Annotated in this window: 47 protein-coding genes (2 of these 47 only partly in view); 15 read left to right on the top strand and 32 right to left on the bottom strand. The window is 35.4% G+C overall.

Annotated features, from left to right (window positions below; genetic code table 11):
* On the top strand, positions 1-2,686 hold the 3' portion of the coding sequence (locus PBT91_RS16615; RefSeq protein WP_270059578.1) for a DUF3427 domain-containing protein. Its footprint begins 452 nt before the window's first position; only the last 2,686 of its 3,138 coding nucleotides appear in the window; its start codon lies beyond the left edge, outside the window; it ends in the stop codon at positions 2,684-2,686.
* On the opposite strand, the gene PBT91_RS16610 is transcribed toward PBT91_RS16615, so the two are convergent.
* Positions 2,667-3,305: an Eco47II family restriction endonuclease gene (locus tag PBT91_RS16610; protein WP_270059577.1), complete on the bottom strand. Its 639-nt coding sequence runs from the start codon at positions 3,303-3,305 to the stop codon at positions 2,667-2,669. The genes PBT91_RS16615 and PBT91_RS16610 overlap by 20 nt on opposite strands.
* Positions 3,306-3,466: 161 nt before the next feature.
* Here PBT91_RS16610 and pdeM point away from each other — a divergent pair, with 161 nt between their 5' ends.
* The 3 genes from pdeM to PBT91_RS16595 all read left to right on the top strand — a co-directional run bounded on the left by pdeM (position 3,467) and on the right by PBT91_RS16595 (position 7,423).
* Positions 3,467-4,096: a ligase-associated DNA damage response endonuclease PdeM gene (gene pdeM / locus PBT91_RS16605; RefSeq protein ID WP_270059576.1), complete on the top strand. Its 630-nt coding sequence runs from the start codon at positions 3,467-3,469 to the stop codon at positions 4,094-4,096.
* Positions 4,097-4,307: 211 nt separating this feature from the next.
* Positions 4,308-5,096 (top strand): tryptophan-rich sensory protein, encoded by a 789-nt coding sequence (locus tag PBT91_RS16600; protein WP_270059575.1) that lies wholly within the window; start codon positions 4,308-4,310, stop codon positions 5,094-5,096.
* A gap of 536 nt (positions 5,097-5,632) precedes the next feature.
* Positions 5,633-7,423 (top strand): hypothetical protein, encoded by a 1,791-nt coding sequence (locus PBT91_RS16595; protein WP_270059574.1) that lies wholly within the window; start codon positions 5,633-5,635, stop codon positions 7,421-7,423.
* A 311-nt stretch (positions 7,424-7,734) separates the two neighbouring features.
* Here the strand turns inward: PBT91_RS16595 and PBT91_RS16590 are convergent, their stop codons facing one another.
* From PBT91_RS16590 to PBT91_RS16580, 3 genes are all read right to left on the bottom strand, one after another.
* Positions 7,735-9,093 carry a dihydrolipoyl dehydrogenase family protein gene (locus PBT91_RS16590; protein WP_270059573.1) on the bottom strand — a complete coding sequence of 453 codons (1,359 nt, stop codon included), beginning with the start codon at positions 9,091-9,093 and terminating at the stop codon, positions 7,735-7,737.
* Between the two features lie 214 nt (positions 9,094-9,307).
* Positions 9,308-10,084: an SDR family NAD(P)-dependent oxidoreductase gene (locus tag PBT91_RS16585; RefSeq protein WP_270059572.1), complete on the bottom strand. Its 777-nt coding sequence runs from the start codon at positions 10,082-10,084 to the stop codon at positions 9,308-9,310.
* A 100-nt stretch (positions 10,085-10,184) separates the two neighbouring features.
* Positions 10,185-10,583 (bottom strand): DoxX family protein, encoded by a 399-nt coding sequence (locus PBT91_RS16580; protein ID WP_270059571.1) that lies wholly within the window; start codon positions 10,581-10,583, stop codon positions 10,185-10,187.
* Between the two features lie 232 nt (positions 10,584-10,815).
* On the opposite strand from PBT91_RS16580, the gene mfd reads away from it, so the two are divergent.
* From mfd to PBT91_RS16565, 3 genes are all read left to right on the top strand, one after another.
* Positions 10,816-14,193, top strand: coding sequence for a transcription-repair coupling factor (gene mfd, locus PBT91_RS16575; RefSeq protein WP_270059570.1), 3,378 nt, complete (start codon positions 10,816-10,818; stop codon positions 14,191-14,193).
* Positions 14,194-14,575: 382 nt separating this feature from the next.
* The gene (locus PBT91_RS16570) at positions 14,576-15,139 is read left to right on the top strand and encodes a Crp/Fnr family transcriptional regulator (protein WP_270059569.1); all 564 of its coding nucleotides are present in this window, start codon (positions 14,576-14,578) and stop codon (positions 15,137-15,139) included.
* Between the two features lie 115 nt (positions 15,140-15,254).
* Positions 15,255-15,644: a RidA family protein gene (locus PBT91_RS16565; RefSeq protein WP_270059568.1), complete on the top strand. Its 390-nt coding sequence runs from the start codon at positions 15,255-15,257 to the stop codon at positions 15,642-15,644.
* A 72-nt stretch (positions 15,645-15,716) separates the two neighbouring features.
* Here the strand turns inward: PBT91_RS16565 and PBT91_RS16560 are convergent, their stop codons facing one another.
* Both PBT91_RS16560 and PBT91_RS16555 read right to left on the bottom strand, forming a co-directional pair.
* Positions 15,717-16,517, bottom strand: a complete 801-nt coding sequence (locus tag PBT91_RS16560) for an NAD(P)H-binding protein (RefSeq protein WP_270059567.1) — start codon at positions 16,515-16,517, stop codon at positions 15,717-15,719.
* Between the two features lie 151 nt (positions 16,518-16,668).
* A complete protein-coding gene (locus tag PBT91_RS16555) occupies positions 16,669-18,981 on the bottom strand; it encodes a M20/M25/M40 family metallo-hydrolase (RefSeq protein ID WP_270059566.1) in 2,313 nt (770 codons plus the stop codon).
* Positions 18,982-19,111: 130 nt separating this feature from the next.
* Between PBT91_RS16555 and PBT91_RS16550 the strand changes: the two genes are divergently transcribed.
* Positions 19,112-19,579, top strand: a complete 468-nt coding sequence (locus PBT91_RS16550) for a CBS domain-containing protein (protein ID WP_270059565.1) — start codon at positions 19,112-19,114, stop codon at positions 19,577-19,579.
* Here PBT91_RS16550 and PBT91_RS16545 read toward each other — a convergent pair.
* On the bottom strand, positions 19,576-19,926 hold the full coding sequence (locus PBT91_RS16545) for a DUF2116 family Zn-ribbon domain-containing protein (protein ID WP_270059564.1): 351 nt from the start codon (positions 19,924-19,926) through the stop codon (positions 19,576-19,578). The genes PBT91_RS16550 and PBT91_RS16545 overlap by 4 nt on opposite strands.
* A gap of 331 nt (positions 19,927-20,257) precedes the next feature.
* Complete coding sequence (locus PBT91_RS16540) at positions 20,258-20,677, bottom strand: DUF4174 domain-containing protein (protein WP_270059563.1); 420 nt, start codon at positions 20,675-20,677, stop codon at positions 20,258-20,260.
* A 197-nt stretch (positions 20,678-20,874) separates the two neighbouring features.
* On the opposite strand from PBT91_RS16540, the gene PBT91_RS16535 reads away from it, so the two are divergent.
* Entirely contained in the window at positions 20,875-21,819 is a 945-nt protein-coding gene (locus tag PBT91_RS16535; RefSeq protein WP_270059562.1) for a C1 family peptidase, read from the top strand.
* A 34-nt stretch (positions 21,820-21,853) separates the two neighbouring features.
* Here the strand turns inward: PBT91_RS16535 and PBT91_RS16530 are convergent, their stop codons facing one another.
* The 6 genes from PBT91_RS16530 to PBT91_RS16505 form a co-directional block, all read right to left on the bottom strand.
* Positions 21,854-22,339, bottom strand: a complete 486-nt coding sequence (locus PBT91_RS16530; protein WP_270059561.1) for a GyrI-like domain-containing protein — start codon at positions 22,337-22,339, stop codon at positions 21,854-21,856.
* A 160-nt stretch (positions 22,340-22,499) separates the two neighbouring features.
* Positions 22,500-22,964, bottom strand: coding sequence for an OsmC family protein (locus PBT91_RS16525; protein ID WP_270059560.1), 465 nt, complete (start codon positions 22,962-22,964; stop codon positions 22,500-22,502).
* A 338-nt stretch (positions 22,965-23,302) separates the two neighbouring features.
* The gene (locus PBT91_RS16520) at positions 23,303-25,471 is read right to left on the bottom strand and encodes a S9 family peptidase (protein ID WP_270059559.1); all 2,169 of its coding nucleotides are present in this window, start codon (positions 25,469-25,471) and stop codon (positions 23,303-23,305) included.
* 216 nt (positions 25,472-25,687) lie between these two features.
* Positions 25,688-27,331: a MutS-related protein gene (locus tag PBT91_RS16515; RefSeq protein WP_270059558.1), complete on the bottom strand. Its 1,644-nt coding sequence runs from the start codon at positions 27,329-27,331 to the stop codon at positions 25,688-25,690.
* A complete protein-coding gene (locus tag PBT91_RS16510; protein WP_270059557.1) occupies positions 27,331-27,597 on the bottom strand; it encodes a hypothetical protein in 267 nt (88 codons plus the stop codon). Before PBT91_RS16510 ends, PBT91_RS16515 begins: the two co-directional genes overlap by 1 nt.
* Positions 27,598-27,609: 12 nt before the next feature.
* The gene (locus tag PBT91_RS16505; protein WP_270059556.1) at positions 27,610-29,202 is read right to left on the bottom strand and encodes a TlpA family protein disulfide reductase; all 1,593 of its coding nucleotides are present in this window, start codon (positions 29,200-29,202) and stop codon (positions 27,610-27,612) included.
* Between the two features lie 557 nt (positions 29,203-29,759).
* Between PBT91_RS16505 and PBT91_RS16500 the strand changes: the two genes are divergently transcribed.
* Positions 29,760-30,092, top strand: a complete 333-nt coding sequence (locus tag PBT91_RS16500) for a single-stranded DNA-binding protein (protein ID WP_270059555.1) — start codon at positions 29,760-29,762, stop codon at positions 30,090-30,092.
* A 118-nt stretch (positions 30,093-30,210) separates the two neighbouring features.
* On the opposite strand, the gene PBT91_RS16495 is transcribed toward PBT91_RS16500, so the two are convergent.
* Complete coding sequence (locus PBT91_RS16495; RefSeq protein WP_270059554.1) at positions 30,211-31,983, bottom strand: sodium:solute symporter family protein; 1,773 nt, start codon at positions 31,981-31,983, stop codon at positions 30,211-30,213.
* 47 nt (positions 31,984-32,030) lie between these two features.
* Complete coding sequence (locus tag PBT91_RS16490) at positions 32,031-32,285, bottom strand: DUF4212 domain-containing protein (RefSeq protein ID WP_270061484.1); 255 nt, start codon at positions 32,283-32,285, stop codon at positions 32,031-32,033.
* Positions 32,286-32,453: 168 nt separating this feature from the next.
* Here PBT91_RS16490 and PBT91_RS16485 point away from each other — a divergent pair, with 168 nt between their 5' ends.
* Complete coding sequence (locus PBT91_RS16485) at positions 32,454-32,744, top strand: DUF3861 domain-containing protein (RefSeq protein ID WP_270059553.1); 291 nt, start codon at positions 32,454-32,456, stop codon at positions 32,742-32,744.
* Here PBT91_RS16485 and PBT91_RS16480 read toward each other — a convergent pair.
* Together PBT91_RS16480 and metG are read right to left on the bottom strand one after the other, a co-directional pair.
* Complete coding sequence (locus PBT91_RS16480) at positions 32,741-33,643, bottom strand: histone deacetylase family protein (RefSeq protein ID WP_270059552.1); 903 nt, start codon at positions 33,641-33,643, stop codon at positions 32,741-32,743. The two genes, PBT91_RS16485 and PBT91_RS16480, sit on opposite strands and share 4 nt — an antisense overlap.
* Before the next feature lie 45 nt (positions 33,644-33,688).
* Positions 33,689-35,776 carry a methionine--tRNA ligase gene (gene metG, locus PBT91_RS16475; RefSeq protein ID WP_270059551.1) on the bottom strand — a complete coding sequence of 696 codons (2,088 nt, stop codon included), beginning with the start codon at positions 35,774-35,776 and terminating at the stop codon, positions 33,689-33,691.
* A 401-nt stretch (positions 35,777-36,177) separates the two neighbouring features.
* Here metG and PBT91_RS16470 point away from each other — a divergent pair, with 401 nt between their 5' ends.
* Both PBT91_RS16470 and PBT91_RS16465 read left to right on the top strand, forming a co-directional pair.
* On the top strand, positions 36,178-36,744 hold the full coding sequence (locus PBT91_RS16470) for a hypothetical protein (RefSeq protein WP_270059550.1): 567 nt from the start codon (positions 36,178-36,180) through the stop codon (positions 36,742-36,744).
* A gap of 113 nt (positions 36,745-36,857) precedes the next feature.
* Positions 36,858-37,217, top strand: a complete 360-nt coding sequence (locus PBT91_RS16465; protein WP_270059549.1) for a YraN family protein — start codon at positions 36,858-36,860, stop codon at positions 37,215-37,217.
* 85 nt (positions 37,218-37,302) lie between these two features.
* Here the strand turns inward: PBT91_RS16465 and PBT91_RS16460 are convergent, their stop codons facing one another.
* The 4 genes from PBT91_RS16460 to PBT91_RS16445 form a co-directional block, all read right to left on the bottom strand.
* Positions 37,303-37,743 carry a DUF6265 family protein gene (locus tag PBT91_RS16460; RefSeq protein WP_270059548.1) on the bottom strand — a complete coding sequence of 147 codons (441 nt, stop codon included), beginning with the start codon at positions 37,741-37,743 and terminating at the stop codon, positions 37,303-37,305.
* An 86-nt stretch (positions 37,744-37,829) separates the two neighbouring features.
* Positions 37,830-39,896, bottom strand: coding sequence for a M13 family metallopeptidase (locus tag PBT91_RS16455; protein WP_270059547.1), 2,067 nt, complete (start codon positions 39,894-39,896; stop codon positions 37,830-37,832).
* A gap of 138 nt (positions 39,897-40,034) precedes the next feature.
* On the bottom strand, positions 40,035-40,559 hold the full coding sequence (locus PBT91_RS16450; RefSeq protein WP_270059546.1) for a nuclear transport factor 2 family protein: 525 nt from the start codon (positions 40,557-40,559) through the stop codon (positions 40,035-40,037).
* A gap of 39 nt (positions 40,560-40,598) precedes the next feature.
* Positions 40,599-41,174 (bottom strand): hypothetical protein, encoded by a 576-nt coding sequence (locus tag PBT91_RS16445; protein WP_270059545.1) that lies wholly within the window; start codon positions 41,172-41,174, stop codon positions 40,599-40,601.
* Between the two features lie 155 nt (positions 41,175-41,329).
* Here PBT91_RS16445 and PBT91_RS16440 point away from each other — a divergent pair, with 155 nt between their 5' ends.
* Positions 41,330-42,286 carry an NAD-dependent epimerase/dehydratase family protein gene (locus PBT91_RS16440; RefSeq protein WP_270059544.1) on the top strand — a complete coding sequence of 319 codons (957 nt, stop codon included), beginning with the start codon at positions 41,330-41,332 and terminating at the stop codon, positions 42,284-42,286.
* 70 nt (positions 42,287-42,356) lie between these two features.
* On the opposite strand, the gene PBT91_RS16435 is transcribed toward PBT91_RS16440, so the two are convergent.
* The 6 genes from PBT91_RS16435 to aspS form a co-directional block, all read right to left on the bottom strand.
* Positions 42,357-43,721: a hypothetical protein gene (locus PBT91_RS16435; RefSeq protein ID WP_270059543.1), complete on the bottom strand. Its 1,365-nt coding sequence runs from the start codon at positions 43,719-43,721 to the stop codon at positions 42,357-42,359.
* A 20-nt stretch (positions 43,722-43,741) separates the two neighbouring features.
* Positions 43,742-46,144, bottom strand: coding sequence for a TonB-dependent receptor (locus tag PBT91_RS16430; protein WP_270059542.1), 2,403 nt, complete (start codon positions 46,142-46,144; stop codon positions 43,742-43,744).
* Positions 46,145-46,418: 274 nt separating this feature from the next.
* Positions 46,419-46,613 (bottom strand): cold-shock protein, encoded by a 195-nt coding sequence (locus tag PBT91_RS16425; protein WP_270059541.1) that lies wholly within the window; start codon positions 46,611-46,613, stop codon positions 46,419-46,421.
* Between the two features lie 103 nt (positions 46,614-46,716).
* Positions 46,717-46,959 carry a hypothetical protein gene (locus tag PBT91_RS16420; RefSeq protein WP_270059540.1) on the bottom strand — a complete coding sequence of 81 codons (243 nt, stop codon included), beginning with the start codon at positions 46,957-46,959 and terminating at the stop codon, positions 46,717-46,719.
* A gap of 17 nt (positions 46,960-46,976) precedes the next feature.
* Positions 46,977-48,767: a chloride channel protein gene (locus tag PBT91_RS16415; protein ID WP_270059539.1), complete on the bottom strand. Its 1,791-nt coding sequence runs from the start codon at positions 48,765-48,767 to the stop codon at positions 46,977-46,979.
* A gap of 59 nt (positions 48,768-48,826) precedes the next feature.
* A complete protein-coding gene (aspS, locus tag PBT91_RS16410) occupies positions 48,827-50,578 on the bottom strand; it encodes an aspartate--tRNA ligase (RefSeq protein ID WP_270061483.1) in 1,752 nt (583 codons plus the stop codon).
* A 229-nt stretch (positions 50,579-50,807) separates the two neighbouring features.
* On the opposite strand from aspS, the gene PBT91_RS16405 reads away from it, so the two are divergent.
* The gene (locus PBT91_RS16405) at positions 50,808-51,176 is read left to right on the top strand and encodes a toxin-antitoxin system YwqK family antitoxin (protein WP_270059538.1); all 369 of its coding nucleotides are present in this window, start codon (positions 50,808-50,810) and stop codon (positions 51,174-51,176) included.
* Between the two features lie 51 nt (positions 51,177-51,227).
* Here PBT91_RS16405 and PBT91_RS16400 read toward each other — a convergent pair whose 3' ends face one another.
* The 4 genes in view from PBT91_RS16400 to PBT91_RS16385 are tightly spaced (at most 13 nt apart) and all read right to left on the bottom strand, a layout consistent with a single transcriptional unit that may run on beyond the window.
* Positions 51,228-54,698, bottom strand: coding sequence for an efflux RND transporter permease subunit (locus PBT91_RS16400; RefSeq protein WP_270059537.1), 3,471 nt, complete (start codon positions 54,696-54,698; stop codon positions 51,228-51,230).
* 3 nt (positions 54,699-54,701) lie between these two features.
* Complete coding sequence (locus PBT91_RS16395; protein ID WP_270059536.1) at positions 54,702-55,868, bottom strand: efflux RND transporter periplasmic adaptor subunit; 1,167 nt, start codon at positions 55,866-55,868, stop codon at positions 54,702-54,704.
* Positions 55,869-55,881: 13 nt separating this feature from the next.
* Positions 55,882-57,258: a TolC family protein gene (locus PBT91_RS16390; protein ID WP_270059535.1), complete on the bottom strand. Its 1,377-nt coding sequence runs from the start codon at positions 57,256-57,258 to the stop codon at positions 55,882-55,884.
* Positions 57,239-57,671 carry the 3' portion of a TetR/AcrR family transcriptional regulator gene (locus PBT91_RS16385; protein WP_270059534.1) on the bottom strand. Its footprint extends 182 nt past the window's final position, so 433 of the gene's 615 nt are visible here — the last part of the coding sequence; its start codon lies off the right edge, out of view; it ends in the stop codon at positions 57,239-57,241. Before PBT91_RS16385 ends, PBT91_RS16390 begins: the two co-directional genes overlap by 20 nt.

Genomic DNA, 57,671 nt, shown 5'->3' with positions numbered 1-57,671 from the left:
AGATAAAATAAATTTTCTAGTTTCTTTTATAAAATGGACTGGTATTAGAATATTTGAAAATGAACTTATAGAATTTACACAACGTGGAGGGAAATTACAAATTATCACTACAACTTACATGGGAGCTACAGATTCAAAAGCAATTGAATTTTTAGCATCACTTAAAAACACAGAAATAAAAGTTTCATATAATACCAATAATGAAAGATTGCACGCAAAGGCATACCTTTTTTATAGAAATTCAGGTTTTCATACCGGTTATATCGGCTCATCTAATTTATCCAGATCTGCTCTTACAAATGGATTAGAATGGAATCTAAAGATTACTACACAAGAAATACCACATATTATTGATAAGTTTCAAAAGACATTTGACACTTATTGGCAAGATAAAGAGTTCGAATTTTTTGATAAGAAAAGAGATGTCGTTAGAATAAAAAAAGCTCTAAAGCAGGAAAAGAAAAATGACAATTTAAATGTCGCTATGTATTTTGACATCAAACCTTTCCCTTACCAAGAGCAAATACTTGAAAAACTAACTACTGAGCGAAACATTCATAATCGCTTTAAAAACTTATTAGTAGCCGCAACCGGAACTGGAAAAACTATTATTTCTGCATTTGATTTTAAGCGCTTTAAAGATGGAGATTTAAAATGTAAATTATTATTTATAGCTCATAGAAAAGAAATACTTCAGCAAGCCCAAGCAACATTTCAAGGTGTTTTAAAAGATAATAATTTTGGTGAATTATGGGTTGACGGGATAGAGCCTGAGAGATTTGAAAATGTGTTTGTTTCTATACAAACTTTAAACAACCGTATTGAAGAATTGGATTTATCTCCGGAATATTATGATTTCATAATTATAGATGAAGTACATCACATATCGGCATCGAGTTACCGTGCAGTACTTAATTATTTTAATCCCAAAATTTTACTTGGATTAACTGCTACGCCAGAAAGAATGGACGGAGAAGATATTTTGAAAGATTTCAACAATAATATTGCAGCAGAAATACGTTTGCCCGAAGCACTTAACCGAAAGCTTTTATGCCCTTTTCAGTATTTTGGAGTTACAGATAATATAGATTTATCGAATGCAACTTGGCGAAACGGGAAGTATTTACCCAGCGAATTATCCCAGCTTTATACGCAAAACGACATACGTGTAAATCATATATTAAAAAATCTAGAAAAGTATTTGAATGATATCCAGGATGTAAGAGCTTTATGCTTTTGCATAACTCGGGAACACGCCGAATATATGGCAGAAAAATTCTCTCTTGCAGGATTAAAAGCCGATTATTTAGTTAGTAACCGTAACAAAGACCGAAATAAACTTATAAAAAAATTCAAACTAAAAGAAATTAATTATCTTTTTGTGGTTGATATATTTAATGAAGGAATTGATATCCCTGAAATAGATACAATTTTGTTTTTAAGGCCTACAGAAAGTTTAACAGTATTTCTACAACAGCTAGGCAGAGGTTTAAGGTTAGCAGAAAAAAAGGAATGTTTAACTGTATTAGATTTTGTTGGGAATTCTCGTCCAGAATATGATTATGAAAGTAAATTTAGGGCATTAATTGGCAAAACAAATACTTCTGTTCTTAAAGAAACTGAAGACGATTTTCCACATTTACCGTTGGGATGTTCTATTGTTTTAGAGAAGAAAGCAAAGAATTTTATATTAGAGAATATACGTCGAGCAACATTAATAAATAAGAATCAAATTATAAGAAAGATACAAAACTATAAGCATCAAACAACCTTACCCTTCACACTTAAAAATTTTACAAACTTCTATCATATACCACTTCAATTAATCTACAAAAAAGCAACTTGGAAACGTCTTTGTGAATTGGCAGGAAGAGGGGATTCTATCGAAAATATTAATGAAAAGGAAATTCAAAGAGCTATAAATAAAAAATGGCTTTCTTGCAATTCATATAGCTACTTTAATTTTATTAAAAAATTAGCATCAAAAAATTTTAAAATTAATTTTAGTACAACTTCACTTAATGAAAAACAAATGTGTTTAATGCTGCATTATGATGTTTGGCAAGATGCGGGAGGCTTCAAATCATTAGAAGAAAGTATTCATGCTATTGGAAGAAATAAAGCTTTAAATCAAGAAATAGTAGATTTAATGCAAATATTGATTGATAGGATTGACTATATAGAAACTCCAATAAAACTTCCGTACGAACAACCATTAAAGATTCATAGTAGATATACAAGAGAACAAATTTTAGCTGCCTTTGGGTTTAGCACTTTCAAGATAAAAAGTAGTATTCGTGAAGGAGTCGCTGTTTCAAAAGATAAAAGCACAGAACTATTGTTTATCACGCTAAACAAATCAGAAAAGGATTTTTCACCAACAACATTATATGAAGATTTTGCAATCAGCGAAAAACTATTTCATTGGCAAAGCCAAAATAATGTAAAACCAGAAAGCAAGAAAGGACAATCATATATTAATCACAAAGAGAAAAAAAAGAAAATTCTTCTTTTCGTAAGAGAGAAAGGTGTTGATGAATATGGAAACACAATGGGTTCTATATTTTTAGGAGAAGCTAGAATAAAAGATTATTACGGAAGTAAACCTATGAATATTAAATGGGAACTTCAAGAACCAATGCCACCTTACTTATGGAAAGATTCAGCTAAGATGGCTGTAGGCTAGAAATATAATCATTAACAATAACAGGTATTACAGTCTGCAATTTTGATAAGGAATCTTTCCGCTGCGTGATCAAACTATAGAATTGTTTTAAGGAGATTCGAAAAACTCGTTTTTGACTTACACTATACTCTTCGTGACCTATAATCCATTTTTCATTAGTATCAGATAAATCATCTAACAATACGTAATAGAATTTTGCTTTTGAAAACACCCTAGCTGCATTAGCTAATTTTTCAAAAATAGCATCTGAAATGTTATGAGAAATATCTGTATTTCCAAAAATAACAAACAAACTATTATCTTTCGCTTTGATATCAAATCCAGATAAATTACCAAGCTCATATCCCTCAATTCCTCCTAAAACTTGTTCATGAAATGATCCAATAGCGTTATTTACAGATTTATCTATTTGTCTTTTAACTTCGGCTTTAATAAGATCTTCCTCAGATAGCTCATTAAATTTTGCATCAAAGGTTAATTTAAAAGTATCTACTTTATTACTATAAAATTTTGCTTTAGTGAATTTAGCTTTTGCTCTGGCATAAGCATTGTATATATTTTCTACACAACTAAGCAAATGCTCATCTGAAACAAAATCAACATATTTATTTGAAGCCATTTAAAATATATTTCTTGCATTAAAATACTACGAAGATAAAAAATAAAAGTTTCCCAATTTAATGAAGAGACCGGGTATAATTGTATTAGATTCACTAAACCATTTACAAAAATATCAATCCAAATTGGCTAATTTCGCCTCTCTTTTTTTGAGTTATAGAAATGAAAATTATTATCCAAAATAACCATTTTCAGTTGGCGTGTAGCGGCGTTTCCTATTGGGAAGAGCAAAAGGCTTTATTGGTGGCCGATGTGCATTTGGGAAAGATTTCTCATTTTAGAAAACACGGTAGTGCCGTGCCACAATCGGCGATTCAAACCAATTTTGATCGGTTAGATGAAGCGGTAACCGAGTTTCAACCTGAAAAAATCATCTTTTTGGGCGACCTTTTTCACAGCGCGTTGAATGCCGAATGGAATTTATTTGAAAACTGGCTTCAAAATCAACAGGCTGAAATCATTCTAATCGCTGGAAATCACGATATTATTTCTCCAATTCACTATGAGGAACTCGGCGTGAAAATTCATCAGGAATTACAGATCGAGAACTTCCGTTTAACCCATCATCCGGAAAAAAAGGAAAGTGATTTTAATATCTGTGGTCACATACATCCCGGGTATCGGTTGGTCGGTTTAGCAAAACAACATTTAAAACTAAAATGTTTCTTCCGAAGTAAAAATCAACTCATTTTACCGGCTTTTGGTGAATTTACCGGTGCTTTTTTGATGAAACCCGAAGAAGAAGATCAGGTTTTTGTGTGTGCACAATCTGAAGTAATTCGAGTGAATTGAATTTCTAAATTTTATACCTATAAGGTTTAAAAACCTTGCAGGAAGCGTAACTTTAACCTAACACTAACGCTGCTTTATTCAAGCGTTTGGTAATTTCAATTAAACTTTACGTCACCCTGAACTTGTTTTTAGGGTCTCATCCAGTTGAGGTAAAATTGAAGATGAGATTCCAGATAAAGTACGGAAAGACAAAAAAATATCAATACAACCTATGAAACCAAAATTACTTTCAGTGCTCAATTTTATTTCCGTAGTGATCACACTTTTTGTGAGTTATTATACGCAAGCCGTAAAACTCAACGGAAATACGATGGGAAGTCTAAGTCACGAATATTTCAATTTATTCACTCCAGCAGATTATGCTTTTGCGATCTGGGGAATTATTTATTTAGGATTGTTGGCTTTTTCAGGCTATCAAATTTTTCAGGCTTTTGGCCCAAAATCTGACTTAGAATTTCTTCAGCAGACAAAATTTTGGTTCCTGTTAGCGAATCTCGCCAATGCCGCCTGGGTGGTGGTTTGGTTATACGAATCCACGGGCTTATCGATCTTTTTAATGTTACTGATTCTCTTTTCACTTATCAAAATTATTCTCAATACCAATATGGAACGTTGGGACGCGCCCTTAAAAATTATTGCTTTTAGTTGGTGGCCCATTTGCCTGTATTCGGGTTGGATCGCAGTAGCTACCATTGCGAATATTGCAGCTTATCTAGCCAAGATTGGATGGAATGGAGGCATTTTTTCTGAAATACAATGGACGATTATTATGATCGTAATCGCTACAATTTTAAATGTTGTAATGATTTATACTCGAAATATGCGCGAGTTTGCAGCGGTGGGCATTTGGGCGTTATTCGCAATCTATATGCGACATTCTGAAGATCAAACTTTAATCGCCTACGTTGCTCTGGGTGGCGCCATTTTAATAGGAATTAATTGTGCTTATCACGGTTTTATTAATCGAAAGCAAAACCCAATGTATCGAATGATGAAATAGAAGTTAGATTTTAGATCGGCTTCGCCTGTTAGATATTAGAATTTAGATCGCTTCGATTTTAGAATATAGAATCAAGAAAAAAGAGACAGGAATCAAGAGTAAAAAATGTCGAATTTTTTAGCTGTAAACTGTAGACCGTATACTGTAAAATTTTCTGAAAATAGATCGCTTCGTTGTTAGAAAATAGAAAGTGGAACCAAGAAACAAGAGCCAGGAATCAAGAGTGAAAATTTTGAATTTTTAGCTGTAAACTGTAGATCGTATATTGTAAATTTTTCTTAAAAAAACGATTTTCTGTCTGAGAATACCTGATAGACTTTTATTATTTCGTCATCCCGGACTTGATCCGGGATCTCATCACTCTTATGAGATTCTGAAAAAAGTTCAACATAACGATGATAATGATTGAAAATCTGCCAGTCTATTCTCTCAAATCTCAAATATCATATCTCAATTCTAACTACTAAAAAAACCTGATAAATATCATATTTTAAACGGGAGCTGCTTCTCATCTTTGGGGATTAAACTTAAGACGAATGAAAAACGCTATATCCCCACATCAATTTCATATTCCGGTGATGGGCATTGCTTACACCATCGATACGCCGGTAAAAGTGGCGCATTTTGGGATAAATTCTTCCATTTCGATTATCGAAGATCACCTCATCGAAAAAATGCGCGAGTATTATTATAAACTCAACAACGAGACTTTTCAGCCCATAACCAAAAAAGAATCAAATTTTAGAGCTAAGCGAATCACAGATTATCTGAATTTGATTAGCGCGGAAGTAAAAAAGAAAGTAGAAGAGGTGAAAACTGCTGCTTTTTCTGGCACTTCAGAGATTACCAAGTATTTTGAAATGCTTCCTGAAGTTTCAGAACTAAAACAGAAATACCTCAAATTTCTTCAGCTAACCGATCCTTCAGAAAAAGAAAACCTGGAAACCGAGTTGAGAAAAGAAGTAAAACCCGGTGCGATTGAAGTCAATATTATGACGAAAATCGATAGCGACCAAATTGACGAAAATAAAGAAGTTATCGAAAACGGATCGGATGCTTTGCAGGCTTTAAAAGGTTATGCCGAAAGCAATTTGGAAAATTCAACGCTAGTTTTTTCGGCCGGGATGAACCCCAGATTGTTTAATTATTTATCTTCTTTTAAAACCTTCAGTCCAGATAAAAACGGAAATTTCCAGAAAGCCATCGCTATAAAAGTCAGCGATTACCGTTCCGCTTTAATTCAGGGAAAATACCTCGCCAAACGTGGAATCTGGGTTAGTGAATTCAGGATTGAATCGGGCTTAAACTGTGGCGGACACGCTTTCGCGACCGATGGTTTTTTGATGGGGCCGATAATGGAAGAATTTAAACAGAAAAAAGACGAATTACAGTCAGAACTATCCGCACTTTACCGAAGTGCTGTTGCTGAAGAAGCTGAAATTTCAGCATTGCCCGAAATAAAAATCACCGTTCAGGGCGGGATTGGTACGTTTGAAGAAGACACCTTATTAAAAGATTATTTTCAGGCCGATGCGACCGGATGGGGATCGCCATTTTTACTGTGTCCGGAAGCGACGAATGTAGATGAAGAAACCCTCGAAAAACTTCAAAAATCGAAAGAAAAAGACATTGTTTTAAGCCATAGTTCGCCGTTGGGCGTTCGGTTTAATTATCTGAAGGGAGCCAGCGGAGAGGATTTCCGAAGAAAAAATCTTTTGCGTAATAAACCCGGTAGTTCTTGTCCCGAGAAATTATTAGAATCGAATACCGAATTTACCGAAAAACCTATTTGTACCGCTTCTCATAAATATCAAAAGCTGAAAATGAAACAAATTCAGCATTCCGATTTGTCTAATGAAGAAAAGGCGAAGGAAGCCGATAAGTTGTTTCAAAAAGAATGTTTGTGTACCGGTTTATGTAATAGTGTAGCGAAGAATTACGATTTTCAGTTTGTAAAGAAAATGGATTTTGTGACCGTTTGTCCCGGGCCAAATTTGGCATATTTCAATGGTGAATATTCACTTCAGGAACTAACAGATCATATTTATGGGCGTAAAAATGTACTCAGCGGTTATCGCCCGCATATGTTTATGAAGGAGTTAAAGTTGTACATTGATTATCTAGCCGAATTAAAAGAGAACACCGATTTTTCAAATAAAAGAGAGGCTAAAAAATTTGATAAATTTGGCCAGAACCTGAACGAAGGAATTCAATATTATAAGAATTTATATGGTGAAAAAGTGATAAAAGAAGACGAGTTTTTAAATGATCTCTTAGTTTGCGAAAGTCAGATTTTAGAAATAACGCATCAATCGGAAGTGGCTTAACTAGATAGATCACTAGGCTGTTAGACGTGAGATTTTAGATCGGCTTTGCCTTTTAGAACACAGAAAACAGAATCAAGACACAAGAGCCAAGACTCAGGATCGAAATGTTGAATTTTAAATGCTGAAAGCTGACTTTTTTTGAAAATAGGTTGGCTATCGCTTTTATAAAGTATAATAGACGTCATTCTGAACTTGATTCAGAATCTCATTGTAGTGATGAGATCCCGGATCAAGTCTGGGATGACGAATTTAAAAAAAATCTAAAAGCGCAGTGGTCTAAATTCTAATAGCGAAGTGCTCTAACATCTTTATTAAGTCATTCCCTTAATATCATTGCTCCAGGTTGGGTAGGCAAAGATCATTGCTTTTAGATCTTTACAAGAAAGACCGCCACACATTGCCATCACAAACATATTAATCATTTCCCCGGCATCGGGACCCACCAGATGAGCACCAAGAACCTGTTCGGTTTTTTTGTCTTTGATCACTTTAAAAGCGTAATGCTGGTTTGCAATTCGTTTAGAATTGAACCAACTGGGAACCGATTTATGCTTAATGACAAAATCATAACCCTGATCTTTCACCTGTTGTTCTGAAAGTCCTACGGAAGCCACATTAGGCAAGGTGAAGACCACAGAAGGTTGTGGTGGATAATGCGCTTCGGTTTTGTTATATTTTCCTAATAGATTTGCTGAAACCACGCGCGATTCCTGAGAAGAGAGCGGAGTAAGTGGTAATCCTTCGCTATCAGAAACATCTCCACAGGCATACACATCTTTATTTGAAGTGTTCTGTAAATGTTCATTGACAGAAATTCCTTTATTGGTGAAAGCGACATTTCCTTTTTCTAAATCTAATTCATCTATGGATGGAACTCGCCCGGCGGTATTAAAAACAACTTCTGCCTTTGCTGTAATTTCTTCTCCATCTTTAGTTTCTGCAGTTACGCGAAGATATTTTCGCAGCTTTTCAACCTTTGAGGCTTTCGCATTGAAGATGAATTTAATTCCGATTTTCTCGGAAGCTTCAGTAAGATAAGCCACCATATCTTCATCAAAATTAGAAAGCGGTCTTGATTCTGTATCGATCATTGTAACTTCAACGCCAAGGCGTGCGGCGATATGCGCAAATTCCATCCCGATGTAACCGGCACCGATAAAAATCATTGATTCTGGCAGTTTTTCTAACTCTAGAAAGTCTTCACTGTGCAATAATAGTTCTTGCCCCGGAATAGGTAAAGGCATTGGTTTATTACCTGTAGCAATAACGATTTTTTTCGCTTTTACCGTTTTCCCTTCTACTGAAAGTGTATTTTCATCTAAAAATTTTGGCGACTGATGATACATTTTAATATCAAGTTCAGCTAAATCTTTTTCGGTTGCTGCGGGAATCGCTTCGGTAAATTTAAGCTTGAATTTTTGGAGATCCTGCCAGTTCACTTCCGGCATTTTTGAAATTCCAAGACCCATCATATTTTGAGAACGCTCGATAATTTCAGTAATACCAACCAAAACTTTTTTAGGATCGCAACCGCGATTGGGACAGGTGCCACCATATTCCCGATTATCGGCAATGGCGACTTTCCATCCCGCTTCAGCGCAATCTTTAGCCACGCCTTTTCCTGCCGTACCGGTTCCGATGACAAAAACATCAAATTCTTCTATTCCCATATTTTATTTTTTAGATATTAGATCGCTTCGCTATTAGAATTTAGACAATTTGATAATGTGTTAATGTGCTAATTTGAAAATGAACTAAATATTTAATTCTATTTTCAAATTTAGAAACAGTCAAATGCCGTTTTAAAAATTGTCTTAGTTCCTGATTCAATTATTCTCTCGTCTATTTTCTAGATTCTAATCTTTCAATTCTAACTACTCACTACTATATATACTTCACAACTCCGCCTTCAACTTTTAATTTTGCGCCGTTGGTAGCCGAGGAAAGCGGACTCGCAACGTAAGCGACCATATTAGCCACTTCCTGTGGATCGGCAAAGCGTTTTAAGATCGATGTTGGCCGATCGTTTTCGAAGAATTCTTTCTGAAAATCTTCAAAAGATTGATCTTCCGGAACGTCTTTTTCTAAGCCTTCTGTTCGTGTGGGACCGGGTAAAACGCTGTTTACGGTTACTCCTGTTCCGGTAGTCATTTCAGCTAAACCTCTAGAAATTGCCAGCATTGCTGTTTTTGTCATTCCGTAGTGAACCATTTCCACGGGGATACTTAAAGCACTTTCACTAGAAATAAAGATGATCCTTCCCCATCCATTTTCCATCATTTTTGGCATTAAAGCCCGTGATAGTCTTACGCCACTCATTACGTTGATGTCGTAAAACTGCTGCCAGTCTTCATCTGTTGTGTCAAAAAACTCTTTATTGGCGAAAATTCCAACATTATTGATTAGAACATCTACACTGCCAAGTTGTGTGACTAGTGCATCTATTTCTTCAGTTTTGCTAAAATCACAGGCAATTCCGCTTATTTTTTTACTATCTGTTTCTTTTCTAAGTTTTTCTAAAGAAGCATTTACTGAATCCTGTGAACTCCCGTTAATAATAACTTCAGCACCTTCTAGAGCAATGGTTTTTGCCGCAGTATATCCAATACCTTTGGTTGATCCTGAAATAAATACTTTTTTGTCTTTTAATTGATAATCCATTTTTTCTTTCTCTTTTTTGTTTGATCGCTTTGTTTTAGTAGTAAGAATTGAGATAATTAATTAGTCTAATATATTCGAACATCTCAATACTCAATTCTAACTACTCACTACTACTTTTCTTCACCGCCCAAACTTCATATTTCAGATTTTTTATAAGAAAAAAGATAAATAGCGCGTACAACATTTGTGTTCCTATCGCACTCCAATCTTCTTTAAATGCACAGCCTGTGATGAGCATGATTATAAAAATGGCCGTTGCTGTTAGGCTTTTTTTGCTGGCAATTCCAAAAATGATAAGCACACCTAAGATTACTTCAATAAATGGTATTGCGTAAGCAATCATTTCAACTAAAGCCAAGGGAAGCATTGTGCCTTTGAAACCCTGTGTGAGTCCATTGGCAAAAGCTTCCAATTTAGGTATTCTTACAAAACCGTGTAGGAAAAAATTAATTCCCAAAGTGATTCTGGCCATTAGAAAAGCAAGCTGGTGGTTAGACATTATAATTTTTTTTGAAATTACATTCTTTGTGACGGAATCGCTGTTATGAAAATTGTAAAATATTTATTTAGAATAGAGTCGATAATAATTTAGGATTCATATCTTTTTGTTATAAACCGCGATAAGGTGTATTTTTTGTTTTCTATTCTCGTATCTCATTTCTAATTAAAATCAATGTTAAAAAATTCATAGTCAGTTGTGAAGCTTTCCTACAGCAATTATCTTTGCAGCAATGAGTACATCTACCATCGCCCAAAGTTTTGCACAATCCCCGCAACAGCAGGAATTGCGGGACGCTATTGCCGTTTCTGAAAAAAATACCGATAAAATTCATCTAAAAGGTCTTGTAGGCTCCGCACTTTCTTTTGTGGTGGCCAATGCTTTTAAAGAAGCTCAACGTCCTTTTTTATTGATTTTAAATGATAAAGAAGAAGCGGCATATCACTTAAATGATTTAGAACAGTTAATTGGAGAAGACAAGGTGTTGTTCTATCCGGGCAGCTACCGCAGGCCATATCAGATTGAAGAAACCGATAATGCCAATGTGCTTTTACGTGCCGAGGTTTTAAACCGAATTAATTCGCGTAAAAAACCGGCGGTGATCGTTACTTATCCCGATGCACTTTTTGAAAAAGTCGTTACTCGAAAAGAGCTTGATAGAAGTACGCTGAAAATTAAAATAAACGATGAGCTTTCGATCGATTTTGTCAATGAAGTCTTATTTGAATACAAATTCAAGCGAGTAGATTTCGTAACCGAACCAGGCGAATTTTCAGTACGTGGTGGGATTATTGATGTATTTTCGTTTAGTAATGACGAGCCGTACCGAATCGAATTTTTTGGGGATGAAGTCGATAGCATTCGGAGTTTCGATGTAGAATCACAGCTTTCTACCGATAAGGTAAATAAGATTTCGATAATGCCGAATGTCGAGCATAAAAAGCTCGATGAGGTAAGAGAAAGCTTCTTAAAATATATTGCTGAAGACACCTTGATTTTCGTAAAAAATCTCGATCTTTTTTCAGCACAAATGGACAAACTTTTTGAGAAAGCTGAAGAGGCATTTCAGAAAATTTCAGGAGAAATTAAACAAAGTGAACCCCAGGAACTTTTTTGTACTTCAGAATTAATAAATAAACAATTATTAGGGTTTTCGGTAGCAGAATTAAGCAATCAGGCCTATCTAAAACCGAAGAAGGAGATCGTGTTTTATGTGACTCCGCAGCCATCTTTCAATAAACAGTTCGATTTATTGATCAATAATCTAATCGAAAACCAGGAAAAAGGATATACCAATTATATTTTCTGCGGAAGCGAACAGCAGGCGAAGCGTTTCCACGATATATTTAAAGATCAGGAGAAAGAGGTAAAATACAAGACGGTAGTACTTTCTTTATTTCAAGGATTTATAGATGAGCAGTCAAAGAATGTTTGTTATACCGATCATCAAATTTTTGAGCGTTACCATAAATTCAGCTTAAAAAACGGCTATGCGAAAAAGCAAGCGATAACGCTGAAAGAATTGACTAATCTTACCGTTGGCGATTATGTAACACATATTGATCACGGAATTGGAAAGTTTGGGGGACTACAAAAAATAGATGTTGAAGGTAAAAAACAGGAAGCGATAAAACTGATTTATGGTGAGCGCGATATTCTGTATTTGAGTATTCACTCGCTACATAAAATTTCAAAATACAACGGAAAAGACGGGAAAGAGCCTAAAATTTTTAAACTGGGTAGTAATGCCTGGAAAAACCTGAAGAAAAAGACCAAAGCTCGTGTTAAACACATTGCTTATAATTTAATTGAATTATATGCTAAACGCCGTTTGCAGAAAGGTTTTGCTTACGGTCCCGATTCGTATTTGCAACACGAGCTGGAAGCTTCTTTTTTATATGAAGATACGCCAGACCAAAGTACGGCCACCGAAGCAGTGAAAAAAGATATGGAAAACGAACGCCCAATGGACCGATTGGTTTGTGGAGACGTTGGTTTTGGGAAGACAGAAGTTGCCATTCGTGCGGCTTTTAAAGCGGTAGATAATGGCAAACAGGTTGCAGTTTTAGTGCCCACAACGATTTTAGCGTTTCAGCATCATCAAACTTTTTCAGAACGTTTAAAAGATTTACCGGTAACGGTTGATTATTTAAACAGATTTAGAACCGCCAAAGAACGTCGCGAAACCCTTGCCGATCTTGAAAAAGGAACGGTAGATATTATTATCGGGACGCATCAATTAGTGAACAAGTCGGTTAAATTTAAAGATCTTGGATTACTGATTGTTGATGAAGAGCAGAAATTTGGTGTATCGGTAAAAGATAAGCTGAAAACGATTAAAGAAAATGTAGATACCTTAACGCTTACAGCAACGCCAATTCCGCGTACGCTTCAGTTTAGCTTGATGGCAGCAAGAGATTTATCGACTATTACTACTCCGCCACCCAACCGTTACCCGATCGAATCGAATGTGATCCGTTTTTCCGAAGAAACTATTCGAGATGCGGTTTTATATGAAATTCAGCGCAGCGGACAGGTATTTTTTATTCATAATCGAATAGAAAATATTAAGGAAGTTGCCGGGATGATTCAGCGTTTAGTGCCCGATGCGAAAGTAGGCATTGGCCACGGACAAATGGAAGGGAAGAAGCTGGAGAAGTTAATGCTGAGTTTTATTAATGGCGAATTTGATGTGCTGGTGTCGACTACAATTATTGAAAGTGGATTGGATGTGACCAACGCGAATACGATTTTTATTAATAATGCGAATAATTTCGGACTGTCTGATTTGCACCAAATGCGGGGTCGCGTAGGACGAAGCAATAAAAAAGCCTTTTGTTATTTTATAACGCCACCATATTCTGCAATGACTGAAGAAGCGCGTAAACGAATGACGGCTTTAGAGCAATTTTCTGAATTGGGAAGCGGATTCAATATTGCAATGAAAGATTTAGAAATTCGTGGTGCCGGAGATTTATTGGGTGGTGAACAAAGTGGATTTATTAACGAAATTGGTTTTGATACCTATCAGAAAATTCTTGCGGAAGCGATTGATGAACTGAAGGAAAATGAATTTAAAGATCTTTACGATGAAGAGGATATTGAAGATAAGGACTTTGTAAAAGATACCCAGATCGATACTGATTTTGAAATTCTGTTTCCGGACGATTACATCAATAACATTGCAGAACGCCTGAATTTATATACAAAGCTAAACGAATTAAAAACCGAAGAAGAATTAGAAAAATTTGAAGCAGAATTGGTCGATCGTTTTGGAGAATTACCGGTATCTGCGGTAGATTTACTGAATAGTGTCCGCATCAAATGGATCGCTTCTAAAATTGGTTTAGAACGCATTATTATGAAACAAAATAAATTGATAGGCTATTTTATTGCCGATCAGCAATCACGTTTCTATCAAACCGCTAATTTCACTAAAGTTTTACAATACGTACAGTCGCATCCTCAGGCTTGTAAGATGAAAGAGAAGAAAACCCGAAACGGTTTACGATTGTTACTGACTTTCGATAAAATTAATTCTATTTATAAAGCCTTGAAAGCTTTACAGCCTTTAGATTTTAGAAAGAAGAAGGAGGAAGTGGAGGCTTAGGATGATTTATTTATTATTCGCTTTTTGTCAACTAAACATTTGAATATCCGTTATGCTTCATAATAAATTACCGTCACCCTGAACTCGATTCAGGGTCTCATCCTAAATATTTTAATATCAATTTAGTATGAGATTCCGGATCAAGTCCGGAATGACGAAACTACCCATTTCAATTCTTAAATGTCAAATTCAGGGTGACGGAAATACAAGAATCACGATAAAGCGGACTTACAATATAATTAAAGCTGAAAAAGATTTAAACCTCATTATCCAGAGAATTATCTTGGAAGCTAAGTTTTTTTAATTGAAGGAGAATGAATTTGATGATTCGATTTACAGTCTGAGCATATTTTAAGATTAATAAAAAAGTCTAGTCTAGAAAATGAAAGAAAAACTAAGAAGACATATTGAAGAAAATATTTCGCTTAGTGATGAAGAATCTAGGCTAATAGCATCGTATTTTTCATTTGAAGAATATAAAAAGAAAGATCTCCTTATTCGGCAAGGAGAATATGTTCAGGATTGCTATTTTATAGTTTCCGGACTTTTAAAATTGATCTATCAGGATGAAAGCGGGAAGGAGCATATTGTTTCTTTTGCGATGGAAAACTGGTGGGAAAGTGATTTTTCAGCTTACTTCACAAAATCCAAAGCAAAAATGTCCTTGCAGTGCCTTGAAGATACCAAGGTGTACGCGCTTAGTTTGGAGAACTATCAAAAACTGATCGCTAAAATGCCCAAAATGGCTTATTTTTTTCTTGAAAAATCAAACTCTGGGAATACTGCGGCACAAAATCGAATTATCTCACTGCTTACCTTAGACGCTCAGGAAAAATATCAGCAATTATTTGAACAGAATCCATCCTTATTTCAGCGTGTTCCTAAAAGACTTTTAGCTTCTTATTTAGGCGTTTCCAGAGAAACCTTAAGTAGACTTCAGCATTAAATTTTTTTCCTCATTTTTTATAATCGTGATCTATATCACACAAAGGTAAAAGTGTTCCTTAGATCTTTGCTGCCATAATAATAACGGCTGCAAATGCAGCGATAATTAGAATGAAATGGAAAAATGTATTATTAATCCTTGGAAATGGCAGGATGCCCGAAATTATGTGCAAGCAACAGAAGTAAAGAACGTAGCGAGTACACTCTACGTTTCAGGACAAACTGCGATAGATGCCAACGGTGTTTCGAGTAAAGAAGGTATGAGAAGTCAGATGAATCAGGCTTTAGATAATTTGGAAAAAGTTATTGAGGAAGCTGATTATAAATGCAAAGATATCGTTCGATTAAATATTTACACGACTTCATCAGAAGAATTATTTAATAATTTTGATGTTTTTCAGAACTGGATTATTAAACATGGTATCAAGCAAACCTCAACAGTACTTGAGGTGCAAGTTCTTTTTGAAACCTTAAAAGTCGAATTTGAAGCTACTGTAGTTAAATAATGGTAGTAAAATCAAACCTCACAGGTTTTTAAAACCTGTGAGGTTTTTTTATAACTTCTCAATGCTCACATCTCAAATCTCATGTTCAAACTCAAATCCAATCTTTTCTAAATTTACAGAAGAGATTATTTTCCCTTTAGAAGATTGATTTTGGTCATATTCAGGAGCTTTTATATTTCTGGATTTCGCTTCTTTGGTGTAATAGTCCGCTTTTTTAGGATGTTCTGGATAAGCTGCGTTAAAAACAGTTCCAAATTCATCATTTTTGATAATTTGTGAAATTAAAGCAATACAATCGTCACGTTGAATAAGATTTGCGGGAGCATCTCCATTTTTAACTCCGCTTCTTCCAGAGAGCATGGTTACCGGATGGCGATCTTTGCTAATTAATCCTCCAAATCTTATCACACTGGTTGAAAAATTTTGATTATTACACAAAGCATGTTCGCAGTCAATTAGTTGTTTTGCGGCTTTGGATGTTCCATTGGTTTTGGATTCTTCCGTATATTCAGGGAAATTTTCTTGATCTTCAAAAACACTTGTAGAACTTACAAAGATCACTTTTTGGATACCTGAATATTCAATATTTGAAATAATATTGGTGATTTTAGAAGTGAAGTTAATTTCAGGATTTTTTCGCAATCCAGGCGGAATATCTATTAGAAGAATTTCAGATCCCGATAAAAAAGATTGAATATCACCCTGCACACCGTTTTCATAAAGCTCGAGATGATAAGGCGTAATCCCGGCATCAGATAATTTCTTCATTTTTACTTGAGTGGTGGTCGATCCTTTTAAAGAATAACCATCTTCTACTAATTTTTTTGCCAGTGGAAGACCTAACCAACCACATCCTAATATTGAAATTTGCATAATTTTATTTTTAGATTAGAGACCGCTTCGCTGTTAGATAATAGAAAAAAGACTATTTACCATATGTCTATATTATTTAACTTTCTTAAACATCTTGTCTCTTGTCTCTTGTCTCTTGTCTCTTGTCTCTTGTCTCCTGTCTCAATTCTAACTACTCCAAAACAATTCTCTTTTTATAAATCACCGCATCATTTAGCACAAAAGGTTTTGGGATCATGTTTTCAGAACGTTTTGGTACATTTAGTTTCGTATTTTCCAAAAGATCGTAGCTAGATTCGTATAAAATGAATTCGGCCGATTTCGATTTGTCTAAACTAAAATTCATTCTAAGCGTATCTTTGCTCGAAATATAATAGCTCAGCAATCGGTTTCTCCATCTGCGTGTAAACATATTGAATTCTTCTTCACCAAGTTTTACATTTTCAGGAGTATGTCCATTAACTTCAAATTCATTGAAATCAGTTAAATTTTCCGTATAAATTTCTAAGCGTTTTGCATCTCGATTTGGCGCTATTTTTAATGAATATTGAAATTCGTTAGTTGTGCTATCTGTTTTCTGAAGTACAATTCCCGGTGCTTGAATATCGATCTTTGGCGCATCGCTTCTCCAGGTAAAGCCAGAATTATATTTGCTGCTGAATTTCGCTTCAATATTGGTTAAACTTACCGGTTCTTTACCAAAATACTGCGTGGTCCATTCATCAGGCATCGCGTCGTAAGAAAACCAGTTGGCTTTATCTTCATCGGCATCAAATAAATAGACCAAACTATTGGGCTTAGGTTTTTCTGAAGTAAATTCTGAAGTAAAATGAGCATAGAACATAGCTATATTGAAGCCAATAAACACCAATACGGCAAGTAGATCTTTTTTACTGAAATAGCCAAAAACCGGTAAAAATAGACTGAATAGTAAAATACTTAAAATACTTGCCAAAAAGAGCATTTTTAGACCCAGAGCCACCGGAAACATTTGAATGAACGGAAATAAAATAAATAATGCAGGTAAGCTTAAAACAGTATTTAAAATAAGGTTGGGTTGTTTTAAGCGGATCATCAAAAACAATTGTATGATTCCAAAATAAGCCGGAATTATAAAGTAAGCAGCGCCTTTTAAACCAAAAGCGAGTAAAGCACAAATGAGAATCCAGAAAAACAAAGGAGCGACAAATTGTGAAGCTGTTTTATCTTCAGTATAAAATTTATGATAAACAAAAAACACAACAGTAAGACTCAAAAGAACGGCTGCAGTGATATAGCTGTAACCATTGTAAGTAAAGCCATGGAGCATTTCTGAATATTCAGGATAGATATAAAGACAGAATTTCCAAAGTCCAAATACTAAAAGTCCGCCTAAAATTAAGCTTAAAAAATATGGTACAAAACCTTTAAATATCGCCTTAACGCTTAGCTGCTTTTTAAATAATCCGAATACGACCACAGCGAAAAATAATACCAAAGCCACGATGAGCATTGGGATAATCCAGGCAAAAGGATAAGTGATAAATTGGCCAAATGGTAGATTGAAATATAATAGATCTTGATCTGAAGTTAATTTATCGAGATCTATATCCTGAAAATAATAGAGTAGAGGCATTAGATAATCGCCCTGGTGTGCCAGCGTTTCAAGATCTAAGTTTTTTGGAACGTCATTGGCGGTATGATAATCGAAATGATCCCCAATAAATGCAAAATTGAAACCGTTGATATTTCCAAATTCTCTAAGAATCGTAAGATCTGTATCGTTTGGTAAAAGTTTGTAAACGCTATAAGCAAGCGAATTTGTAGTAGGAAACGGTACTTTAGCATCCTTAAATGCATTGATGAGCTCTGCGTTCCCGGCATTGGTTTCTAATAGCATAAATGAGCTGCCACCGCTACCACGTGCTTCAAAATTTAAAGCAAGTTTAGCGTCTTTCGCCCAGGGGTGTTCTTTGATAAACAGCTCGGCTCCCATAAGTCCGATTTCTTCAGCATCTGTAAATAAGATGATAATATCGTTTTTAGGAGAATTTCCTTCAGCAATAAAAGCTCGAATGCCCTCTAGGATTGTTGCGACGCCGCTGCCGGCATCACTAGCACCGTGCGAAGAATGTGGCTGGCTGTCGTAATGCGTCATTAAAACTAGTGCATTACCATTTCCGCTACCTTCAATTCGGGTTAAAATGTTTTGTGGTCGGCTAAGAACAGCATTTTCATTTAATACAAAATCTTCTTGTGTTTGTACTTCTAAGCCTAGGTTTTGAAGTTCGTTAACGATATAATTTCTTACAGAACTATGTGCAGCACTTCCTAAATAATGAGCAGATTCCCCAATTTTTTCTACGTGCTGGAATGCTCGATTAACAGAAAATTTATTCTCTGGGACATCTTCTGGAATGCTTGATGGTTTAAGGCTGTGATCACTTAACCAACAGCAAAAACTTATAAGGAGTAAGGCAATTAAAGCTTGGAGATTTTTAGACATTAATAGGCATTTAATTTCAGAAAAAATAAAGATACTATACTTCTAAAAATTAACCCGATAATTTGTAATACTTTAAAAATATATCAAAATTTATTATATTTAAGTAATTAGTAATCAAAATTTTACAATTATGGGAATTAAAAGTTTTCAGGGAAAGCGCGCTGCACCGGTAAAAATAGAGAGTGCGCCGATTATGGTAGGGGATTATATGACTACCACTTTAATCACATTTAAAAAAGAACAATATGTAGCAGAAGTAATGGAAGCATTGCTTAAAAACAAAATTTCTGGTGCACCGGTGGTTAACGATCGATATGAGCTAATTGGAATAATTTCAGACGCAGATTGTATGAAACAAATTTCAGAAAGCCGCTATTTCAATATGCCGATTGGCGATATGACGATAGAAAATTATATGAGCACCGATGTTGCAGTAATTGATAAAAACATAAGTATTTTTGATTGTGCGCAGCTCTTCTTCAATAATAGCTACAGAAGATTTCCGGTAGTAGAAAACGGAAAATTAATTGGAATGATTAGTAGAAAAGATGTGCTTTGTGCAGCTTTAAAATTAAGAGCACAAAATTGGCATTGCTAATTTCGTTTAACCAGTGCATAATACTCTTCGTTATCTAAAGGTAAAAACCCCTGATTGTATATAAAAAAATACGTTTTCCCCGCCTGGGTAGTATATATGCTGGTGAAATACTGAAAATTGAAACCTTCAGCCAGCAATTTTGTTTTGCTGGTTTTTGTTTTTTCTTCCGGGTTCAGTTTCTCTAAAATCCTATAATTTTTGCGTAAAATATTATTGATATTGCGCATCAGGTTTTTACTATCCTTATTTAGTTTGTTGTGATATGAATTTCTGCAATAATCACTACAGAATTTTTTATCTACTCTACCTATAAGTTTTTCACCACATTCTAGACAATGCTTATCCATGTTTTACGACATTGAATATTAATAATTTAAATGGCCTTCGCGATTTAAGTACAGTTGGGGTAGCTTGTTCCTGAAGTTGCTATAATCAATTATTCTCTTTCTAACGAGCTCATCCCGGGGAAGGAAGAATGGTTAATTCGTTTAAAGTAAAAACAGCTTGATTTAAAAGCTATCAGAATAAATTTATCATTTCGAAAAATTTTTATGCTCCAAATTCTTAAATTTTAAAAGATAAGTTTTTGGATATGATCAAATTACGTAAAAAAAACTTATAAAAAAATACTCCTGCAAGGAGTATTTTAAATTTAGTGCGATGAATAGTTGTTTGTACTCAGTTCATCTCTGCTTTTCTCATGGGCATATTATCTATCTTTTCGAATATTTCTTCAGCCGGCGTAAATTCCTCTTTTCTCATTTTAGTGCCACCATCCAGGCCAATTAAAATAATTTCAAAAGATTTATCAGATTTCTTGAATTTTTCATAAAAATTATCACCTTCTTTCCAATCTGGGTTATCGCTAATTCCGGTAGCATAATGTTTTGGTGTTACTTGGTAGACAATAATCTTTCGGTCTTCTAAAGCTGCTTCCCTGTTTTTCAACTCACCCAATTGTTGTTTAAAATCGGTATCTTCTTTAGAATCGGTTAGTATTAAAATTAATCTATTTTTCCATTGATGCTCAGTTTTATCCTGTGCATTCATATTTCCTAGTGCCATAAAGCTAAATATTGCGATTAAAACTTTTTTCATATCTCAATTTAGAACAGATATTTTACAGTAACTTTTAATTACTTGTTAAAGAGTGCTTTATTTAACTATTTTTAAAATTGTAGTTTCAGGAATTTAATTTTATTTAACCCTGCGAAGTTTTCTTCGAAAATTTCTGACGAACTAAAAATGGTTTAAAATTTGAGGTATTTGAAAAATTAGGTCTTGAAACTTATAAGATGAAAAAACTACAACTTTTATTGTTTGCCATTCCCTTTACTTTTCTTTCCTGTTACCAGGATATGGATGATAATTTAGAAAGGCAGGAAGAGATTACAGATCCCATAGATGATAATCAATTTATTACTGAAGATGGCGAGGTTTTTTCCACTGGTTTAGAATGTACGGGAACCGGCGACTATACTGCCACAGGTACAATTTTAGAAAATCTTGAAATTCCGGAAGATGTTCCTGAAGAATATGATCTGTCTGAAATGCTTCCGCCGGTAGGCGATCAGGGGCAGTTAGGCTCGTGTTCTTCATGGGCAGTAAGTTATTATTTAAAATCTTTTCAGGAGTTTTTAGAAAATGGGGAAGCTTATTCCGCAGCAACAATATTTAGTCCGTCATTTACCTATAATCAATTAACAATGGGAGAATGTGGTGGCACCAGCATTGCGGCAACTTTAGATCTTGTACAACAGCAGGGAGTTTGTTCTTTAGCCTCCTTTCCTTACGATGATAGTGGTTGTGCAGCGCAGCCGGGTGAAGCACAATTCGCTGAAGCCTTAGAAGCACAAATTTCAGAATTTAAAAGTTTAAGTGGCGAGAATATGATTGCCGAAATGAAAACTTTACTTACAATGCAACAACCCATTGTGATTGGCGCGTACCTTTCTTCAGAATTTGGAAAAACAGATAATTTTGGCCTTGCAGCATATCGTGAACATGTGGTAGATTATGATACCGGCGATTGCCACGCGATGCTGGTTGTAGGTTATTCAGATGAATATAATGCTTTTAAAGTAGTGAATTCTTGGGGAGAAAGCTGGGGCTCAGATGGTTTTGTTTGGATCGATTATGCGGCTTTCGAAAATGTGAGTGATCAAAGCGCTAATTTTAGAGTGATTAATAACGCCTATATTGCTTACGATGCTACAACCGAAGTTGACCCTGTATTTTAAACTTTTTTATAACTGAAATAATTTAAACTGAAATTTATTGAATTGGGATCCATATTTCTTCTTCGGAAGTTGGATCGTTGTTCTTATACTTTTCTCCCATAATCGCAAGATGCGGCCTGCTGTCCAGCCTGAATTTTGAAGTTGGTAACCATTGCTGAAAAATACGCTGATAAAATTGCGGGGCTTCACTACTGCTTCCTTTGTAATTAAAAATCGCATATTTTCCTGCTGGGATTTTTAAAATTTCAAGTGCTGAAGGAATTTTTTCCAGGTCTTCATTTTTAATCGCAGCCCATTTTCTAAAGTTTGCGGTAGGATTAAAATTCGAAAAAAATGAAAGATCTTTATAGACTTCAACCGAAAATAAATCAATCTGCTTTTTGCCGAAATTCGCTATTTTTAAAGGAATAAATTCTTGCCAAAGCTTAGCGGTTTTGTTTTCAGCAAAAGACATTTCCGTAGAAATTCCGATTAGAGAAAATCCTTCTGTTTTATAAATTTTTGGGTTTAATACTTTCATTAGAAAATAGTTACTGCTTAAGCGCTTGCAGCGGCAGATTTTAAACGATTATTAATCCCTCATTGAGGGTTTAATTCCTCGATGCTTGCCCTAAAATTATAAAAAAGTTTTTTCAATTCGTACCTATTGGGCTTGCCCAGAAATCATTGATTTTCCATAATTAAAAATGATAAGTTGCTGCATGCCGAATTGGAAAGTTACATGAATTTGCGATAAAACAGAATTTATTGGCTTCGTTATGTAAATTTTCGGCTTTTTCTAGCATTGTTTTATTGGCCAGCGTTATTTTTGGGTAAAGCGTAACTTCAGTAAATTTTCCACTACCATCTTTGTTTTCGATCATTTTTCCGATTGGCCGATCCTGATATTCTAAAACTATGATTTTATTGGAAGCACACAAATGAAGATACCAAAGCATATGGCATGAAGCGATCGAAGCGAGTAGAAGTTCTTCAGGATTATAGAGTTCAGGATTTCCTAAAAAAGCAGGATCTGCCGAAGCTTGTATTAAAGCTTTACCTTCAGCTTTAATGGTATATTCTCTTTCGTAATCTTTATAAGTTTTGGTGCCAATACCCTTATTGCCCGTCCAGTTGAGGTTGAGGGTGTAGTTATGGGTTTTCATTTTAGGAATGATTTGGATGCTTAGTTCGCAGCCTGTCTAGGTTTGTAATATTTAAAATTCTTGCTATTTCAGGACTTGATCCCAAATCTCAAACCCATCTATAAAAATGTACTTTCAGGATGAGACCCCGAATCAAGTTCAGGGTGACGCTATCTCATTAGAACTAAAATTCAATTAAACTTATATCTAAATGGAACTTTTAGTTTTAAAATTTAGAATGTAAATTCAGAATTGGATTTTTTGTCAAGCAATTAGCGATCTTATATTTAAGCCTAAAATACAAAAAGCCGGTAAATCTTAGATCTACCTGCTTCTCTATTTTTTGAATTCAGAAGAGATTATCTTTTTCGTGGCATTTCAATTTTAAATTCTTTTGGATGTTCGGCACCCATAAGGTTTTCAACAAAGTAATCCCATCTTCTTCTGGTCATATAATAACTATCCATTCCGTAGCCGTGGCGTGCATTTGGGAAAATGATCAAATCGAAATCTTTATTGGCTTTAATTAAGGCATCGATCACCAAATACGAATTGTAAGGAGGTACATTGTCATCCAGATTTCCATGCGCAATTAACAAATCTCCCTGTAGATTTTCAGCATTATATTGATTGGCCTGTAACTCGTAGTTGGTCTTTCCGTTTTCGGTTTCTTCAATTAAACCGATGTATCTTTCTCCCCAATCATCTTCATAGTTTCTGTTATCATGGTTTCCAGATTCAGAAATTCCAACTTTATAAAATTCAGGATAAGAGAACATGGCATCTGCAGTAGCAAAACCACCACCAGAGTGTCCCCAAATTCCGACTTTATTTAGATCCATATACGGATATTTTTCAGCTAATTGTTTTAGTCCGCTTATCTGATCTTCTAAAGTATTATCTCCCATATTTCCGTAGCAGGCATCGTGGAAAGATTTAGATCTTCCCGGGTTACAACTACCATCGATTACCACCACGATAAAACCAAGCTCTGCTAAAGACTGGTGATCGCTACGAGCTGGATAGAATGAACGGCTACCAACACCGCCACCTTGTGGACCAGGATAGATGTAGTTAATTACCGGGTATTTTTTAGATTCATCTAGATGTGTAGGCGTAAACATTAGTCCGTACAAATCCCATTTTTTATCTGCAGATTTTACTTTTATCGGTTTAGGAGCCTGCCAGCCGATAGCTTCTAAACGGGAAATATCGGCTTTTTCGAGATCCATGATTTTGCGACCTTTAATATCTCTAAGCACTGCAACGTTTGGTATATCTGGCTGCGAATAGTTGTCTACAAAATACTTATGATCTGGAGATAATGAAACGCTATGTGTTCCATTTTCTGGAGTTAGAAGCTTTAGGCATTTTCCGTTAAATTTTATGCTATAAAAATGGCTAAAATAAGGATCACGCCCGTCTTCTTTTCCTTGGGCGTAGAAGTACAACATTTCTTTATCTTCGTCTACTTCAAGCAGGCTGGTTACTACAAAATCTCCTTTTGTAATTTGATTTTTTAACTTTCCGCTTTCAAGATCGTAAAGGTATAAATGCCCCCAATCGTCACGTTCAGAATACCAAATTATTTCTTTAGATTCTGGTAAATAATGCCAGTTTATAGTGCCCTGCCCAGATTCGAATTGCGTAGCTGTTTCTTCAGTAAAAATATCTCTTACTTCGCCAGTTTCAGCATTAGCAACACGTAGCGTAACTTTTTTGTGATCTCGCGAAACCGAAGCAAAAGCTAAAGTTTTAGAGTCTGGTCCCCATTCGTTATCGCCAAAGCTGCCGTCGCAGGCAATGTCGTCGCAAAGGGTACCACGTCTTGCATCTGCCGGAATGTTTAGTTTGGTGATCTCGTGATCTTCAGTATCGATAGTTACACGCTCGATTTTAATAATGGCTGAATCCTGCGGAATTGGATATTTCCATTCCTGAAGTTCGGGCTCGCCTACTTTGGTTTCTACCAAATACATATCACTTACGTGGCGCTGATCTTGTTTAAATGTGGCGATCTTTTTAGAATCTGGGCTCCATAGTACGATTGGCTTGTCGCTATGTTTCCAGCCCGCATTATCGGTTGCATAGCCATAGTTTTTTTCTCCGTCCTCTGTAAGTTGAGTTTCCTCGCCAGATTCATTATCTCGCATCCAAAGATTCCAGTCTTTTATATAAACTGTTTTAGAACCATCGGGAGAGGCTACTTCTGTCCATGATCTTCTTTGTCTCTCTTCCGGTTTTTTGCCAAGTAATTCTTCGAGCGAATTTGAAGTTTTTTTAGATTTTTTATTTGGATCTACAAGAACGAATTGTTGCTCGCCATTAACCGAAATTTCGTACCAAAAACTGCCATTATCCAGCCAGTTTGGGCTTACATAATCTTTGTCTACTAAAGAATACGTATTGAAGCCAAGAAATTTTGCGGCCTGTTGGTAATCTTCAGTGGTTAATGTCTTTTGGGGTTGTTGTGCGAAACCTGAAAGGGAAATCACTAGGATATACAGTTGAAAGAAAGTTTTTTTCATTGTATGTTTTGCTTTTGAGCTCAATTTAGTAAGAATTTTTCAATGATTCCTGGGAAGCTATTTTTAGGATTATCATTTGAAGAAAGTGGTTGTTTGAAAAACGATTAAAAACCCTGGCTATAGTTAGGGGTAGATTTTAAATTTTTATCTCAGGACAAAAAAGTGAAATGCCAGGGTCGTTAATCTTAAGCTTAGACTAAGCTTTTGCTAAAAGGTTTAATTCCATTTATTTTTTAACATTTCAGCTTCAGTAATTATCTGTTTTGGGAAGTCGTAAAGCGCTAATATTTTTATCGCGTTTTTGGTTTTAAGCGGTCCTTCTTTTAATTTGTGATCAAAATTTAAAGTCTGATTATGAATGTTTTCACTAAAATGATAAAGTTCAAAATCATTTTGTGTTAGCATTTCGGTAAGTTCGATATCGTGGGTAGAAACCATCACAATATTTTGCGCACAATTAAGATAAGATAAAATAGACTTCCCGGCAGCGATACGTTCTTCAGTATTTGTGCCTTTAAAAATTTCATCTAAAACAAACAATTTGGGTACCTCTTCTTCCGATTTATCCAAAAGCTTTTTGATCTGTAAAACTTCTTCTAAATAATAACTGGTATTTTCACTTAGGTTGTCGGCAATTCTAATCGAAGAATATAGTTTTAGAAAAGGGGCAGTAAAATGTTCAGCAAAACAAATATTTATAGTTTGTGCCAGCAGCGTATTAATGGCAACCGTTCTAATAAATGTACTTTTCCCAGACATATTGCTTCCGGTAAGTAACATGCTTTTTTCTAAAAGCTCTAAATCGTTGGGAACACAGTCTTTGATTAATGGATGCTGAATTTCGCTAAATCTAATCTCTTTTTTATTGCCGAAATAAGGCTGGCAAACGCGATAGTGATATTCGGCTTTAATTGAAGCCACAGCAATGGCCGAATCGATCTCGCCTAAAAAACGAAAAAGCGTTTCGATATCATTTTGTTTATGCTGAATATCTTCGAGAAAACTGAAAAATAATAGAATTTCAATATTAAAAGTGATTTTTAGCAACTCGAAGAAAAACCATCCAAAAAAGGCAAATTCGTCATTCATCTTATTCTCAAAGCCAATAAGCGAAGTTTTAAACTGAATTTTCTTGACAGATCCTAGAAAGGATAAGTCCTTAAAATAGGCGCTAATATTGCTGAAATTCGATATTTTATCACCAACTTTTATTGCGATACTAAGTTGATGAACCGCATTTAGATAATAGTTGAGCTTATTTTTATTGCGATAGTGCAAAACCATATTGGTCATAAAAACCGGAATCATGATTAGGAATAAAATCGGATAAAAGAAACCGCCAATAAGGCTAAAAATCGATAAGAAGCTAAGAATAAATACCCAAACAATCCATTTTGGGCGCTCCATAGGCTCGTCTATAATTAACCGAACAAAATCGTAGGCATTGTAATGATTCAGTTTGGATAATTGCGACTGGATTTTTAGTCGGTCGTTTTCTTTTTCTAAAAAGGTATCTGAAAATGTAGAAAATTGCCTTAATTGATTTTCAGAATTAATATTCCGTAGATGATTGTAAAAATATTGTTGTCCGGGTTTAGATGTGGTTCGATCTAAAATGGTAAAAAGCTCCTCGAAATCTAGGTCTTTTGCAGTTTGATCGTTTATTTTATGAAAATCGCCTACCAGAAGCTGGGCATCATAAAAGCTTTTAATCTGGTCGAAATTAAATTTCTCGGTTTTAGCTTTAGCCCAATTATTTTTAAGTTCTTTAAAATGTTTTCTTGCAGATTTTTTCTTTAAAAGTCTAAAAACTAAATAGAGCGCAATACCAATTATGGCAAGATAAGAATACAGCTGCATCACAAATATTTAGTTGTAAGATAAGTAATAATCAAAACCAGGCCTATCCAAAATATAATTCCGTAAATAATGAGTTGGTTAGCTTGTTTTAGTTTAGTATCGTAGCCGTAATTTTTAAAACGTTCCAGCTGCGATTGGCTAAAATCATCTGTAGATTTAGGGCGTGCTCTTGGCGTAATAAAAGGCAAAATGAAAAACTGTAAACTTTCGGTTTTGCTTAGATTTTCTTTTGCACGTTTTCGTCTATTGTCTTCTTCTAGATTCATATAATTAATATGCTAATCTAATATGCTTAAAAATTCTTCCTGTTCAGAAGGCCTTGGGGAGTTGGTAGAAAGAATAATACTATCGTTTTTAATAAGAGTGTACTTAGGGATAGAATAGCTGTTTTTAGTTTTACCTAATTGAAGAAAAATACGGGCCAAACCGGATTTTCTGAAGTCAGCAAAACGATAATGTTGGTCTTTATCGGTGTAATTTTCAAGCTGGTTTGCCATTTGTTTCCATTTTTCCAGATCCTCGTCGACAGATATATACACTTTTGAAATATTATTTTCTTTTAGCATCGGATTGTATTCATCAGACTTTTGTATTTCTGCAATACAAGGGGTGCACCAACTTGCCCAATGATCTATTAATTTAAATTTTGAAGGATCATTTTTAAAAATATCCTTCAGTTTTATTGAATCTCCTTTTAAGTTGATCAATTTCTCATCGAGAAGTTCTTCGCTTAATTTGTTATCCATGCTGTTTAGGTCGAAGATAATTTCATTGATTTTGCTTACGTAATCTTCGTTTTTAGAAAAGTCGTCTCGATAATCGTTAATTAAATCTTCAATTAAAGTTTTTCCTTTTTGTCCAAAGGCTAGTCCGGCTTCGTGATAATTGTAAATAAGTTTGGCAATAGCGAAACGTTCAAGATCGTCATCAAGCTTATTTTTTATAAAATCACGTTCATTTATAAAATTATCGATGGAATATCCAGAAACTTCAGCGTTTGCAAATACACTATGGATATATTTTGGGAGGCTTCTCTTAAAGTAATCGTTATACAATAATTCTGGCCTGTTAAAATCATCTTCAAAATTTATGGTGTCAAAATATTTTTCCGAATCAAACATAGAAATTTCACCCTCAAACTGCATTTTATTAAGGACTTCATCCAAGTCAGATCCCTGATAATTCCCTGCCTGGTCTTGATGATCTCTAGGGTAAATTAAATGGAATAAATATTCATATTTTAAAGTCGCATACGTTTGCTCTTTAAAACCTTCGCTTACTTCTGGATGCGCTTTTATATACTCCTCGAGTATTTTCTTTTTCTCATTATAAAACTTGGTATTATCGTTTTTGTATTGATCGAAATTGCCCTTAAAAACGCCCCATTTTTCATGAAAGGGATCATTTAATTCCTGAAAGAAATTATAATGAGCCGCATTTTTACCAGAAAAGCTGATTTTATGATTTTTAATTTCCATAAAAATACTGTCTCCGGGAGTAATGTAAAATCGCGTAAAAAGTGGAGGTAAATCTCCTTCTTCAAAAGCTATAAGGTCGATTATTTGAGGTTTGTCCAGCTTCTGAAATTCTACATATAACGAATCTCCAAGATTTTCTTTTTTAATGTTTGATACTTCATTAAAGAGACCGGTATGAACTAAAAGATTAAGATAGTTGAAGTTATAGGGAACATCTGTCTTACCAATTAAAATGGCTTTAGCGTTAGTTGTATCGATTGGTTTGTATTGCAGTGTAGGAATTGTCTCTTCTTCTACGGAAACATTTTCAGTTAAATTTTTATCTGAATTTTTACAGGAAGTACTAAAAACTATGATTAAAACGATGAGGTAATGATAATTTTTGAAAGACATTTTTAGATTTATTTTATATCTAAAAGTTAGTGTTTTTGTTTGAAAATATGCGATTTCTAATAGATTTTGTTTAATTCTGTTTTTTGTTAAAGAGGCTGATATCAAAAATTACCCGGCTTAAATAATCTTTTAAAGAAATGTCCTGCTCTTTTTCATAAATTAAATGAAGTAAACTTTAATTTGAGATTATATGAAGTTTTTTTTCAGGTCAGTTGTGATTGATGAGGCCTGCCACCATTCAGAATAAAAAATTGGTAAATATCCTTCCCGTATTCTAAAAGCAATAGAATGCTTAAGACAAAATCTAAGATGATATGAGAAAGCGCAAAGTATATCTCAAATTCGATATTTAAAATCAGAATATTTTGGCGACTACTATTCATATTGATATTGTAGACTTTTCGAGAATTTTTATTACGTTCAAACGGTTACAATCGTTTACAAACGAATTTATACGAAAACAATTAGTTTCCAGACGAATAACGCTTTTACGCTAATCTATGTTTGCAGGGTTGAAATGAACTAATGATTTTCAATTACAATTAAATTCTATTGTTATGAGTACTTTACGAAACAGCGTTAAATTGATTGGCCACGTAGGCACACAGCCCGAAATTGTAAATTTAGAATCTGGTAAAAAACTGGCAAAATTTTCTATCGCAACCAACGAATTTTACAAAAATGCCAAAGGAGAAAAGGTTTCTGAAACCCAATGGCATAATTTGGTAGCCTGGGGAAAGACAGCCGATATTGTAGAAAATTATGTAACCAAGGGAAAAGAGATTGCTGTGGACGGTAAACTTACTAGTAGAAGTTACGAGGATAAAACTGGCAATAAAAGATATATTACTGAGGTTATTTGCAATGAAATTCTTCTATTAGGGAAATAATTTTGTTTAGAGGTCGAGAATATTTAAAACCTCCGTTTCTTTTGTTAAAGGGAAACGGAGGTTTTTAACTTATAGGGCTGCCGAAATTTTTAAATAATGCATCAAAATTTTAAATTCTTTAATGCATTTGAGCTTCACCGGCACCACTTGGGATTCTAATATCTTCAACAATTTGCTGCACATTTTCTGGAGGAGCAGGAGTAAGTCGTGAAATAACGATAGCCAAGATAAAATTCACCAGCATGGCAACAACACCAAAACCTTCTGGAGATGTGCCAAACCACCATTCACTTTCAGGAAGCGGATCCATAATCCCTATCAATCCTGTTTTGAACCTGATCATATAAAATAGCATTAAACTAATTCCGGCGATCATTCCGGTTACAGCTCCCTGGCGATTCATTCGTTTATCAAAGATTCCTAATACTATAGCCGGGAAGAAAGAAGCTGCAGCCAGGCCAAATGCTAATGCGACGACAGCTGCAACAAAACCAGGCGGATAAATTCCGAAGAAACCTGCAACTATAATAGCTACTAAAATGCTTATTCTCGCGATCATAAGTTCCCCCTTATCAGAGATGTTTGGTTTTAATTGCCTTTTAACCAGATCATGAGAAACCGATGTCGAAATCACTAAAAGCAAACCTGCAGCGGTAGATAGCGCAGCAGCCAATCCGCCGGCAGCAACCAAGCCTATTACCCAATTTGGTAATTGAGCGATCTCTGGATTTGCCAACACCATAATGTCTTTATCTACATATAATTCATTCTCAGCAGTACTGGGATTACTAATTATTCGTTCACCACTTTCACCTCTTTCTTCAGTAAAAACAGGTTTCCCGTTTACAGCATCTGAATTTCGATATTGAATCTTTCCATCGTTATTTTTATCGCTCCATGAAATTAATCCCGTATTTTCCCAATTCTTAAACCAATCTGGCAAATCGGTATAGGCAGTTTCATTTACTGTGGTAATTAAATTTGTTCTGGCAAAAACCGAAACTGCCGGAGCCGTGGTGTACAAAATTGCGATTAGCAATAAAGCATAACCGGCAGATTTTCGTGCATCTTTCACCTTTGGCACCGTAAAAAACCGAACAATAACATGAGGTAACCCCGATGTTCCTGCCATTAGCGCAAAAGTAATTGCAAAAATATCCCAGGTAGATTTTGTACCGCTAGTATATTCTTTAAAACCTAATTGTGTATGTAACTGATCTAATTTATCTAAAAGAAATGCACCATCTTCAACGCGTCCACCCATACCTATTTGCGGAAAAGGATTCCCCGTCATTTGTATCGAAATAAAAATGGCAGGAACCATAAACGCAAAAATCAGTACACAATATTGCGCTACCTGCGTATAAGTGATTCCCTTCATTCCGCCTAAAAAAGCAAAAACAAGAACAACCGCCATACCAATTAAAACACCTTTGGTAATATCGACCTGCAAAAACTGAGAGAACACAATTCCTACGCCCCGCATTTGCCCCGCCACATAGGTAAATGAAACAATTAAAGCGCAAATAATGGCAATCGTTCGAGCCGAGTTAGAATAGTAACGGTCCCCGATAAAATCTGGAACTGTAAATTTTCCAAACTTTCTTAGATAGGGTGCAAGTAAAAGTGCGAGAAGCACATAACCACCCGTCCAACCCATAAGATAAACCGAGCCATCGTAACCACTAAAAGAAATAAGACCGGCCATCGAGATAAATGAAGCGGCACTCATCCAATCGGCTGCCGTCGCCATTCCGTTTGCTAAAGGGGAAACGCCTCCACCGGCGATATAAAAATCTTTAGTTGAAGAAGCCCTGGCCCAAATTGCTATACCAAAATACAGCGTAAAACTAATGCCGACTAAAATCCAGGTCCATAATTGAACGTCCATAAATTAAGATGTTAAGAGAAAGTGAGTTGAATTGTTACGATTTTTGATCATTCAGCATAACCATATTTTTTATCCAGTTTATTCATTAAGCGTATATATATGAAAATGAGAATCACGAAAACATAAATAGATCCTTGCTGCGCAAACCAAAACCCCAGCTTAAAGCCTCCAAGTTTAAATTGATTTAGAAAATCTTTGAACAAAATTCCTGCTCCGAAAGAAACAATAAACCATACGCTTAAAAGTATAAACAGATATTTGAGGTTTTCGCGCCAGTATTTTTTTGCATTATTTTTCAAAATGGATGTGATTATAAATTTTATTAAAATTTAATAAAAAAAATGATATATTTTTTGAAAAATACCTTTTAATTAATATTTATGTGTCCTGTGCTGTAAGGGTTTAGTTCTTTTATGTAATGGCCGTACCTTTCTCTATTCATATTTTGGTAATTTTGCAATAAAAATAAAATGGAAAAGAAAGCCAACATATATCGTATTCAGTTAGAGACAGTATCTACTCTCAAAGAAGATGTTAAGCATCAAAATATAGAATTTGAATTTGGAAATCACGATGAGATCTTCGGAATTATAGACGCTGTAAAATCTAAAAACCTTTTTGAAACTGAAGCTGAAGCGACCGAATTTGCATTAGGGTTAAAATTGTTTAGCGAAGTAATGCTTAAAAATAAAAATCATCCTTTATTTGAAGAGCTTAAACCACAATTCGCAAAATTCATGAAAAAATTGAAAGCAAGCTAAAAATAGATATTTTGCGCTAAGCGATAGGTATTGGCGTGTGCTTCGATAATAATTTTTATTTCTGGAGAATAGCCACCGCCCATACTGCATTGTACCGGAATTTTTAGATCGTGACAGGTTTGCAATACAAATTGGTCACGTTCTTTACAGCCAGCGATAGAACAAGATAGTCGGCCTAATTTATCGGTTTCCAATATGTCCACTCCGCATAGATAAAAAATAAAGTCGGGTTGTACTTTTTCAATAAGACCGGGCAGCGTGTCCTTTAAAGTTTTTAGATAAAACTCATCTTTAGACCCATCGGGAACTTCAATATCTAAATCTGAAATTTCTTTTCTGAAGGGATAATTTCCTTTCCCGTGCATCGAAAATGTAAAGACTGAATCATCATTCTGAAAAATTTCAGCTGTACCGTTTCCCTGATGCACATCAAGATCAATAATCAGTATTTTTTCAGCCAATTTTTTCTTCTGAAGATATTTCGCAGCAATAGCCTGGTCGTGTAATAGACAAAATGCTTCACCATGATCGCTATAGGAGTGGTGTGTGCCACCCGCAATATTCATTGCAATTCCGTTTTCTAGCGCATAATGGCAACCTTCCATTGTTCCACCAGCAATAATGATCTCGCGATCTACAAGTTCCTGAGATAGCGGAAATCCCGTTTTTCTAATCGCTCTTTTATCTAAGGTAAGATTGGTTAAATTCTCTACATATTCTTTGGTGTGTACCGCCAAAATATCTTCAATGCTCGCCGATTTTGGTTCAAAAAAATGCTGTTCGCCACACGTTCCTTCATGTAAAAGCTGTTTTGGTAACAACTCATATTTTTCCATTGGGAAACGATGGTTTTCTGGCAATGGATGCTTGTAAATTGGATGGTAAGCGATTTTGAGCATAGCGTATATAAAAAACGGCTGAAGATTTTCTTCAGCCGTAGTTTTTTAATTTATAGTAGCACCATTGGTTACGTCATCTTCATCTGGGTTAACAAAAACGAGTTTGCCTTCAGCATTTTCAGTAAGTAAGATCATTCCCTCACTTTCTACACCTCGTAATTTTCTTGGGGCGAGATTCGCTAGAACCGTTACTTTTTTTCCAATCAATTCTTCGGCTTTAAAATGCTCTGCGATACCAGAAACGATAGTTCGCTTATCCAATCCTGTGTCAACTTTTAAAACCATTAGCTTTTTGGTTTTAGGCATTTTGTTGGCTTCAATGATAGTTCCTACACGAAGATCCATTTTGGTGAAATCTTCAAATGTAGCAGTGTCTTTTTGTGGCTCTACACTTTCATTGGCTTTCGCATTAGCTGCTTTAGAAGCTTCTAATTTTTGTAGCTGAACTTCGATCTTTTCGTCCTCAATTTTAGAGAAAAGCAATTCGGCTTTGCCAATAGTATGCCCAGCAGGTAAAAGTGCTTCACGAGTCGCAATCTTATCCCACTGCGAAATTTCATCTTCGTTTAGGTTTCTTTCCTCGGCACTAAATTTTAAAATCTCTTTCAATTTATTTGAAGTAAACGGTAAAAATGGTTCACTAAGCGTGGCCAGTGCCGATGCAATTTGTAGCGCGACATACATAATTGTTTTTGTACGCTCTTCATCGGTTTTTACCAGTTTCCAGGGCTCTTCATCAGCTAAATATTTATTTCCTAAACGGGCAAGATTCATTAATTCGCCCTGTGCTTCTCTAAATCTATATTTTTCAATAGAACTGGCAATTACTGCCGGGTATGCTTTTAAAGCTGCAATAGTTTCTTCGTCTACCGTAGAATATTCTCCCGGAGTAGGAACTTCTCCATTGTAGTATTTATTAGTTAAAACCACTACACGATTAATAAAGTTTCCAAAAATAGCTACTAGCTCATTATTATTTCTAGCCTGAAAATCTTTCCAGGTAAAGTCGTTGTCTTTAGCCTCTGGCGCATTTGCTGTTAAGGCGTAACGTAAGACGTCTTGTTGTCCCGGGAAGTCTTGTAGATATTCATGCAACCAAACCGCCCAGTTTTTAGAAGTTGATAGTTTTTTACCCTCTAAATTCAGAAACTCGTTGGCGGGTACGTTTTCTGGTAGAATATAATCTCCGTGTGCTTTTAGCATCACCGGGAAAATTATACAGTGAAAAACGATATTATCTTTCCCAATAAAATGCACCAATTTGGTGTCTTTATCTTTCCAGTATGGTTCCCAGTCTTTGCCTTCGCGCTCTGCCCATTCTTTAGTTGAAGAAATGTAACCAATTGGCGCATCAAACCAAACGTAGAGCACTTTACCTTCGCCACCTTCAACCGGTACAGGAATTCCCCAATCAAGATCTCGGGTTACCGCTCTGGCTCGTAAACCATCATCGATCCAGGATTTTACTTGTCCATATACATTTGGTTTCCAATCAGATTTGTGGCCTTCAAGAATCCATTCTTTTAACCAGCTTTCGTATTGATCTAAAGGTAAAAACCAGTGTTTTGTTTCCTTTAAAGTTGGTGTAGCCCCGGTAATAGCCGATTTTGGGTTAATAAGATCTGTAGCGTTTAGCGAAGTTCCGCAGCTTTCGCACTGGTCGCCATAAGCTTCTTCGTTACCACATTTGGGACAGGTACCGGTTACAAAACGATCGGCAAGAAATTGTTTTGCTTCAGCATCATAAAGTTGCTCGGTAGTTTCTTCAATAAACTTTCCGTTATCATAAAGTTTTTTAAAGAATTCTGAAGCCGTATCGTGATGAATTGGAGCTGAAGTTCTTGAATAATTATTAAAAGAAATTCCGAAGTTATTAAAAGAATCTTTAATGATTCCGTCGTATTTATCTACAATATCCTGCGGAGTAACTCCTTCTTTTTTCGCCTTAATGGTAATAGGTACACCATGCTCGTCGCTACCGCAAACAAAAGCTACATCGTGCCCCTGCATTCTTAAAAATCGAGAATAGATATCTGCCGGAACGTAAACTCCCGATAGATGTCCAATATGTATTGGCCCATTAGTGTAAGGCAAAGCTGCCGTAATTGTATATCTTTTTGGCGTGTTACTCATTTTCTGTTTTTACTTTTACTCGATAATCGAGATTAACTGCTACAAGGCTTAGCTCGAAATAAAAAATTTTTTTTTAATGAATACCTCATGAGCCTGCCTTGAGGTAGTTTACTCGCTTAGCCGAGATTTGATTATTTGACCCCATTTTCTTGGGATATTTATGCTATAAAATTCAACCTTCTTTTTTAAGGACAAATTTTAGGGCGTAAAGGTAAGCAACTGCGTTATAATACGCGTTAAATTCTTGCAAAACACCATGCCGCCTTTCAATTTGTTTCTAATTTAGTACCTCGATATTGTAAGAAATTCTATTGAATTTTTTACAAATTTCAGAAACTAATCATTTGAATATAAATTGTCCCTTTATCCGGACTGCAAATTTCAGTAAAAACTAATCAAAAATGAAAAAACTACTTCTATTATTCGTGGGATTAAGTCTTGTGGCTTGCGGCGGAAGTAAAAACGCTGCCAAAAACGAACGGTATACCTTAGAATCTCTTCAGAATAAAACGTACGAGCAGGTTTTAAATATGTATAGCGATGCAAATCCAGAAGAAGGAAGCGGTGGCATGGAAGAAGGCGAAGAGCGCCCTTATACTGTTTTGTATCCTAATACTGAAAATGAAATTCTAATTACCTGGAAAGATGAGTCCAAAACATCGATTTTCGACATTAATTATTCTGAAGAAGGAAAATGGAGCTCGGCAAGAGGAATTAAAATTGGGACAACGTATGATGAGCTGACTAAAATTAACGGAAAAGAGGTGAAATTCTACGGATTCGGTTGGGATTATAGCGGTGCCGTAGATTGGAATGGTGGAAAACTGGAAGATTCGAATATCCGTGTGTTTTTAAATCCTGAAGGTGAAATTGCCGATAAATTTTATGGCGACCGAATGATAGAGGCGACACCTGAAGAGATCGAAGCTTTAAATTTAAAAGTTTCGACGATTATGTATCGCAATTAAGCGCCTAGATTTTTTAATTATTGAGTAAAAATTATCTTCGATGTTCATATCGATAATATATCACCTTTGCAGATGAATTATTGAAGAAAAACTATTTATAAAATTTAAAAACTATGGCTGGTCATAACGAACTTGGTAAAAAGGGAGAAGGGCTGGCCATTGCCTTTTTAAAAGAAAGCGGTTATAAGATTTTGGATAAAAATTATAGATTTCAGAAAGCTGAAGTTGATATTATCGCTTTTAAAGATGAAATTTTAGTAGGTGTAGAGGTAAAGACCAGAAGCACGGCACATTTTGGGAATCCGCAGGAATTTGTAAAATCTGGGCAAATTCAGCGATTGGTTTTGGCGATGAATCACTATGCTGAAGTGAAAAGCATAGATGCAGAGATTAGATTTGATATTGTAGCTATTATCAAAAATGCTTCCGGTACCAAAATCGAACTTATTGAAGATGCTTTTTTCTATTTTTAATCCCTCATCGAGGGTTTTATTCCCGGAGGTCTGAATCGAATTTAAGCTGTTTTCAACTAAATTGCTTATACTAATCTTATGTAATTTACTTCTGAATTTTTACAAATTCAAAATTGACATCAAACTCTGAGGTTGAAACGTTAGCTTTTAAAGAATCGTTTTCAATTTTATAAATTATCTTTTTTGGGAATTCATTTGTATCATTTTCAGCTACAAAAAACTCGGGATTTAATTCTGTCAAGATAAATGGTGTAGGAGCTTCGTTTTGTCCTTTTACCTTTAGAATCCATTGTCCATTCTCTTCAAAAAGCTGTAACTCTTCTTTGAATATGGTATCTTCTTTTAGTAAAGTATAACCAAGCCCGGAATAATACTGATCTTTTTTTTTCCAAATTTCAAAGGTTTCAAAACCTTCTTCTCCATTAACTCTCTCCCAATCACCAACCAGCCAATCAAAATTTTCACTTTCGTTAGTGCAAGAGAATAAAAAGAGCGAGCAGCAAAAACCTAGAAAGAAGTGTTTCATAGAAAAGAAATTAAGTTGGTAAATTACAAATTTTAAATAAAAAAAGCCTGAAGATATTTTCAGGCTTTTTGTGTAGATTATAAATTTTACCAGATTTTCACACGATTTTCTGGCTTCACATACATTGAGTCTCCTTCTGTGATATTGAAGGCTTCATAAAAAGCATCAATATTTTGTAGCGGCACATACGCTCTATACATTCCTGGAGAGTGAGGATCGGTTTTAATTTTATTCTTTAAAGCTTCATCACGCATTTTAGTACGCCATACAGTCGCCCAAGAAAGGAAAAAACGCTGCTCTGGGGTATATCCATCTATTTTTCCTGGATTACCGTGTTCTTCTAAATGCATTTGTAAACCATCGTAAGCAGCATTTACACCACCAAGATCACCAATATTTTCGCCTAAAGTAAATTCACCATTAATAAAAGTACTGTCTAAAACTTCAATAGCGCTATACTGATCTGCCAAATCTTTCCCTAAACCTTCAAATTGAGTAAGATCTTCATCTGTCCACCAGTTGTTAAGGTTTCCTTCAGCATCAAAACGAGCACCACTATCATCAAAACCATGAGAAATTTCATGACCAATTACCGCTCCAATTCCGCCGTAATTTACAGCAGCATCGGCTTTGTAATCATAGAAAGGTGGCTGTAAAATAGCTGCTGGGAATACAATCTCGTTGTAGCTAGGATTATAGTAAGCGTTCACAGTTTGTGGCGCCATGTACCATTCAGATTTATCTACCGGTTCATCTAGTTTGTCAATATTTTCAGCAACACTCCATTTGCGAGCATTCATCACATTTTGAAAATATGATCCATCTTCAGAACCTGTAATTTCTAAATCACTGTAATCTTTCCATTCATCTGGATAGCCTACTTTTATGGTAGTAGTTCCTAGCTTTTCGATCGCTTTCTTTTTAGTGTCTTCGCTCATCCAACTAAGATTATTGATTCGCTTTTCGTAAGCTTTAATCACGTTAGCGATCATTTCCTGTGCTTTTTCTTTAGCTTCAGGCGGGAAATGTTTTTCAACATATAATTTGCCAAGCGCTTCGCCAACCATAGCATTTACAGTTCCTAGCGCTCTCTCGTTGCGAGGACGTTGTTCTTTTGCTCCACGTAAAGTTTTATAGTAAAATTCCCAGTTTGCAGTCTCGATTTCAGTGGTAAGCATTCCGGCGGCGGCATCAAAAGCAGTCCATGTAAGATAATCTTTCCATGCTTCAACATCCTTTTTAGCTAAAAGGCTTTGCATAGATTTCATGTATTTTGGCTGGGATACAATAATAGTATCTAGTTTTCCTGCTCCAATTTCTTCAAAATAGGTATTCCAATCTATTGCCGGAACCATTTTTTCAAGTTCAGAAACAGTCATCGGATTATAAGTTTTACGTGCATCACGACGTTCTACTTTATCCAATCTTGGCTCTGCAAGTTTAGTTTCAAACGCTACAACAGATTTTGCAAGCTTTTTAGCGTCATCTTCAGAGTAGTCTAAGAATTGCATCATGCGAGCGATATGCTCTTCATATTTTGCTTTCTTTTCTTTAGAATCTGAATCTTCAGCAACGTAATAATCGCGATCTGGTAAACCAAGGTTTCCAGGATAAAGATAAGCCGCGTTTTCATTACTGTTTTTAGCATCTGCACGTACACCGAATGAGAAAAAACCTGCACCGCCGTATTTAGACATTTCAGTTAAATAAGCTTGTAAATCTTCTTTATTTTCAATTTTATCTACTTTTTCCAGATAAGGTAAAACTGGTTTTACGCCCTGCTCATTACGAGCAACGGTATCCATAATAGTTTTATAAAGATTTACTGCTTTTGCCTGGTCGCTATTCGCCTTAAGATTTTCATCTTTAGAAGCTTCATCTAATAGCGCAAGAGCGTGGTTATCTGTAGTTTCCCTTAATTCCATAAAGCTACCCCAAGAAGTACGATCTCCTGGAATTTCGGTAGAATCTAACCATGTTCCATTTACGTATCTAAAGAAGTCTTTTTTAGGACTCGTTGTAGTATCCATGTAGGCAACGTTAATCCCGTGGATCTCAACTTTTTCAGGCTCGGTAGATTTATCTTCATTTTGGCAGCCGATCATGGCAGCACCAATTAAAGATAAACAAACCGCATTTGTTATTTTTTTCATTTTCATGTTGATTGTTTACAAAATTGTGGCTAATGTAATAAAACAGACGCGTTTTTGTAGGTAATGTTACAAACCGAAAGAAATATTTACTCGATAATCGTGATTAAATGCTATGAGGCTTGCCTCGAAATAAGAAGTTTACTGTTGTTTTTTCAAGAATTCTAAGAGCTTAGAATCAATATCCTTTTTTATGTCCACTATTTCGGCGACATTTTCGTTAGGTATTTCTATAGAAAGCACATAATGGACAATTTTCCAGCTGCTATTTTCATATCGCATCACTCCAGACCCACGGCAAATGCCCATATGTGTATCGAGTAGCTCATCGAACCACGCAATTCCTTTTTTATCTTCAAGATAAATATTCCTTTCTACAGATTTAAAACTCCATGCCCGTCCTTTATCAAAGTGTGGTTTTGAGTATGCCTTGAACTCGTTTTTATTCCAATTCTCGGTTGCATCGGTACCAATAAAGATAGCATCCTCTGTAAGCAAGTTAAAATAATTTTGAAAATTGGCTTCAGCAGCGGCTTTGTGCCAAGTGTCGATAGTCTGGCTAATTTCGTTTTTATCTTGTTCTTTATTAGATTGATAGGGCATCGTTTGTGATGATGCTAATAGTGATATAAAGCAAAAGCTGAAGAAAAGTAATGTGTGTTTCATGAAATTTATTTTTGCTGAAGATACAATAAATCTCAAGTTTTAATTCTGAATGGCTCTTAGGCTATCGCGTTTTTCAGCCTGTCTTTTTCTGTTTTCTTCAACCAATCGATCTAATTCGGCTTCAAAATCCTCAATATTTTCAATGAATAATTCGTTCAGCTGAATATTAAGATTGTGGAATTCCACAGGAATTTCTATACCCACTTCTTTAATCTCTTCAGGATTTAATTCTTGTAAGTGTGATTTTTGTTCCAAGACGTTGGCTTTTGTCGAGAGTACGCGTAATCTGGCTAACACAGGTTTTGATTCTAAAGAACTAGGAATAGTGCGTTGAAGTTCTTCCATTAGCTGCGCTATTGCCGAAGATTTATCGATGAGTTTGTTTACCGATGTATTTTTCAGATTTTCAATTTCGCTTAAAGCGGCCAAGTAGGCTACCCACTTAGTAGTTTCCTCTTTCGCTTTAGCGTCTAGTACCGTATTTTGAACAGGAATATTAAACTCTTCTGTAAAAGCTGCGCTTTCCCGAATATTTTCTTCAGGCTTTTGCTTTTCCGAATTTTGGGCGCAAGAGACTAAAAAGATTAATATTATACCGAAAATCAGTGGCTTCATTATCAATTTTTAATAGTACAAATGTAAATGATTAAAATGCTATAGCCATATTTTTTCTCTATTCTTAAAAAGAACATAATTTTTTAGTCTGATAAAACGTTTTAGTAAAATGTATTCTCAATAAATAAGTATATTTGCAGAAAATTATTAAGTGTATGCCCACAAATATCTTAGTTATTGGAGCTAGCGGCCAGATAGGAACAGAGCTTACTTTAAAACTTCGTGAACTCCATGGAAATACAGCAGTAATTGCCAGCGACATTCGCGAGGGAAGTGAGGAGCTTATGTCTAGCGGACCTTTTGAAATTGCAAATGCAATGGATTTTGATGCAATTGAGGGATTAGTTGATCGTTACAATATAGAGGTCGTTTATCTTATGGCGGCAATGCTTAGCGCTACAGGTGAAAAAGTACCTATGAAAGCATGGGAATTAAATATGGATTCTTTATTTCATGTATTGAATCTGGCAAGAGATAAAAAGATTAAAAGAGTTTTCTGGCCTTCCAGTATCGCTGTATTTGGACATTCTACACCCAAAGAGCAGACACCACAAACAACGATTATGGAACCCACTACCGTTTATGGTATAAGTAAACAAACAGGGGAGCGCTGGTGCAGTTATTATCATAAAAAGTACGGTGTAGATGTGCGCAGTATTCGATATCCGGGAATAATTAGTTATAAAACCTTACCCGGTGGAGGTACCACAGATTATGCGGTAGAAATTTTTCACGAAGCCCTACAAAATGGAAAATATACATCATTCTTATCTAAGGAAACTTCCTTGCCTATGATGTACATGGATGATGCGATAAAGGCAACAATTGATATTATGGATGCACCTTCAGAAGTAATTAGGGTGCGTTCTTCTTATAATCTATCGGCTATGAGTTTTACTCCTGCAATTTTAGCGGAAGAAATCAAAAAGCATATTCCGGAATTTAAAATTAGTTATGAACCAGATTTTAGACAAGATATAGCAGATAGTTGGCCCTCAAGTATAGATGATACTGAAGCAAGAAAGGATTGGAACTGGAGTCCTAATTTTGATATCGCTGAGTTGACCAATGCGATGTTTAGCGGAATCAAGTCGCAATTAGTTAGCAAATAATAGTTTCAGGGAAATATAAAAAACAAAAAAGCCGCTAATTGAGCGGCTTTTTTGATAGGAATAAGAGGTTTTAGAATACTCCTATAAAATGACTTCCTTCAACATTTACTAGTTCAGCACCTTTAGTTACTTCTCCAGTTTCAGTATCTACAACATAGATGTTACCGTTTTGTCCTACAGGAGCCTCAGTAAGGTATATTTCAGTTCCATCAACAACAAATCCCTGATATTGGAATAAATAGAAGTCTGGGTCGTAAGGAATATCAGTAATTTTTTCTGCTGTTCCTGTATTTAAATCTGCAAGAGCAAAAAATCCTTGTTGACCGGCAACGCCTTCAGCTGAACCTGCATGGCGGTATGCTACTATTGCTTTTCCATTAGCAGCTGGTCTCCATGCAAGAATGTAAGCTTCATTTATCCCTAATGCTTCGTCTAAGTTGAATACATAAGAATCATCATATTTGTTATCAGCACCAATCCTTAAAATATGAGAGCCTTCTGGATCTCCTTGGTTAGCCTGATATATGCTTCCTTGGTATTCAAATGCATTAATACTACGATATCCGTTGGTACTTCCATGCCCTACCTCAGATGTAATCATTGTTGGGTTTTCTAAAGAAGGATAATCCAAAACGATAGTTTTTGAACCTAAAGCTTCGAAATCTCTCTCTCTTTCCAGGGTTTCAGGATTTAACTTTCGCATGTTAACACCAATATATAGTTTGTTGCCGGCAGCATTTAAAACAGGCATATCAACTCTACCAATGTAATAACCCTGAGCTTCTAATTCTTCGCTTAGTGGTAAATTATATTCTTTAAATGTTTTAACCTTTGACTGTTCTAAATCTATGGTTACAATAGAAAGCTTTGAATTGGTACGAACATAAACATCATCGGTTACATCATCTTCAGTATCGTTATCATCTACAATATTTTCTGTAGCAATATATACTGCAGCTCCTGTTTGTCCATCAGATAGCTTAGTCCATCTTGGAGCAGTACCAACATAGGTAGAAATATTTAATTGTGATCCTACTTGAATAAAATCTTGCCCGCCATTTACATCATATTTCATAAAATTACCACCGGTATCTCCTGCATAAGTGATGTTATAAACTTGGTTTCCGTCAGCTGAAGATTGTAATCTTGCAGTTCTGTTAGATGGAACAATAAATCCGTTATCAAAAGGTTTAATCTTAGCGTTAGGATCTTTAGCCTTGTTACTGTTTATAGAGTAAATTGAAGTACCTCCATTACCATCTCCTGGATTACTTCCCATTTTTGCAGCTGCTACGGTAATCCATCTTGAGTTTTCGTCTGGAGGTGTTTCTCTTTGTATACCGTTAACATCATCGTCGCTACTACAAGAGCTTATCATTCCTGCACCTAATGCACAGATCAATAAGGTACTTTTTTTTAAAAAATTAAATTTCATATTGTATTATATTTAAGTGGTTAGAATTTATTAAATGAATAGTTCAGCTTTAGATAAAAAGCGCGTCCCGGTCTTTGTACTCTTAAATTATCGTACAATGGTTCATCAAGAATATTCTTAACATCTACGCTTAGAACAACTTTATTGTTAGGGAAACTGTAAGATACACCTAGATCCTGGCCAATTTGTTGAGGTACTAAAAATTCATCTAGCCCTTTTACGTTAGATCCGTAACCCTCAGTTTGGATGTAGTAGAACTCTCCTGTAAATTGTGCGTTATAAAAAAAGTTTAATACTGAATTTTTTTGGAAAATATCATGCATAGCATATCTCAAACTGGTATTCATCATAAAGAACGGAGTGTTAGGGATTGCAATTCCTACCCCGTTATCTTGTTTAAGTTCTAAATGAGAAATATTGAATATAAAGCCTAAAGTTTTATAAGAATAATTTAATTCGGCATCTATTCCTGTTGAGGTAACTGAGCCTTGATTAACATAAGGGGTTACTTCTGAATTTGGATTCCTTTCTAATGGCAAGCCAATCCTATCTTGAATGTCTCTGGTAAAAACATTGGTAGATAATTTTAACCGGTGGTTATTGAAATGAAATGAGCCTAACGAAAGACCAAAATTATAATTATTAGCTATTTCTGGCATTATAGAAGGGTTTTCCATCGTGTTTTGAGCTGGGTTTCCAAAAACTTCTGTTTCGCTAGGTAGTCTTATCGCTTTTTCTGCAGAAGTAATTAGCGTTACATTAGGAAGGACTTCAAAAGAGGCAGCAGCACCATAGCCTGTATAATTTTTGTTGCTTTCGTAAATCTCGTTCACTACAGATTTTTCTCCATTCTCATTTTGCTGAAATACGGGCTTATTATTATAAACTTTTTGGCGATAATGTTTCCCAAAAAGATTGAGTTGTAATCTCTCTTGAAAAGCTTTCAACTCATAGCTTAAAGAGTAGATACTTTTATGTAAATCTTTATGTTCTTTAAACGTATTTTCTAATAACGATTTTACTTCGTCATGGTCTTCCCTTATTAAACCGGTATATACATGGTTTATAAAAAATTTATGATGTTTATTGATGGCGTATGATATGCCTGATCTGATAGAGGAAACTTCTCTGTTGTTGTATTGCAAAGTAGGTCCACCTTCCTGTTGAGATTCCGAAGGAAGCTTAAGATAATTACCATTAATATCCAGCATTCGTTTTCCGCTCCAGGTGTAAGCCCAAGGTACAGTATCATTGATGAAAGTATTTCGTTCACCATACGTTCCGTGCACGTTAACATCTAAACCTTCAATAAATAGATCTTTTTTCTGGTAGGTAAGATTGGCTAATAATGCATCAGATTCTGTATACCTTCCATTATATGGATTAATAGTAGGGAAAACACCTTGTTGCACTTCGTTATAGTCGTCTGAAGCCGTTATACCGATAAAAAATTGATCTGCCCAACTGGTATTTGTAAAACCAGCCTGAAACATTCCACCGTTAGATCTGTAAGCATCATTAAATCGGCGGGCAGTTATGGGAGTTTGTCTTCCGTATTGATCAATATCTACTATAGATCGGCCACTAACTTTATAGTCATTATCAGAATAATTATAAAAACCAGAAGCCTTAACGGTAAAACCAGATTCCTCGAATCTATACAAAGCATTTAGATTGGCCTGTGTAGTATTAAATGATCCGTAAGAAATTGAAGCGTTTAAATTATTTTTAGCGCCCTGATTTAATACTATATTTATTGCACCACCTAAAGCATCATCGGCAAGGTGAGCAGGTACAACTCCCTTATAAACTTCGATTCTTTTAATCATAGCAGGAGGGATGCTATTTAAACTAAAAGAAGAACCATATACCGAAATTGGTATGCCGTCAATGAATATACTTACAGCATTACCTGATAAACCGTTGAGGCTATATTGAACCCTTGAACCCAGGCCTCCATTTTGCCTTAATTTTACACCAACTGTTTGGTTCAGCAATTCATTGGTCTGTACATTTCTAAAACTGGCCTCTTTAGTTTCGATAACACTAACAGCGAAACCTTTTTTCTCCATTTTAGATTTAATGGTCTCACCTCTAAGCGCTACCTCTCCCAATTCATAATCTTTGGCATTTTTTAGCTTAATGTTATGTTTTAGATTGGAACGTTGAATCATTATTTGATCAAAATCAATAAAATCTCCGGTAGTAATTTCTAGAACATAAGTCCCAGTTTTAAGACCTTCAATTTTATAAAATCCTGAAGCATCAGATGTAGTTGATTTTGAAAAAGCTCCACGACTAAGTAGAATTTCGGTATCAGCGATTGGGTTACCGTCTGAATCCTGGACAACACCACTTACTTGATATTGCGCAAGAGCAGTAATTGGTAAAATAAGAATTAGGAGAAGTAATTTTAGGTTCATCAGCAAAAATAATTGCCGACAAATTTATACTTATTTAGATTAAGTACAAATAAAAACAAGTTTTTTTATCATTCTAAAATTTTAAGGTTTTTCTCTTGTTAAAGTAAGTTTGAGAAAAGAAATAAATGAGCTGTCGTTCTTTCAAGAACGATAATTTTTCTTGGGTTTATTTAAGAGAATTTCAGAGATAGTGGAGAGATTTATAGGAATAAAAAAAGCCGCTCATCGAGCGGCTTTGGCATTTGAATACTATATATAATCTAATCTATATGCACTATCCAATAACACGAACTTCGTCTGCGTTCAGACCTTTTCGTCCTTCTTTCTCAACGTACTCCACTTTATCTCCTTCATTTAGAGTTTCACCGTCGATCCCTGTTACGTGAACGAAGATGTCTCTTCCTGTGTCGTCGTTGGTAATGAATCCATAACCTTTGGACTCATTGAAAAATTTAACTGTACCTTCCATTGTAATAAAATAATAATTAGTAAAGTACAAACATAATATATTAAAATTGAGATTGGTTTAATAAAATGCAAAGATTCTAAAAAAAATCACTAAAATATTTGTTTTAATCAATACCTTTTTCTCGCATTTTCTTCATGTTTTTAGGACTAAGCGTATAGTCTTCTAATTTCTTTCCTCGCCATCTCACCACTAAAAATATCGGCATAAGTACAAACGATGCTGTTAATACGGCAATTCCTATTATTCTATCGCCGGTTACAATGTCATCTTTAGCTATTCGGAAATAAAAGCCAATTCCAATAGCAATTAAGATGGCTATGCCTAATATTCTCATCACGATTTTCATAACTTATTTTCTTTTTATTACACGGTGACTTCAATCAACTTTTGGCGATATGCCGTAAGCATTTTAGATTTAGAAATAAAGCCAACATATTTATTTTCTTTAACTACAGGTAAATTCCATGCGGCACTATTCTGAAATTTTTTCATAATAGTTTTCATACTATCATTTTGCAGATCTATGGTATCTGGTGCTCTTTGCATAATATCATTTACCGTAATTTCATCATACAAATGCTGTTTAAACATTATAGGTCTTATGTCATCCAAAAGTATTATTCCCATAAAATTGTCTTCTTGATCTAAGACAGGAAAAATATTTCGGGGAGATTTAATTACACCTTCATGGATAACATCACCCAACGTCATAGTCACATTTAACGGAACAAAATCTCTTTCGATAATCTGATTAATATCTAACAAAGTTAATACCGTTTGATCTTTATCATGAGTTAAAAGTTCGCCGCGTTGTGCTAATTCCATTGTATAAACCGAATGAGGTTGAACGGTATTAGTGATCATATAAGAGATCAATGCGGTAATCATCAAAGGCACAAAAAGCTCGTAACCACCGGTCAATTCAGCAATAAGGAAAATAGCTGTTAGAGGTGCATGCAGCACACCTGCCATTAATCCTGCCATTCCAACCATTGTAAAACTACTGGTAGAAATTGGTTTATCGATGATTCCTAGATGATTTACAACTAAGGCAAAACAATGGCCTAGGGCGCTTCCCATAAAAAGAACAGGTGCGAAAATACCACCAACACCACCAGCGGCAAAAGTAAGTGATGTTGCAAAAATTTTAAAAATTACCAGTCCGGCCAATAACAAAATAACAACCCAGATATTATCCAGGAAATCATTTAAAAAGTTGGTGCCTAATGCCTGAATGTAATTTTCTGCTAGTAAATTATTGATCACTCCGTAACCTTCACCATAGAGCGGGGGTATAAAATAGATAATAATCCCTAAACCCGCTCCTGCTAATAAAAGCCGGGTAAATTTATTCTCAATTTTGCCAAAAAGAGAATGAATTCTGAAGTAAATAATTGTAAAATACATAGATCCTAGCGCACAGATACATCCCAAGATCATATAAAAAGGAACTTCTGAAATATGGAAATTGTCATGAAGCTCAAAAGGTAATATGGTGTCTGATCCAAAAAAGAAATACGAGGTAAGAATTGCAGAAACAGAGGCTGTTAAAAGCGGTAGCATACTTACTAAAGTAAGATCCAGGCTAAAAACTTCAATAGCAAAAATAATTGCAGCAATTGGGGCTTTAAATATTGATGACATCGCACCAGCAGCAGCACATCCCACTAATAATGTTCTGGCACTCTGGTTCATTCTGAATAAGCGCGAAATATTAGATCCAAGTGAGGCGCCCGTCGCAACTGTTGGTCCTTCTAAACCTACAGATCCACCAAAGCCTACGGTAAGCGGAGCGGTAAGTATAGATCCATACATTTGGAAAGAGCGCATTAAACCCTTTCTTTTTGAGATAGCATATAGTGTTGATGGTATACCATGACCTACCGGCTTCCGCAGAATTTTTTTAATGATAAAGACCGTTAAGGCCAATCCTATAATCGGAAATATAAAATAGAAGGCGTGATGATAATTAGCAATAAAATTACCTTCGAGTAAATTCTGAATAAAATGAGTAAGGTTTTTGATAAGAACAGCACCCAAACCTGCCGCAAAACCAATTATAGCACTAAGGATTAAAATAAACTGCTGTTGGGAAAGATGTTTGGTCTTCCACAGCAAAAACTTCTGTAATCCCGGCACTGATTTTAAAAACATCGCGTAAACCTCAATTTTAATTTAAGACTAAAAAATCCTGCTTTAAAGCAGGATTTTTTTTATTCAATATTCAGTTTTAAGCTTAATTCTTTTAATTGCTCTTCATCCAATTTGGATGGTGCATCGATCATTACATCGCGCCCTGCATTGTTTTTAGGGAATGCAATAAAATCTCGAATAGTTTCTTGGCCGCCAAGTATGGCGGTTAGTCTATCAAAACCAAAAGCGATTCCGCCGTGCGGTGGTGCTCCGTATTCAAAAGCATTCATAAGGAAGCCAAATTGTTCTTTAGCTTCTTCCTTTGTAAATCCTAAATGCGTAAACATTTTAGATTGTGTTTCTTTATCATGAATTCTTATAGATCCACCACCAATTTCATTACCATTTAATACTAAATCGTAAGCATTAGCTCTTACTTTTCCTGGATCGGTTTCCAATAAAGGAATGTCTTCAATTTTTGGTGAGGTAAACGGGTGGTGCATTGCGTGGTAACGCTCTGTTTCTTCATCCCATTCTAATAATGGAAAATCTATAACCCAAAGTGGTGCAAAATCATCAGCTTTTCTTAAACCTAAACGCTCGGCCATTTCCATACGTAAAGTACTCAACTGGGCTCTTACTTTATTAGTTGCTCCGGAAAGAACACAAATTAAATCACCTGGTTTTGCATTGGTCTTTTCTGCCCATTTTGCCAAATCTTCTTCATCGTAAAATTTATCTACTGAAGATTTAAAGCTACCGTCTTCGTTATATTTTGCGTAAACCATTCCTAAAGCACCAACCTGAGGACGTTTTACCCAATCTATTAATTTATCTATTTCTTTACGGCTATAATTAGCACCTCCCGGTACTGCGATACCAACTACTAGTTCAGCATCATTAAAGATTTTAAAATCTTTGTGTTTGGTCACCTCATTGAGTTCACCAAATTCCATCCCGAAGCGAATGTCTGGCTTATCGTTACCATACTTTTTCATGGCATCTTCATAAGTCATTCGTGGGAATTTATCTACTTCTACTCCGTTTACTTCTTTTAATAAATGTTTAGTTAAACCTTCGAAAATCGATAAAATATCTTCTTGCTCCACGAAAGCCATTTCACAATCAATCTGAGTAAACTCCGGTTGTCTGTCGGCTCTTAAATCTTCATCCCTAAAACATTTTACAATCTGGAAGTACTTATCCATGCCACCAACCATAAGTAACTGCTTAAAAGTTTGTGGAGATTGTGGTAAGGCATAAAATTGTCCTTCGTTCATTCTACTAGGTACCACGAAATCTCTCGCCCCTTCTGGTGTAGATTTAATAAGGTAAGGCGTTTCCACCTCGATAAAGCCCTGGTTAGATAAATAATTTCTCACTTGCATTCCTACTTTGTGACGAAATACTAATTTATCTTTTACAGGATTTCTACGAATGTCTAAGTAGCGATACTTCATTCGTAAATCTTCGCCTCCGTCTGTTTTATTATCTATAGTGAATGGAGGAGTTAATGACGTGTTTAAAATGCTTAACTCATTAACTAAAACTTCAATCTCCCCGGTAGGAATATTAGGATTCTTAGACTCTCGTTCTATTACTTCACCTTTTACCTGAATTACAAACTCACGGCCCAAGGTTGCAGCTTTTTGCATTAACTCTTTAGAAGATCTTTCTTCATCAAAGATAAGCTGAGTAATTCCGTAGCGATCACGAAGATCTACCCAGATCATAAAGCCCTTATTTCTTATTTTTTGCACCCATCCTGAAAGCGTGATCTGATTCCCGATTGCAGAGGAATTAAGCTCACCGCAAGTATGACTTCTGTACATAGTTGATTTCATAAATTTTTAGTGGGGCAAAAGTAATAAGTAAAAGTGGTTTGAGTAAATAAACTATCTAAAATTAATCACGATGTTATGCTAATGTTATGAGTTTAGTTTTCTTAAGTGGCTGTGTTGTAGTTTGTTAAAGTTTTAATGTTAAGTTAATGTTACGTAATTATTGTTTTAATGTAAACTTTGTTATATATTTGTAAAGCTAAGATTAATACTTATAGATATGAAGACGATAAAAAATACAATGATTGCTGCCCTGATGATGATTGGTGGAGCAGCGATTGCGCAGAGTGGAATTAAAAAGCCTGTTTTTGAAAAACAGGGAGATTTAATTAAAGGAACTTATTATTATGAAGACGGAAATATTAGGCAGGAAGGTACGTACAAGAATGGAGAGCTCCACGGGAAATGGATTTCTTACGACCAGAACGGTGAAAAGACAGCCTCAGCAAAGTATGACAGCGGTGAAAAAGTTGGTACATGGCTTTTTTGGGAAGGTGATAAGATTAAGCAGGTAGAATATAAATCTAACCGAATAGTATCGGTTGATGATATATCTTATGAATCTAAATTAGCGATTAACGAAGATTAAATTTAATCTTAATGTAATAAAAAAGCCCCGACATTGTCGGGGCTTTTTTATTTAGCTATTTGCTAGCTTTCTCTGTTTTCTTTCATTTCTCTTATCTTTAGTTTTAACCTTAGCGCGATTAACCAGATAAAACATCACTGGTACTACAATTAGCGTTAAGAATGTTGCGAACACTAGTCCGAATATCACTGTCCATGCTAATGGTCCCCAAAAGATCACGTTATCTCCACCAATGTAGATTCCCGGTGCATAGTCAATCATCAATCCAAAGAAGTCTATATTAAAACCAATAGATAACGGAATTAAACCAAGTACAGTGGTGATTGCAGTTAAAAGCACTGGTCTTAATCTTGATCGACCACCTCTAACAATAACTTCAAAATATTGCGCTCTGGTAAGCAAATCACTATCTTCAAGTCCTAATTCGTTTTTCTTTCTATCAATTAAAATCTGAGTATAATCAATTAGTACAATAGCATTATTCACTACAATACCCGCAAGAGAAATAATTCCCATCATGGTCATAATAATTACAAAGTCCATTTGGAAAATAATTAACCCGAAGAAAACTCCAACTAAACTTAGAATCACGGCGCTTACGATAATTATTGGTTTGGATAAAGAGTTAAACTGAGCTACCAGAATTAATAAGATTCCGCCAATAGCGATAAGAAGTGCTTTCAAAAGGAAGGCCATATTATCGTCTTGTTCTTCTTGTTCACCTGTAAACGCAAAACTCATTTCTTCAGGTAATTCATAATTCTGAAGTTCTGTTTTTAACTGTCCTACAATTTCATTGGCATTGTAATCTCCAAGAACATTCGAGTAAACGGTAATTACTCTTTTTAAATCTTTTCTCTTTATGGCACTAAAAGAAGAAGTGGCATCGGTTTCTACTAAAGATGAAATTGGAACCTGCACGGTTTCCCCGTTGTTTTGATTTTTGAAGGTTATAGGTTGATTGAACAATGCATTCTCATCGTATCTAAACTCATCTCCAAAACGTACATTTACTTCGTAATCATCATCACCTTCTTTATAAGTCGAAATCTCTTCACCATAAATTGCGCGACGTAAAGTTTGTCCTACAGCTACAGTTGAAACTCCAAGTTGTCCTGCTCTTCTTCGATCGACCTTAACCTGTAATTCAGCTTTAGATTTATTTACATCAATTTTAAGTTCTTCAATTCCTTCAATACTTAAGTTTTGTATGTAAGAACGCATATTTTCGGCTTCAGCAAGCATTTCTTCATAATCTTCGCCACGAAGCTCTATATTAATTGGGTAGCCCGCAGGAGGTCCGGCAGCATCTTTTTCGACAATAATAGAAGCGCCCGGGAAGCCCTGAACGGCTTGGCGAATTTCTTCCATTACATCACTACTTTTTACACCTCTACGCTCATTAAACTCGCGCATCGATAAAGTTATTTTTCCTTTATGGGGCATTTCGTTTTGTTGGCCTCCATCGGTTTGCGGATTTCCAGCTCCTTCACCCACCTGCGAAACCGCAGATTCTACCATATAATTATATCCATCATCATTGTACTTCTCGATGGCATCGTAGATTCGTTGTTCAACTTGTTTAGTTAGCTCGTTTGTTTTTTCAATATCGGTTCCCTCTGGATATTCGATATAGGTGATAATTTGCTTTGGCTCATTTTCAGGAAAAAACAATACGTTGGGTTGTACTGCTCCAATCAAAATAAACGAGGCGATAAGCATAATTACAGTTCCGAAGAAAAATGCATAAGCTCTCTTTCCTTTTAAAGCATATTTAAGTGTAGCCTCGTAAGAATTCTCTAGTTTCTTTAAGGCTGTAAATTGAAAATAGGCAATAGCTTTAGTAAGTAGATATTTGTAAACCCACAGTAAAATTACAAGTAGTAGTAGGATATTTCCTATTCCTCTGAAAGCTCCTGCGTCTAATAAAAACCCGCCTAATAAGAAAAGAATTCCTAAAGCTCCAAAAATTACCGATAATCGAATTAGTTTCTTTTTAGTCATTTCCTCTTCTTCAGTTTTCATAAACTGAGAAGTTAACATCGAGTTTATAATAAGGGCAACGAATAAAGAGGATCCTAATACTATAGATAATGTTATAGGAAAGATCATCATAAATTTACCAATAGTGCCCGGCCATAAACCTAGAGGGAAAAATGCGGCAAGAGTAGTTGCGGTAGATGCAATAATAGGCCACGCAATTTCACCAAGTCCTTGTTTTGCTGCTTTGGTGCGCGACATACCTTCATCCATCAATGTATACACATTTTCGACAACTACGATACCATTATCTACTAACATACCCAGTCCCATTACCAATGCAAAAAGAACCATGGTATTTAATGTATATCCTAAACTAGATAATACGATGTAAGATAAGAACATAGAAAGCGGTATCGCTAAACCTACAAATAGGGCATTTCTAAATCCTAAGAAAAACATAAGTACTAAAACCACCAATATTACCCCAAAGATGATATTGTTTACTAAATCGTCTACCTGAGTCTGTGTTTTTGTAGACTGGTCGTTAGAGTAAGAAATGTGAAGGTTTTCTGGTAAGTAATCTTCTTGTTCTTTACTAATGATTTCTTTAATGCTTTCTACCGCCTCAATCATGTTTTTTCCTCCACGTTTTTTGATGTCTAGCATCACAACGGGAGTGCCTTTTTCTCTGGCGTACGTAGTTGCGTCTTTTTCTTTAAAATTAATATCTGCGATATCCTTTAAAAAGATATTTCCGCCTTCACGTTTCACGATTACATTTTCAAGTTCTGCTGGATCCTGAATTTCACCAACTACTCTAATGTTTTTCTGAATACCGCTGGTAATTACATTTCCTGCAGAAATTGTTTTATTTTCAAGGCTAACAGCATTGATGATATCATCAAAACTTACTTGCGAAGCAGACATTTTATAAATATCTACGGCAATTTCAACCTCCATTTCATCAGCACCACGAATGCTTGCCTCTTTAATTTGAGGAAGCAATTCTATTTTATCCTGAAGGTATTCAGCATAAGTTTTTAATTGCTGAACTGGATAATCTCCCGTTAGGTTTATGTTTAATATGGGTTGCTCTTCAGAAAGGTTAAGATCAAAAACATTTGGCTCTACCTTGGCGCCGTTATCTAAGGTTGGCCAGGTAGTTTCAGCTTTCACCAAATCAACTTTATCTTTAACTTTAGTTTTCGCAACATCTACACTAATATCTTCTTCAAATTCAACTATTACAATCGAGTAATCTTGAAGGGTAGTAGAGGTGATTTCTTTTATTCCCGCAACATCATTAAACTCTTCTTCTAGCGGCTCGGTTATAAACTTTTCTACATCTTCGGCAGAGTTCCCCGGGTTAACAGAGCTTACATAGATTTTAGTTTCTATAATTTCGGGAAAAGCTTCACGAGGCATTCCGTAATAAGAAAGCAAACCACCTAGCATGATGATCGCAATAATAACGTAAACCGTCATTTTATTATCGATCGCCCAGGAGGAGAGCTTAAATTCTTTATCTAAATTGTTCATTTTTTAGTTTTTGCTAATTTTTACTTCCTGTCCGTCTCTTAAACTCTTGCTGCCTTCTACAATTAAAGTTGCTCCAGCTTCTAAACCTTCTGTAACTTCAATCATGTTGTTATAGACATAACCTGTTTTAATGATGTTTTTCTTTGCAACACCGGTGCTGTCTGTTTTGCTTTCAAGCGTGTAAACTACGCTTTCTCCTAAAGAATTTTTCTGAACTGTATTCTCTGGGATAGTAATTGCGTCTTCAGCGGTATAATCATTAAGCAAAATTGTAGCAATTTGGTTCGGTTTAATTAATCGATCAGGATTAGGAATGGCAATTTTAACTCGGAATGTTCTGTTGTTTGGATTTATGTTATTTCCAACTTCAGTAACTTTTCCTTCATAATTTTGGTTTACAGAGCTAATCATTACTTTTACTGAAGTTCCTTTCTGAATTTTAGATAAATAATTTTCTGGAACTGCTGCCTCGACATACATATTGCTGAGGTTAATGATTCTTAGAAGCTGGCTTTGCCCCGGGCTTACAACTTCGCCCTGATTGCTGATGATCTCGTCTACTACACCACTAAATGGAGCTATTACAGAAGTTTTTGCCAGCTGAGATTGTAGTTGTTCTGCGGCTTTTTGAGATGCTTCATAATTTGTTTTTGCTTCTAAATACTGAATTTCAGACCCGATATTTTGATCCCAAAGTCTTTTTTGACGTTCGTAAGTTGTCTTTGCAAGAGTAGCCTGAGCTTCAGATTGAGCAACCTGGCTGGATAGTCCACCATCGTCGATTTTAGCTAAAATCTGTCCTTTATTTACTTTGTCACCCTCCTGCACGTAGATTCTATCTAAAATTCCAGAATATTCTGGGTAGATAATGATATTCTCATCTGTAGCCACATCACCTTGTACCTCGGCATAATGCGCAAAAGTACTATCTGCGATTTTCTGCGTAGTGACCAGATTAAGGCTTCTGTTTTTATCGAGTTTGTTAATTTCTTCATCTAATTTATTAATATCTGAAGTTATTGCACTTTGCTCCTTACTCAGCTCAGATTTGCGAGCCCTAATTTCAGAGAGATTGCCTTCTTCAATTAATTGATCCACCGATTTTTTATTTTCGTTTCCGCAAGCGGCTAATAAAAGAGAAACACTAAAAATTGCTGCTAATTTTTTCATATGGCGGGGGTAATTATTCTTGATCTTCATATTTAGTTGTATCTAATAAATTTTCTAACTCAACCTTAGTTGTAATTACGTTAAGCATAGATTGTAAGTAATCCTGTTGTGCGGTGTAAAGTTGTCTTTGTGCTTCGTTTAACTCGAAACTACTGGCAACTCCTTCTTCAAATTTAATTTTGTTCTTATTTTCGATACGTTCAGCTAAGGCAAGATTCTTCTTTTGCACCTGGTAATTATCTAAACTGTATTCGTATTCTGTTTTCGCAGAATTTATTTGTTGCTTCACCTCATTTTCGGTGTACTCTAAATCCATAAGAGCTTGCTCTAAAGCAATTTTTTGTTGCTGCGTTCTGGCAGATCGCATACCGCTGCTAAAAATGGGGATATTTAAACTTATACCTAGAACAGACTGACTGAAATAATCCTGATTATCAGTTAAGAATGTAAATTTTTGGCTAAATCCCTGATATCCATAATTAACATAACCTGTTAGCGAAGGGAGTGCTTTTGCTTGCTCCAGCTTCACCTCAATTTCTGCAGATGCTGCGGTGTTTTTTGCAATTCTATAATCAATATTCTCTTCTACCGGGATTTCTTTTTCTAAAATGGCCAAGTCGAAATATTGCATGGCTAAAGCTTCTAACTCTTCGGTAAGTGTGATATCAGCTTCAACTGGAAGTCCCAAGGTGATATTGAGCATTTCGTAAGCAATTTGTTTCATTCGCTTACTTCTATTCAGGTTGTTTTTTAAAGTTAGCAGCGTGATTTCAAGTTGCTCTACATCTTCCTCTTCTGCCAGTCCATTTTCAAAAGTTGCTTTGGTTTCATCATAAGTACTTTGTACACTTTCTACATTCATTTTAAGAATTTCCACATTTTCTTCAGCTAAAAGAACGTTGCCGTAGGCATTTATAATTCCTTTTTTAACCTCTTGATCGGTTTTTGTTTTGGCATTCTCGGTAATCTGAAGCAATGTTTTTGCAGATTGGATTCCTACGATGTACGAACCATCAAAAATTATCTGATTCCAGGTCGCTGTGGCATTCATACTTTGTTTAGTCCCAAAAACTACAGGTAAAAAAGTACCGGGTTCTCCTCCCGCAATCTCGGCGGGTAGTAAAGACACAGGTTGTTTTAGATTATTTTGGTAATCTGCACCAGCACTTATCTGTGGTAAACCCTGGGCAATGATTTCCCATTTTTGCTTTAGGGAAATTGCAATATCTTTTTGTGCATTTACGGCTTCTACATTGTGATCTAATCCATATCGAATGGCTTCCTCTAAGGAAAAAGAATAGGATTGTGGTGCATTATCAGTCTGGGCGAATAACCCCAAGCTGATAAATAAAAACATTGCAAATAAATTCTTAGTTAGTTTTTGTCTCATTATTATTTAATAGATCTTCTAATATTTGTAATCCTTTTTTGGTGGCAATTCCTCTTACGTGGTATTCTATAAAAAGTTGAAATATTTCGCTTTTGTTATACTGTTCTTGAGGGAAAATGGCAGTGTCTCTTACACTTTTGAGTCCGTAGTGATATATTTTGCATACAAAGTTTTTATCCACGTCTTCTCTAAAAAGTCCCTCATCTATTCCTCGGGTAACATTTTCTGTAATACTGCATTCTATAGTCTCGCATTTAGTATTCTCTACATTTTCGAAAATTTCAGGATAATATTTTTGTAATTGAAACTGAGGCGATGATTTCTCATCTTTTAAAAAAATACTAACCTGTTTTTTCACTTCAAAAAGTTCCTCTATAGCGTTAATATCCTTTTTCTTTATTTCCGCTATTCTA

The sequence above is a fragment of the Zunongwangia sp. HGR-M22 genome (genome assembly GCF_027594425.1).
Lineage (GTDB): Bacteria > Bacteroidota > Bacteroidia > Flavobacteriales > Flavobacteriaceae > Zunongwangia.
Note: the sequence above shows the minus strand (reverse complement) of the source record. Positions and strands in the feature narration are given on the sequence as shown.

Bases quoted from the DNA above. Each gene is read 5' to 3' on its own strand.
- PBT91_RS16610 (WP_270059577.1), bottom strand. From the start codon at position 3,305: ATGGCTTCAAATAAATATGTTGATTTTGTTTCAGATGAGCATTTGCTT.
- pdeM (WP_270059576.1), top strand. From the start codon at position 3,467: ATGAAAATTATTATCCAAAATAACCATTTTCAGTTGGCGTGTAGCGGC.
- PBT91_RS16600 (WP_270059575.1), top strand. From the start codon at position 4,308: ATGAAACCAAAATTACTTTCAGTGCTCAATTTTATTTCCGTAGTGATC.
- PBT91_RS16595 (WP_270059574.1), top strand. From the start codon at position 5,633: ATGAAAAACGCTATATCCCCACATCAATTTCATATTCCGGTGATGGGC.
- PBT91_RS16590 (WP_270059573.1), bottom strand. From the start codon at position 9,093: ATGGGAATAGAAGAATTTGATGTTTTTGTCATCGGAACCGGTACGGCA.
- PBT91_RS16585 (WP_270059572.1), bottom strand. From the start codon at position 10,084: ATGGATTATCAATTAAAAGACAAAAAAGTATTTATTTCAGGATCAACC.
- PBT91_RS16580 (WP_270059571.1), bottom strand. From the start codon at position 10,583: ATGTCTAACCACCAGCTTGCTTTTCTAATGGCCAGAATCACTTTGGGA.
- mfd (WP_270059570.1), top strand. From the start codon at position 10,816: ATGAGTACATCTACCATCGCCCAAAGTTTTGCACAATCCCCGCAACAG.
- PBT91_RS16570 (WP_270059569.1), top strand. From the start codon at position 14,576: ATGAAAGAAAAACTAAGAAGACATATTGAAGAAAATATTTCGCTTAGT.
- PBT91_RS16565 (WP_270059568.1), top strand. From the start codon at position 15,255: ATGGAAAAATGTATTATTAATCCTTGGAAATGGCAGGATGCCCGAAAT.
- PBT91_RS16560 (WP_270059567.1), bottom strand. From the start codon at position 16,517: ATGCAAATTTCAATATTAGGATGTGGTTGGTTAGGTCTTCCACTGGCA.
- PBT91_RS16555 (WP_270059566.1), bottom strand. From the start codon at position 18,981: ATGTCTAAAAATCTCCAAGCTTTAATTGCCTTACTCCTTATAAGTTTT.
- PBT91_RS16550 (WP_270059565.1), top strand. From the start codon at position 19,112: ATGGGAATTAAAAGTTTTCAGGGAAAGCGCGCTGCACCGGTAAAAATA.
- PBT91_RS16545 (WP_270059564.1), bottom strand. From the start codon at position 19,926: ATGGATAAGCATTGTCTAGAATGTGGTGAAAAACTTATAGGTAGAGTA.
- PBT91_RS16540 (WP_270059563.1), bottom strand. From the start codon at position 20,677: ATGAAAAAAGTTTTAATCGCAATATTTAGCTTTATGGCACTAGGAAAT.
- PBT91_RS16535 (WP_270059562.1), top strand. From the start codon at position 20,875: ATGAAAAAACTACAACTTTTATTGTTTGCCATTCCCTTTACTTTTCTT.
- PBT91_RS16530 (WP_270059561.1), bottom strand. From the start codon at position 22,339: ATGAAAGTATTAAACCCAAAAATTTATAAAACAGAAGGATTTTCTCTA.
- PBT91_RS16525 (WP_270059560.1), bottom strand. From the start codon at position 22,964: ATGAAAACCCATAACTACACCCTCAACCTCAACTGGACGGGCAATAAG.
- PBT91_RS16520 (WP_270059559.1), bottom strand. From the start codon at position 25,471: ATGAAAAAAACTTTCTTTCAACTGTATATCCTAGTGATTTCCCTTTCA.
- PBT91_RS16515 (WP_270059558.1), bottom strand. From the start codon at position 27,331: ATGCAGCTGTATTCTTATCTTGCCATAATTGGTATTGCGCTCTATTTA.
- PBT91_RS16510 (WP_270059557.1), bottom strand. From the start codon at position 27,597: ATGAATCTAGAAGAAGACAATAGACGAAAACGTGCAAAAGAAAATCTA.
- PBT91_RS16505 (WP_270059556.1), bottom strand. From the start codon at position 29,202: ATGTCTTTCAAAAATTATCATTACCTCATCGTTTTAATCATAGTTTTT.
- PBT91_RS16500 (WP_270059555.1), top strand. From the start codon at position 29,760: ATGAGTACTTTACGAAACAGCGTTAAATTGATTGGCCACGTAGGCACA.
- PBT91_RS16495 (WP_270059554.1), bottom strand. From the start codon at position 31,983: ATGGACGTTCAATTATGGACCTGGATTTTAGTCGGCATTAGTTTTACG.
- PBT91_RS16485 (WP_270059553.1), top strand. From the start codon at position 32,454: ATGGAAAAGAAAGCCAACATATATCGTATTCAGTTAGAGACAGTATCT.
- PBT91_RS16480 (WP_270059552.1), bottom strand. From the start codon at position 33,643: ATGCTCAAAATCGCTTACCATCCAATTTACAAGCATCCATTGCCAGAA.
- metG (WP_270059551.1), bottom strand. From the start codon at position 35,776: ATGAGTAACACGCCAAAAAGATATACAATTACGGCAGCTTTGCCTTAC.
- PBT91_RS16470 (WP_270059550.1), top strand. From the start codon at position 36,178: ATGAAAAAACTACTTCTATTATTCGTGGGATTAAGTCTTGTGGCTTGC.
- PBT91_RS16465 (WP_270059549.1), top strand. From the start codon at position 36,858: ATGGCTGGTCATAACGAACTTGGTAAAAAGGGAGAAGGGCTGGCCATT.
- PBT91_RS16460 (WP_270059548.1), bottom strand. From the start codon at position 37,743: ATGAAACACTTCTTTCTAGGTTTTTGCTGCTCGCTCTTTTTATTCTCT.
- PBT91_RS16455 (WP_270059547.1), bottom strand. From the start codon at position 39,896: ATGAAAAAAATAACAAATGCGGTTTGTTTATCTTTAATTGGTGCTGCC.
- PBT91_RS16450 (WP_270059546.1), bottom strand. From the start codon at position 40,559: ATGAAACACACATTACTTTTCTTCAGCTTTTGCTTTATATCACTATTA.
- PBT91_RS16445 (WP_270059545.1), bottom strand. From the start codon at position 41,174: ATGAAGCCACTGATTTTCGGTATAATATTAATCTTTTTAGTCTCTTGC.
- PBT91_RS16440 (WP_270059544.1), top strand. From the start codon at position 41,330: ATGCCCACAAATATCTTAGTTATTGGAGCTAGCGGCCAGATAGGAACA.
- PBT91_RS16435 (WP_270059543.1), bottom strand. From the start codon at position 43,721: ATGAAATTTAATTTTTTAAAAAAAAGTACCTTATTGATCTGTGCATTA.
- PBT91_RS16430 (WP_270059542.1), bottom strand. From the start codon at position 46,144: ATGAACCTAAAATTACTTCTCCTAATTCTTATTTTACCAATTACTGCT.
- PBT91_RS16425 (WP_270059541.1), bottom strand. From the start codon at position 46,613: ATGGAAGGTACAGTTAAATTTTTCAATGAGTCCAAAGGTTATGGATTC.
- PBT91_RS16420 (WP_270059540.1), bottom strand. From the start codon at position 46,959: ATGAAAATCGTGATGAGAATATTAGGCATAGCCATCTTAATTGCTATT.
- PBT91_RS16415 (WP_270059539.1), bottom strand. From the start codon at position 48,767: ATGTTTTTAAAATCAGTGCCGGGATTACAGAAGTTTTTGCTGTGGAAG.
- aspS (WP_270061483.1), bottom strand. From the start codon at position 50,578: ATGTACAGAAGTCATACTTGCGGTGAGCTTAATTCCTCTGCAATCGGG.
- PBT91_RS16405 (WP_270059538.1), top strand. From the start codon at position 50,808: ATGAAGACGATAAAAAATACAATGATTGCTGCCCTGATGATGATTGGT.
- PBT91_RS16400 (WP_270059537.1), bottom strand. From the start codon at position 54,698: ATGAACAATTTAGATAAAGAATTTAAGCTCTCCTCCTGGGCGATCGAT.
- PBT91_RS16395 (WP_270059536.1), bottom strand. From the start codon at position 55,868: ATGAAAAAATTAGCAGCAATTTTTAGTGTTTCTCTTTTATTAGCCGCT.
- PBT91_RS16390 (WP_270059535.1), bottom strand. From the start codon at position 57,258: ATGAGACAAAAACTAACTAAGAATTTATTTGCAATGTTTTTATTTATC.